The 56,710-nt window shown below is 72.8% G+C and carries 50 protein-coding genes and 1 pseudogene (1 of these 51 cut by a window edge); 26 read left to right on the top strand and 25 right to left on the bottom strand.

All coding sequences use genetic code 11. The annotated features are described in order from the left end of the window. Positions 1–74 precede the first annotated feature (74 nt). Positions 75–467 (top strand): DUF2267 domain-containing protein, encoded by a 393-nt coding sequence (locus P2424_RS00300; protein ID WP_276473782.1) that lies wholly within the window; start codon positions 75–77, stop codon positions 465–467. Between the two features lie 90 nt (positions 468–557). Here P2424_RS00300 and P2424_RS00305 read toward each other — a convergent pair whose 3' ends face one another. Further along, a complete protein-coding gene (locus P2424_RS00305; protein ID WP_276473783.1) occupies positions 558–1,217 on the bottom strand; it encodes a CGNR zinc finger domain-containing protein in 660 nt (219 codons plus the stop codon). A gap of 77 nt (positions 1,218–1,294) precedes the next feature. On the opposite strand from P2424_RS00305, the gene P2424_RS00310 reads away from it, so the two are divergent. Both P2424_RS00310 and P2424_RS00315 read left to right on the top strand, forming a co-directional pair. Continuing rightward, positions 1,295–1,882 (top strand): hypothetical protein, encoded by a 588-nt coding sequence (locus P2424_RS00310; protein WP_276473784.1) that lies wholly within the window; start codon positions 1,295–1,297, stop codon positions 1,880–1,882. A 111-nt stretch (positions 1,883–1,993) separates the two neighbouring features. Next, positions 1,994–2,704, top strand: coding sequence for a rhomboid family intramembrane serine protease (locus tag P2424_RS00315; protein ID WP_276473785.1), 711 nt, complete (start codon positions 1,994–1,996; stop codon positions 2,702–2,704). A 217-nt stretch (positions 2,705–2,921) separates the two neighbouring features. On the opposite strand, the gene P2424_RS00320 is transcribed toward P2424_RS00315, so the two are convergent. Both P2424_RS00320 and P2424_RS00325 read right to left on the bottom strand, forming a co-directional pair. Further along, positions 2,922–3,374 (bottom strand): YrdB family protein, encoded by a 453-nt coding sequence (locus P2424_RS00320; protein ID WP_276473786.1) that lies wholly within the window; start codon positions 3,372–3,374, stop codon positions 2,922–2,924. A 178-nt stretch (positions 3,375–3,552) separates the two neighbouring features. Then, positions 3,553–3,798 carry a hypothetical protein gene (locus tag P2424_RS00325; protein WP_276473787.1) on the bottom strand — a complete coding sequence of 82 codons (246 nt, stop codon included), beginning with the start codon at positions 3,796–3,798 and terminating at the stop codon, positions 3,553–3,555. A gap of 203 nt (positions 3,799–4,001) precedes the next feature. On the opposite strand from P2424_RS00325, the gene P2424_RS00330 reads away from it, so the two are divergent. Beyond that, positions 4,002–5,555: an NAD(P)/FAD-dependent oxidoreductase gene (locus P2424_RS00330; protein WP_276473788.1), complete on the top strand. Its 1,554-nt coding sequence runs from the start codon at positions 4,002–4,004 to the stop codon at positions 5,553–5,555. 114 nt (positions 5,556–5,669) lie between these two features. Here the strand turns inward: P2424_RS00330 and P2424_RS00335 are convergent, their stop codons facing one another. The 5 genes from P2424_RS00335 to P2424_RS00355 form a co-directional block, all read right to left on the bottom strand. Next, positions 5,670–6,227 (bottom strand): DinB family protein, encoded by a 558-nt coding sequence (locus P2424_RS00335; RefSeq protein WP_276473789.1) that lies wholly within the window; start codon positions 6,225–6,227, stop codon positions 5,670–5,672. 115 nt (positions 6,228–6,342) lie between these two features. After that, positions 6,343–6,846 carry a nucleoside deaminase gene (locus tag P2424_RS00340; protein WP_276473790.1) on the bottom strand — a complete coding sequence of 168 codons (504 nt, stop codon included), beginning with the start codon at positions 6,844–6,846 and terminating at the stop codon, positions 6,343–6,345. A 775-nt stretch (positions 6,847–7,621) separates the two neighbouring features. After that, complete coding sequence (gene xdhC, locus P2424_RS00345) at positions 7,622–8,431, bottom strand: xanthine dehydrogenase accessory protein XdhC (RefSeq protein ID WP_276478769.1); 810 nt, start codon at positions 8,429–8,431, stop codon at positions 7,622–7,624. Position 8,432: 1 nt separating this feature from the next. Further along, positions 8,433–10,844: a xanthine dehydrogenase molybdopterin binding subunit gene (gene xdhB / locus P2424_RS00350; protein WP_276473791.1), complete on the bottom strand. Its 2,412-nt coding sequence runs from the start codon at positions 10,842–10,844 to the stop codon at positions 8,433–8,435. Continuing rightward, positions 10,841–12,325, bottom strand: coding sequence for an FAD binding domain-containing protein (locus P2424_RS00355; protein WP_276473792.1), 1,485 nt, complete (start codon positions 12,323–12,325; stop codon positions 10,841–10,843). The genes xdhB and P2424_RS00355 overlap by 4 nt, the downstream gene beginning before the upstream one ends. Before the next feature lie 603 nt (positions 12,326–12,928). On the opposite strand from P2424_RS00355, the gene P2424_RS00360 reads away from it, so the two are divergent. The 3 genes from P2424_RS00360 (at position 12,929) to P2424_RS00370 (ending at position 17,189) form a co-directional block, all read left to right on the top strand. After that, entirely contained in the window at positions 12,929–14,818 is a 1,890-nt protein-coding gene (locus P2424_RS00360; RefSeq protein WP_276478770.1) for an NAD(P)-binding protein, read from the top strand. A gap of 95 nt (positions 14,819–14,913) precedes the next feature. Beyond that, positions 14,914–15,585: a 1,4-alpha-glucan branching protein gene (locus P2424_RS00365; RefSeq protein ID WP_276473793.1), complete on the top strand. Its 672-nt coding sequence runs from the start codon at positions 14,914–14,916 to the stop codon at positions 15,583–15,585. Between the two features lie 593 nt (positions 15,586–16,178). After that, positions 16,179–17,189 carry a serine hydrolase gene (locus P2424_RS00370; RefSeq protein ID WP_346660056.1) on the top strand — a complete coding sequence of 337 codons (1,011 nt, stop codon included), beginning with the start codon at positions 16,179–16,181 and terminating at the stop codon, positions 17,187–17,189. Between the two features lie 354 nt (positions 17,190–17,543). Here P2424_RS00370 and P2424_RS00375 read toward each other — a convergent pair whose 3' ends face one another. Further along, positions 17,544–19,820 carry an FtsX-like permease family protein gene (locus tag P2424_RS00375; protein ID WP_276473794.1) on the bottom strand — a complete coding sequence of 759 codons (2,277 nt, stop codon included), beginning with the start codon at positions 19,818–19,820 and terminating at the stop codon, positions 17,544–17,546. Positions 19,821–19,900: 80 nt separating this feature from the next. After that, positions 19,901–20,605, bottom strand: coding sequence for an ABC transporter ATP-binding protein (locus P2424_RS00380; RefSeq protein WP_276473795.1), 705 nt, complete (start codon positions 20,603–20,605; stop codon positions 19,901–19,903). Positions 20,606–20,816: 211 nt separating this feature from the next. On the opposite strand from P2424_RS00380, the gene P2424_RS00385 reads away from it, so the two are divergent. Together P2424_RS00385 and P2424_RS00390 are read left to right on the top strand one after the other, a co-directional pair. Beyond that, the gene (locus P2424_RS00385; RefSeq protein ID WP_276473796.1) at positions 20,817–22,121 is read left to right on the top strand and encodes a histidine kinase; all 1,305 of its coding nucleotides are present in this window, start codon (positions 20,817–20,819) and stop codon (positions 22,119–22,121) included. Next, positions 22,118–22,797: pseudogene (locus tag P2424_RS00390) on the top strand (response regulator transcription factor). Before P2424_RS00385 ends, P2424_RS00390 begins: the two are co-directional and overlap by 4 nt. Positions 22,798–23,005: 208 nt before the next feature. Here P2424_RS00390 and P2424_RS00395 read toward each other — a convergent pair. From P2424_RS00395 to P2424_RS00405, 3 genes are read right to left on the bottom strand one after another with little or no spacing between them, the layout of a single operon-like run. Then, entirely contained in the window at positions 23,006–25,432 is a 2,427-nt protein-coding gene (locus P2424_RS00395) for an FtsX-like permease family protein (protein WP_276473797.1), read from the bottom strand. A 13-nt stretch (positions 25,433–25,445) separates the two neighbouring features. Further along, a complete protein-coding gene (locus P2424_RS00400; protein WP_276473798.1) occupies positions 25,446–26,255 on the bottom strand; it encodes an ABC transporter ATP-binding protein in 810 nt (269 codons plus the stop codon). Continuing rightward, positions 26,252–26,776, bottom strand: a complete 525-nt coding sequence (locus tag P2424_RS00405) for a PadR family transcriptional regulator (protein ID WP_019359665.1) — start codon at positions 26,774–26,776, stop codon at positions 26,252–26,254. Before P2424_RS00405 ends, P2424_RS00400 begins: the two co-directional genes overlap by 4 nt. A gap of 173 nt (positions 26,777–26,949) precedes the next feature. On the opposite strand from P2424_RS00405, the gene P2424_RS00410 reads away from it, so the two are divergent. The 6 genes from P2424_RS00410 to P2424_RS00435 all read left to right on the top strand — a co-directional run bounded on the left by P2424_RS00410 (position 26,950) and on the right by P2424_RS00435 (position 34,482). Further along, positions 26,950–28,245 carry an ABC transporter substrate-binding protein gene (locus P2424_RS00410; RefSeq protein WP_276473799.1) on the top strand — a complete coding sequence of 432 codons (1,296 nt, stop codon included), beginning with the start codon at positions 26,950–26,952 and terminating at the stop codon, positions 28,243–28,245. Positions 28,246–28,441: 196 nt separating this feature from the next. After that, positions 28,442–30,112 carry a glycoside hydrolase family 13 protein gene (locus P2424_RS00415; RefSeq protein WP_276473800.1) on the top strand — a complete coding sequence of 557 codons (1,671 nt, stop codon included), beginning with the start codon at positions 28,442–28,444 and terminating at the stop codon, positions 30,110–30,112. Further along, positions 30,109–31,443 carry an ABC transporter substrate-binding protein gene (locus P2424_RS00420; protein ID WP_276473801.1) on the top strand — a complete coding sequence of 445 codons (1,335 nt, stop codon included), beginning with the start codon at positions 30,109–30,111 and terminating at the stop codon, positions 31,441–31,443. Before P2424_RS00415 ends, P2424_RS00420 begins: the two co-directional genes overlap by 4 nt. 8 nt (positions 31,444–31,451) lie before the next feature. After that, entirely contained in the window at positions 31,452–32,846 is a 1,395-nt protein-coding gene (locus P2424_RS00425; RefSeq protein WP_276473802.1) for an ABC transporter permease subunit, read from the top strand. After that, on the top strand, positions 32,843–33,733 hold the full coding sequence (locus tag P2424_RS00430) for a carbohydrate ABC transporter permease (RefSeq protein ID WP_276473803.1): 891 nt from the start codon (positions 32,843–32,845) through the stop codon (positions 33,731–33,733). Before P2424_RS00425 ends, P2424_RS00430 begins: the two co-directional genes overlap by 4 nt. Positions 33,734–33,936: 203 nt before the next feature. Continuing rightward, entirely contained in the window at positions 33,937–34,482 is a 546-nt protein-coding gene (locus P2424_RS00435) for a GNAT family protein (RefSeq protein ID WP_276473804.1), read from the top strand. 100 nt (positions 34,483–34,582) lie between these two features. Here the strand turns inward: P2424_RS00435 and P2424_RS00440 are convergent, their stop codons facing one another. Further along, complete coding sequence (locus tag P2424_RS00440; RefSeq protein ID WP_276473805.1) at positions 34,583–35,686, bottom strand: chitinase; 1,104 nt, start codon at positions 35,684–35,686, stop codon at positions 34,583–34,585. Positions 35,687–35,951: 265 nt separating this feature from the next. On the opposite strand from P2424_RS00440, the gene P2424_RS00445 reads away from it, so the two are divergent. Next, on the top strand, positions 35,952–37,004 hold the full coding sequence (locus P2424_RS00445; RefSeq protein WP_276473806.1) for a hypothetical protein: 1,053 nt from the start codon (positions 35,952–35,954) through the stop codon (positions 37,002–37,004). A gap of 107 nt (positions 37,005–37,111) precedes the next feature. Further along, on the top strand, positions 37,112–38,623 hold the full coding sequence (locus tag P2424_RS00450; protein WP_276473807.1) for an MFS transporter: 1,512 nt from the start codon (positions 37,112–37,114) through the stop codon (positions 38,621–38,623). 97 nt (positions 38,624–38,720) lie between these two features. Here the strand turns inward: P2424_RS00450 and P2424_RS00455 are convergent, their stop codons facing one another. Together P2424_RS00455 and P2424_RS00460 are read right to left on the bottom strand one after the other, a co-directional pair. Beyond that, positions 38,721–39,599 carry a class I SAM-dependent methyltransferase gene (locus P2424_RS00455; RefSeq protein WP_276473808.1) on the bottom strand — a complete coding sequence of 293 codons (879 nt, stop codon included), beginning with the start codon at positions 39,597–39,599 and terminating at the stop codon, positions 38,721–38,723. 109 nt (positions 39,600–39,708) lie between these two features. Next, positions 39,709–40,287: a helix-turn-helix transcriptional regulator gene (locus tag P2424_RS00460; RefSeq protein ID WP_276473809.1), complete on the bottom strand. Its 579-nt coding sequence runs from the start codon at positions 40,285–40,287 to the stop codon at positions 39,709–39,711. Positions 40,288–40,383: 96 nt separating this feature from the next. Here P2424_RS00460 and P2424_RS00465 point away from each other — a divergent pair, with 96 nt between their 5' ends. After that, positions 40,384–41,391, top strand: a complete 1,008-nt coding sequence (locus P2424_RS00465) for an NAD(P)/FAD-dependent oxidoreductase (protein ID WP_276473810.1) — start codon at positions 40,384–40,386, stop codon at positions 41,389–41,391. 116 nt (positions 41,392–41,507) lie between these two features. On the opposite strand, the gene P2424_RS00470 is transcribed toward P2424_RS00465, so the two are convergent. Then, complete coding sequence (locus P2424_RS00470; protein ID WP_276473811.1) at positions 41,508–44,306, bottom strand: SpoIIE family protein phosphatase; 2,799 nt, start codon at positions 44,304–44,306, stop codon at positions 41,508–41,510. Positions 44,307–44,467: 161 nt separating this feature from the next. Here P2424_RS00470 and P2424_RS00475 point away from each other — a divergent pair, with 161 nt between their 5' ends. Both P2424_RS00475 and P2424_RS00480 read left to right on the top strand, forming a co-directional pair. Next, a complete protein-coding gene (locus P2424_RS00475; protein WP_276473812.1) occupies positions 44,468–45,892 on the top strand; it encodes an MFS transporter in 1,425 nt (474 codons plus the stop codon). Further along, the gene (locus P2424_RS00480; protein WP_276473813.1) at positions 45,882–47,360 is read left to right on the top strand and encodes an aminotransferase class V-fold PLP-dependent enzyme; all 1,479 of its coding nucleotides are present in this window, start codon (positions 45,882–45,884) and stop codon (positions 47,358–47,360) included. Before P2424_RS00475 ends, P2424_RS00480 begins: the two co-directional genes overlap by 11 nt. Before the next feature lie 86 nt (positions 47,361–47,446). On the opposite strand, the gene P2424_RS00485 is transcribed toward P2424_RS00480, so the two are convergent. The 5 genes from P2424_RS00485 to rpmG all read right to left on the bottom strand — a co-directional run bounded on the left by P2424_RS00485 (position 47,447) and on the right by rpmG (position 49,873). After that, positions 47,447–47,803, bottom strand: a complete 357-nt coding sequence (locus P2424_RS00485) for a nuclear transport factor 2 family protein (protein WP_276473814.1) — start codon at positions 47,801–47,803, stop codon at positions 47,447–47,449. A gap of 155 nt (positions 47,804–47,958) precedes the next feature. Next, on the bottom strand, positions 47,959–48,195 hold the full coding sequence (rpsR, locus tag P2424_RS00490) for a 30S ribosomal protein S18 (protein WP_276473815.1): 237 nt from the start codon (positions 48,193–48,195) through the stop codon (positions 47,959–47,961). A 55-nt stretch (positions 48,196–48,250) separates the two neighbouring features. Beyond that, a complete protein-coding gene (locus P2424_RS00495) occupies positions 48,251–49,411 on the bottom strand; it encodes a GTP-binding protein (protein WP_276473816.1) in 1,161 nt (386 codons plus the stop codon). After that, on the bottom strand, positions 49,411–49,665 hold the full coding sequence (locus tag P2424_RS00500; protein ID WP_276473817.1) for a type B 50S ribosomal protein L31: 255 nt from the start codon (positions 49,663–49,665) through the stop codon (positions 49,411–49,413). The genes P2424_RS00495 and P2424_RS00500 overlap by 1 nt, the downstream gene beginning before the upstream one ends. 43 nt (positions 49,666–49,708) lie before the next feature. Next, on the bottom strand, positions 49,709–49,873 hold the full coding sequence (gene rpmG, locus P2424_RS00505) for a 50S ribosomal protein L33 (protein ID WP_276473818.1): 165 nt from the start codon (positions 49,871–49,873) through the stop codon (positions 49,709–49,711). A 62-nt stretch (positions 49,874–49,935) separates the two neighbouring features. Between rpmG and rpmB the strand changes: the two genes are divergently transcribed. After that, positions 49,936–50,172: a 50S ribosomal protein L28 gene (gene rpmB / locus P2424_RS00510; RefSeq protein ID WP_276473819.1), complete on the top strand. Its 237-nt coding sequence runs from the start codon at positions 49,936–49,938 to the stop codon at positions 50,170–50,172. Then, positions 50,172–50,477 carry a 30S ribosomal protein S14 gene (rpsN, locus tag P2424_RS00515; RefSeq protein ID WP_276473820.1) on the top strand — a complete coding sequence of 102 codons (306 nt, stop codon included), beginning with the start codon at positions 50,172–50,174 and terminating at the stop codon, positions 50,475–50,477. Before rpmB ends, rpsN begins: the two co-directional genes overlap by 1 nt. Positions 50,478–50,672: 195 nt before the next feature. Here rpsN and P2424_RS00520 read toward each other — a convergent pair whose 3' ends face one another. Beyond that, on the bottom strand, positions 50,673–51,071 hold the full coding sequence (locus P2424_RS00520; RefSeq protein WP_276473821.1) for a VOC family protein: 399 nt from the start codon (positions 51,069–51,071) through the stop codon (positions 50,673–50,675). A gap of 103 nt (positions 51,072–51,174) precedes the next feature. Here P2424_RS00520 and P2424_RS00525 point away from each other — a divergent pair, with 103 nt between their 5' ends. Together P2424_RS00525 and P2424_RS00530 are read left to right on the top strand one after the other, a co-directional pair. Then, positions 51,175–52,164 carry a WYL domain-containing protein gene (locus P2424_RS00525; RefSeq protein ID WP_276473822.1) on the top strand — a complete coding sequence of 330 codons (990 nt, stop codon included), beginning with the start codon at positions 51,175–51,177 and terminating at the stop codon, positions 52,162–52,164. Between the two features lie 285 nt (positions 52,165–52,449). After that, a complete protein-coding gene (locus P2424_RS00530) occupies positions 52,450–53,217 on the top strand; it encodes a DUF4232 domain-containing protein (protein ID WP_276478772.1) in 768 nt (255 codons plus the stop codon). 106 nt (positions 53,218–53,323) lie between these two features. On the opposite strand, the gene P2424_RS00535 is transcribed toward P2424_RS00530, so the two are convergent. Then, positions 53,324–54,217, bottom strand: a complete 894-nt coding sequence (locus tag P2424_RS00535) for an NADP-dependent oxidoreductase (protein WP_276473823.1) — start codon at positions 54,215–54,217, stop codon at positions 53,324–53,326. A 69-nt stretch (positions 54,218–54,286) separates the two neighbouring features. On the opposite strand from P2424_RS00535, the gene P2424_RS00540 reads away from it, so the two are divergent. Continuing rightward, entirely contained in the window at positions 54,287–54,856 is a 570-nt protein-coding gene (locus tag P2424_RS00540; protein WP_276473824.1) for a TetR/AcrR family transcriptional regulator, read from the top strand. A 101-nt stretch (positions 54,857–54,957) separates the two neighbouring features. Here P2424_RS00540 and P2424_RS00545 read toward each other — a convergent pair whose 3' ends face one another. Then, positions 54,958–55,845: an alpha/beta fold hydrolase gene (locus P2424_RS00545; protein WP_276473825.1), complete on the bottom strand. Its 888-nt coding sequence runs from the start codon at positions 55,843–55,845 to the stop codon at positions 54,958–54,960. A 111-nt stretch (positions 55,846–55,956) separates the two neighbouring features. Here P2424_RS00545 and P2424_RS00550 point away from each other — a divergent pair, with 111 nt between their 5' ends. Then, on the top strand, positions 55,957–56,710 hold the beginning of the coding sequence (locus P2424_RS00550; RefSeq protein ID WP_276473826.1) for an AfsR/SARP family transcriptional regulator. The gene runs 1,187 nt beyond the window's last position; the window shows 754 of its 1,941 coding nt (coding positions 1–754); it begins with the start codon at positions 55,957–55,959; the stop codon falls past the right edge of the window.

Genomic DNA, 56,710 nt, shown 5'->3' on the forward strand with positions numbered 1-56,710 from the left:
TGATGCATGGGCTCCGTCCCGCTGGGAAACCGGAGCGGTCGACAGCAGACGACGAGCGAGCAGAGGAGCCCCCCATGCGCGACGACGAGTTCCTGGCACAGGTGCGCGACCGCGGCGGCTACGCGGACCAGGACGAGGCCAGGGAGGCCACGGAGGCCGTACTGGCCGTACTGGCTCAGCGGATCGAGGCCGACGAGGCCCAGGACCTGGCCGACCAGATGCCCACCCCTCTGGACCTCCCCCTCCGCGGCAGCGGCGCCGACGCGGACACGAGCGGGGAGGCGTTCGGCCTCGACGAGTTCTACCGGCGCATCGCGGACCGGGCCCAGACGCACACGGACACGGCCAAGCAGCACGCCGCGGCCGTTCTCTCCACGTTGCCGGAGGCGGTTTCCGCCGGTCAGATCCGGCACATCCGCACGCAGGTGCCCGACGAGTTCGGGCCGCTCTTCGACCATCGGGCGTGACGGCCTCCGGCCGGTGCGCCGATCCGGGCTGTGTCGCCACGCCCCGGGCGCCCGGGTGATGCCCTTCCGGGTGCTGTCCGGGGTTCGGCTTCAGTCCCTGGTGCCGCCCTCCCGGCGGCGCCGGGCGTGGGCGTGCACCTTGGCCCGGTTGCCGCAGGAGGACATGCTGCACCAGCGGCGGCGTCCGCGGGGGTTGAGGAACAGCCAGCCGCAGTCGTGCCCTGGACAGGCGTCGATTCCGGGCCGGCCGGGACCGGTCAGCAAAGCCGCCGCGGAGCGGGCGGCGGCCAGCAGCGGCAGTGCGAGGCCCACCCGGTCGGAGAGCTCCCATCGGGCCAGGGAGGCGTCGCCGCGCGCCGCGGCACCGGTGGCTGTCGCCGGAACGAGGGAGCAGGCGGCCGCGGCCCGTTCGGCGTGGGCGGCGACGGTGGCGAAGGCGGCCCGGTCGGCGCGGTCGAGCAGGACCGCGTAGAGCGCTGTACGCAGCTCGTGGGCCTCTTCGAGGACCTCCGCGGCCTGCTCGGCGGCGGCCCCGCCGGATTCCGCACCGCACCGCAGCCCCGCGCACGTCTCCTGGGTGAGCAGTCCCGCATGCTGCGCCCAGACCGCGAGGTGCGGATAGTCCGGCAGCCACTCCCGGCGGGGGTGGGGCGGTGCGCCCCACCCCGCCCAGGTGTTGCAGAAGTCCAGGGCGGGGTGTCCCCCGACCCGTCTCGGCATGCGGTAGCCCGCGACCTCTTCCCAGTGCACGGCGCCACCGTACTTGACCCCCGACCGAACTAACCGCTTAATTGAAATCGACCGGTTAGTCTCTGGAGGGGGTCCTCGTGCGTCCACGTCTCGCTGTGCTTGCCGTGCCCGTCGTCGTCTGCGCGGCGCTCGGAGCGACCGCTCCCGCGTCCGCGCGCGCTCCCCTGCCCTCGGCCACGGCCGCCGATCTGCCCGGCCCCGTGGAGAAGTACTTCGATCTCTCCGGCTTCGACCCCGAGCCGTGGCGGCCCTTCCGCTCGGGGGACGCCACACTGCCCGGCGGCACCTACTGCTCCTTCGACCTGCACCTCCACCCCGTCGAGGACGAGGAGATGGTCCGCGTCGACTCGCGGTACCCCGACGGCTCCGTCCACATCAACGAGTACAAGGGCAGGCTCGTCGTGGACTTCACCAACACCGAGACGGGGGCCACCGTCCGGCGCGACCTGTCCGGGCAGGGGGCGGACGAGCTGCGGCCCGACGGCACCAGCAAGACCTTCGGCGGAGTCGGGCCGTTCGGGGTGGGCTTCAAGCCCACCGACGCCTACCCGGCCGGGTACTACGTCGTGGACGGCATCCACGTGACGACACGGGAGACCAGCGGCCGCCGGCACATGCCCGTGGCCATCGGTCCCGAGGAGAACATCTGCCGAACCCTGGGCTGACCCCGGCACCCTTCGGCCGCCCGCCTGGCGCCGGGCCGCACGGGATATGTCACCGCTGTTCCAGCACGGGGGTCCCTGTCGGCCGGCATCGCGAGGCGGCACACTCAAGGCATGAACGCGCACACGCTCGCCCTGTACGGCTGCGCGGCCGCTGTGGTCGTACCCGGCACGCGCTTGATCACGGCCCGGCCGGAGGGACGGCCGGCCGGGCCCGGCCGACTGCTCGCGGCCCTGTGGCGACGGCCGGTGCCGCGGGCCGCCGCCGTACTGATGGGCGTGATGGTGGCGATGGCCGTGGTGCAGAGCACCGCCCCGGATGTCATACCGCACCTGGAGCGTGCTCCCGACGGACCGTGGTGGCGGGCGGCGACAGCGCTGCTGGTGCAGACATCGGGTTGGTCGCAACTGACCTTCAACCTGGCAGCGCTCGCCGTCGTCGCACCGGCGGCCGAGCGCAGCCTGGGGACGGTGCGGACACCGGTGGTCTTCCTGCTGTCCGGCGTCGCGGCCCACGTGGTGAGCATGGCGGGCTGGAGCGTGCGCGGCGGGGGTGACTCGGTCGGCATCTGCGGCCTGGTCGGCGCGCTCGCGGTGGTCTACGCGCTCGACGGCCGGCAGCGGCCGCTGCGGTACCTGTCGGTGCTCGTGCCGACTGCCGGTGCGGTGCTGTGCCTGCTGGAGAACAACCACGGCATCGGCGTGCTGACCGGCGTACTGTCGGGGGCCGTGGCCGCACGCGGAGGCAGAGACGACGGCAGGGCGGACGACGGCAAAGACAGCAGCAGGGATGGCAGCGGGCCGACCGCGGTGGTGGGTTCGTGACGCCCACACCGCCGTGATCCGGGCCGCTGCCGCGCGCTCGCCTGCCGGACGCCGGCCTCCCGCCGACGGCAGCCGACGCAGTCACCGGCTCCGGGCCCGCCCGTCGCGAAGGTACGGCGCCTGCCCGAACCGGCGGGGGCCACGGGGGCTGTTCGGGCCGGGCTGCGCGGCACCGGATCCCCGCGAGTGCGAATGCCGGTCCGGCCCGGCCCACGCCTCAGCCATCTGCCGCCGGTGGGGCAACCGCGACCACTCTCCCGGTGGGCGCGGCCTCCGGCCTGCGCCGGAACACCTCCGCCACCGCGGTGTTCACCACGACGACGACCGCCATGGCCACCGCCGCGACCGGATGCCCCACTCCGTACAGGGCGGCAGCTCCGCCCCCGAGCACCAGCGCCTTCACCGCGAGCACGGCGGGCAGCCGCGGACGCAGTCGTGCCCTCGGCGCGGCGAACAAGGCCCACAGCACAACCGCCGTCAGGGGTGCGCCGATCCCCAGCAGAAATCGAAGGACCGCAGGGCCGCCGACGGTGAAACCCCACCAGCTCAGGCACGCCAGGGCGGCGAGTTCGAGGAGGAACGCCAGCACTTCGTTGGCGGTGTACCAGCCCCGACCGTCGAGCACGCCTCCGGACCCACGGGATATCGGGGAGTCGGTCGGTCCCGGCATGGAGTCCTCCCGGTGGGGCCGGACTACCGGCGCGCGGAGACGTGGCGTGGGACGCACGGAGGCACCGGCGTGCCGGGGGTCCGCGCGCGATCGCGGTCAGCGTACTGCACTGCGGCCTGCCCGGTGTGTCCCCCGCACGGTCGCACCGCCGGAGCCTGGTCGCCCCGCGGAGCGGCCGCTATCCGCGTTCGTCCGGGAGTTCGCTCCGGCGGAGCCGGGCGCGAGCGGTGACCGCGTTGCTAACCATCACGAGCGCGAGCAGGAGCTGGAAAACGACGTAGAGAACGGATTGGCCCGCCACCGCACCACCGATGCCCAGCAGGACTCCGACGACTGCCAGTACCGGGCAGGCCCGGACGAAGAACTTGTCGAGGGAACGGAGCCACGGCCGGCTCTCCAGAGGCATCACTGGTCTCTTCTCCATGGCAACCGAGTACCCCGGGCCGCCTTCTTCAACATCCCCCTTACAGGGGGGAGTACAGCACTTGGGAAGGCTGCGCGTCCGGCCTCGCGCCCGACCGCCCGGAACCGGCCGCGCAGGGTGACGGGGGCGACGGTGCGGCGCGTCGCCCCCGTGCGGCGCGCGGGATCTGCCCGGCCCCCGCTCCCCCGTGCTAGGAAGAACGCATGCCCGCACACGAGCGATACGACGCCGTCATCGTCGGCGGCGGCCACAATGGTCTGGTCGCCGCCGCCTACCTGGCCCGGGCGGGCCGCAGCGTGCTGGTGCTGGAGCGGCTGGACACCACCGGTGGGGCCGCCGTCTCCTCGCGCCCCTTCGCCGGGTTGGAGGCCCGCCTGTCCCGCTACTCGTACCTGGTGAGCCTGCTCCCCCGGAAGATCGTCCGGGACCTGGGGCTGGAGCTGACGCTCCGGAAGCGGGCGGTCTCCTCGTACACCCCGGTCCGGCGGAAGGGCCGTTTCACCGGCCTGCTCGTGGACGACCGCGCCGACGCGACGAGGCAGTCGTTCGAACGGCTCACCGGAGGCACCACCGAGTACCGCGCGTGGGAGGACTTCTACGGTATGACCCGGCGCGTTGCCGAGCGCGTCTTCCCCACTCTGACCGAGCCGCTGCCGGCCCGGGAGGAGCTGCGCCGTCGGGTGGACGACGACACCGCCTGGCGCGCGCTGTTCGAGGAGCCGCTCGGTGCCGCCGTCGAGGCGTACTTCGGCGACGACCTGGTGCGGGGCGTCGTCCTCACCGACGCGCTCATCGGCACCTTCGCGGAAGCCCACGACCCGTCCTTGAAACAGAACCGGTGCTTCCTCTACCACGTGATCGGGAACTGTACCGGCGACTGGGACGTCCCCGTCGGCGGCATGGGGCGGGTCACGGACGCGCTGGCCGCGGCAGCCCGGTCGGCGGGCGCGGAGCTGGCCACCGGCCACCAGGTGACCGGCATCGAGACCGACGGCGGCCGGCAGGCCGAGGTCGCGTACCGGACAGCCGAGGGGTACGGCACCGTCGCAGCCGGTCACGTCCTGGTGGGCGCCGCACCCCGCGAGCTGGCCGCGCTGCTGGGCGAGGAGCCGCCGGCAGCTGCCGAAGGCGCCCAGCTCAAGGTCAACATGCTGCTCAAGCGGCTTCCGAAGCTCCGCGACCCCACCGTCGACCCGCGGCAGGCTTTCGCCGGGACGTTCCACAGCGCCGAGGGCTACGAGCAGTTGGCCACCGCGTATGCCGAAGCCGCCGGGGGCCGGCTGCCCTCCGCGCCGCCGTCCGAGATCTACTGCCACTCCCTCACGGACCCCACCATCCTGGGGCCGGAGCTGGCCGAACGCGGCTACCACACCCTCACGCTCTTCGGGCTGCACACCCCGGCCCGCCTCTTCGCCTCCGACAACGACGCGGTACGCGAGCGGCTGCTGGCCTCGACTCTGGCCCAGCTCGACGGCCACCTGGCCGAGCCGCTCGCCGACTGCCTGGCCGAGGACGCCGACGGCCGGCCCTGCATCGAGGCGAAGACACCGCTCGACCTGGAACGCGACCTGGGGCTCCCCGGCGGCAACATCTTCCACCGGGACCTCGCCTTCCCGCACGCGCAGGAGGGCACCGGCCGCTGGGGAGTGGAGACCGGGCACGCAAATGTCCTGCTCTGCGGTGCGGGCGCCGTGCGCGGCGGCGGTGTCAGCGGCATTCCGGGCCATAACGCCGCCATGGCCGTACTGGGGTACTGACCGGCGGGATCCGCGCCCGGCGGACCGGCGTGTGCTTCGGCTCCGCGTCACGCCGGGCGGTGTACCGGCAGTGGCCCCGCGCCCTGAAGGCCGCGGGGCCCTGCCGGCTCACCGTCACTGGCCGACTCTGCCGTCGACGCGCTCACGCAGGAGGTCGGCGTGTCCGCAGTGCCGCGCGTACTCCTCGATCCGGTGCACGAGCAGCTCGCGGATCGCGACACCGTCCTCGCCCACCCGCTCACCCAGGTCCGGGTGGGCGGCCAGCGCCGCGTCCGTCCCGGCCTGCTCGCGCTCCAGGTCGCGGTACGCGGCGTCGACGACGGCCTGCTCGGGCACGGCACCGTCGAAGTCGGCGTCCCCTTTGCCGTACAGCTTCGGCAGCGGGTCGCCGTGGCCGAGCCAGTTGCGCCAGTCGCGTTCCACCTCGGCGAGGTGCCGCACCAGCCCGAGGAGCGACATCGTGGACGGCGGCACCGACCGGCGGGCCAGCTGCTCCGCGTCCAGTCCCTCGCACTTCATCAGCAGGGTCATGCGGTAACCCGTCAGACAGTCCCGCAGCGCCCCGAGTTCCCCGTCGGGAGCCGGTCCGTCATCGCGTGGATCGTCCTCGGGGTCGACCCACATGTCCGGATAGACAGTCGCCTTGCTCCAGCGTGCGCCTGTGTCACTCATGCGGGACATGGTCGTGTGTGCGGTCCGAACCCGCCACCGGGTTTCCGCCGCTGGAGGACGCCAGAACGGCAGTCGCTCCCACGACGCCCCCTCCCGGGCGCGCGCGGGCTCCGGATCAGTAGGCGATGCGGTCGGCCTTGCCGATCCAGGCGTCGAACGGCTGGGTGCGGTGGGGCAGATCGAGGTGCTCCACGGCCATCGGCCACGACTCCTGCGGCCGCTTCTCGAACAGGTCGTAGAACTTGCGGTCGTCGAAGCCCGCCACGGCGGCGTCGTGGCGGTCGGCGGAGAAGATGAGCCGGTCGACGCGCGCCCACAGTGCGGAGGAGAGGCACATCGGGCAGGGCTCGCAGGACGTGACCAGGGTGCAGCCGTCCAGGCTGAAGGTGTCGAGTTCCTTGCAGGCGGCACGGATGGCGCTGACCTCCGCGTGCGCGGTGGGGTCGAGGCTGGAGGTGACCTGGTTGTTGCCGAGGGCCACGATGTCACCGTCCTTGGCTATCAGGGCGCCGAAGGGGCCGCCGCCGTTGTGGACGCTGGTGGTGGCGAGCTGTACGGCCCGCTCCATCCAGGCGTGCTCGAGCTCGCGGTTGCCGGTCTCTGCGATGTGGGTGGTCATGGGTGTTCCTTCGGGTGTGGGTGGGCGGGTGGGGTGCCCCGGGGTCGGGGGCGGACGGCCGGGAAGTGCGGCGGCCCGGGCGGTGCGGAGGCGGGACGTGGGGGCGCCGGCGGGGCCGGGCCGGTTCAGGACGACGTGCGGACGGCGGGAATTCCGCTCTGCCGCGTCCGGCTCGAAACCACGCGGGATACACGTACCGGCGCTGTTCCCGCGCCGCCTTTTCCCTCTTTCGCATGCCGGGAACAACGGGAAGGGGAATCGGAGAATCACGGAACGGATCGGGGTGTCGGCTCGCTTTCCGAGCACGCCGTCCTCGGGCCGTACCAGCCGGTCCTCTTCTCCGGAACGGCGAAAAGCAGCGGAGTCACGGTGGTGACCGAAAGCAATACCCATGCCGGAGAGCACACTGGCTTCTGCACGCCATACAAGAAATCCCTCGCTCCGTCGCGTCTGCTGCAAGAATTAGACAGCCCGCCGGTCAAGATCGGCCAGGGAGCGAAGGACCAAACAATGGGCGGAGTCGGCCCGGTGATTCGTAGGGTCCTACAAGAGGCGGTCGCATGCTGTGACACCGCGGTTGCTTCCGGCAGCCGACGGTACGGGAGCCGCGCCCGCACCGTCACGCACGGCCGGGACGGCTGCGCCGCGGCAGTCCGCGGGGTCGGGACGGGCCTCCCACGGGCGCGCGGGGCGGGCCGCCGCGAGGGCCCCGGCTCCGGCGGTTCGTACGAGCACGCGCCTCGGGCCGGGGCCGCCCTGTCGGGTCCGGGGAGGGTCAGCTCTCCTGGGTCTCGAAGGTGCGCAGCACGTCGGCCGCGACGCTCACGGCGATGGTCGCGGGAGTCTTGCCGGTGAGGTCGGCCAGCCCGATCGGGGTCTTGATCCGGTCGATGGCCGCATCGTCGTGGCCGCCTTCGGTGGCCAGGCGCTTGCGGAAGCGCGTCCACTTGGCCGCCGACCCGATCAGCCCGACGGGGCCCAGATGACTCGTGCGCAGCGCCGCGTCGCACAGCGCGGCGTCCTCGGCGTGATCATGAGTCATGATCAGGACATGGGTGCCGGGCGGCAGTTCCGCCAGCACCTCCTCCGGCAGCAGCGGCGTGTGGTGCACCCGCACCTGCGCCACCGCGTCGGACAGCACGGCCAGCCGCTCCTCGGCGAGGATCTCGGCGCGGCTGTCGACCAGATGCAGGTCCAGGTCCTGACGCGCCAGGACACGGGCCAGTTCCAGCCCTACGTGCCCGACGCCGAAGATCGCCACGGCCCGAACCACAGGGAGTGGTTCGAGCAGCACCGAGACCGTGCCGCCGCAACACTGCACGCCGTGCTCGTTGGTCACCTTGTCGTTCAGTGCGAATTCCATCAGCTCCGGCTCCGACTCGGACGCGGCGATCAGCTCCCGGGCCCGGTCGATCGCGACGGCTTCCACGTTGCCGCCACCGATCGATCCCCACGTCCCGCTCCGCCCCACGACGAGCTTGGCGCCGGCGTCGCGCGGCGCATGGCCGCGCGCGGCCGCTACGGTCACCAGCACGCCGGCCTCCCGGCGTGCCCGCAACCGCGCGACCGCGGCGATCCACGTCATGTCAGGCACCGCTCAACGCTTCCGCGCCGGTCCGCGCCGGTTCGGCTGCTGCGGCGGGCAGCTCGCCGTGCAGGGTGGCAGTGCCCCGGCGGGCTTCCTCGATCGCCCAGTAGACCGCCTCCGGCGTCGCGGGGGAGGCCAGTTCGACGCTGACCCCGCTGGGCCCGAACGCGGCAGCGGCCTGCCGCAGGGCTTCCCGGACCGAGAACGCCAGCATCAGCGGAGGCTCCCCCACCGCCTTGGACCCGTAGACGGCGCCCTCCTCGGTGGCGTTCTCCAGCAGCCTGACGTTGAACTCCTCTGGCATCTCCGAGAAGCTCGGCAGCTTGTAGGTGCTCGCCGCCTGAGTCAGCAGCCGGCCGCGGTTCGGCCCGTCACTCGCGTCCCAGCGCAGGTCCTCGAGGGTCAGCCAGCCCGCGCCCTGCACGAATCCGCCCTCGACCTGGCCGATGTCGATCAGCGGCGAGAGGCTGTCGCCGACATCGTGCACGATGTCCACCCGTCGTACGCGGTACGCGCCGGTGAAGCCGTCGACCTCCACCTCGGTGGCGGCCGCGCCGATGGCGAAGTACTTGAACGGCGAGCCCCGGAACGACTTGGCGTCCCAGTGCAGCCCCTCGGTCCGGTAGAAACCGGACGCCGACAGCTGGACCCGCTGGAAGTAGGCGGTACGCACCAGATCGTCCCAGGCCAGCTCCGTGTCGCTGCCCAGGGCGCGTGCGACGCCCTCGACGATACGCACGTCCGAGGCGTTGGCGCCGAGCTGGGAGGCGGCCACCTGCAACAGCCGCTCGCGGAGTTGTTCACAGGCGTTCTTGACCGCGCCGCCGTTCAGATCGGCGCCGGAACTCGCGGCGGTGGCCGAGGTGTTGGGCACCTTGTCGGTCCGCGTGGGGGCCAGCCGCACCTTGTGCAGCGGGATGCCCAGCGTGGTGGCGGCCACCTGCAGCATCTTGGTGTGCAGGCCCTGGCCCATCTCGGTGCCGCCGTGGTTGATCAGGACGGAGCCGTCCTTGTAGACCAGCACCAGCGCGCCGCCCTGGTTGAAGGCGGTGAGGTTGAACGAGATGCCGAACTTGACGCCGGTGACCGCGAGGGCCCGCTTGGTGTGCGGGTGTGCGGCGTTGAAGGCCGCGATCTCGCGCCTGCGGTCGGCGATGCCGGCGTCGTCCTGCACCTGCCGCCAGACGGTGGAGATCCGTTCGGGTTGGGTGACCGGCTGTCCGTACGGCGTCGTCTGGCCCTGGCCCGGCTGGTAGAAGTTGCGCTCCCGCAGCTCCATGGGGTCCAGGCCGAGCAGCGGTGCGCACCGGCCGAGGATGTCCTCCATCACCAGCATGCCCTGCGGTCCGCCGAAGCCGCGGAATGCCGTGTTGGAGACGGTGTGGGTCTTGGCGATGCGGCCGGCGACCCGGGCGTTGGGGATCCAGCAGGTGTTGTCGATATGGCACAGCGCACGGGCCAGCACCGGCTCCGACAGGTCCAGGCTCCAGCCGCCGTCCGCGGTCAGAGTGGCGTCCAGAGCCTGGATGCGGCCCTCCGCGTCGAAGCCGATCTTCCATCGGGCGTGGAAACCGTGCCGCTTGCCGGACATGGTCAGGTCCTGAGTCCGGTTGAAGCGGAACCTCACCGGCCGGCCGGTCAGCTTGGCACCGAGCGCGGCGACGGCCGCGAACCCGTGCGGCTGCATCTCCTTGCCGCCGAAGCCGCCGCCCATCCGTAGGCACTGCACCGTCACCTCATGGCTGGCCACACCCAGCACGTGCGCGACGATCTCCTGGGTCTCCGAGGGGTGCTGGGTGCTGCTCTGGACGAACACCTGCCCGTTCTCGTCGATCTGGGCCAGGGCCGCGTGCGTCTCCAGGTAGAAGTGTTCCTGGCCGGCGAACTGGAACTCGCCGCTGAACACGTGCGCCGAGTCGGCGAAGCCCGCCTCGATGTCGCCCTGCACCATGACGGGCCGGGCGCCGTGGTAGCTGTCGGCCGCGATCGCGTCCTGCAGCGTGATCAGGGAGGGCTGTTCGTCGAGTTCGACCTCCACCGCGGCCGCGCCGAGCCGGGCCGCCTCCAGCGTCTCGCCCAGCACCCAGGCGACGGCGTGACCGTGGAACATGACCTCGTCGGGGAACAGCGGCTCGTCGTGCTTCATCCCGGCGTCGTTGACACCCGGCACATCGGCGCCGGTCAGCACCCGGACCACCCCCGGCACCTCGAGCGCGGGCCCGGTGCGCAGCGCCGTCACCCTGCCGTGAGCCTTCATGACCTGGACCGGGTAGGCGTGCAGTACGTCTTTGGTGCGGTGCACCAGGTCGTCGGTGTAGAGCGCGGCGCCGGTGACGTGCAGACCGGCGGCCTCGTGCGGCAGGGGGACGCCGACGACGGGCTTCTCGGGACGCTCGGACAGCTGGCTCATGACGGCACCGCCTCGGTGGTTTGCGCGTACAGCTTCAGCAGGCTCTGACCGAGCATCGCCGAGCGGTAGTCGGCGCTGGCCCGGTGGTCGTTCATCGGCGTGCCCTGGGCCCGCAGGACCCCGGCCGCGGCCTCGACGGTCCCGGCCGTCCACGGCTCGCCCTCCAGGGCCGCTTCGACAGCGAGGGCGCGGACCGGGGTGGCGGCCACGCCGCCCAGGCCGATGCGCGCCTTGCGGACGATTCCGTCCTCCACGTCGAGCGCGAAGGCGACCGCCACACTGGAGATGTCGTCGAAGCGCCGCTTGGCGATCTTGTGGAAGCCCACGAGCGGCGAGAGCGGGAGCGGGAGGCGCACGGCGCGGATCAGTTCGCCGGGACGGCGGACGCTCTGCCGGTAGCCGGTGAAGTAGTCCGCCAGCGGCACCACGCGCTCGCCGTCGGCATCCGCGAGCACCAGCGACGCCTCCAGCGCGAGCAGTACGGGCGGGCTGTCCCCGATGGGCGATCCCGTGCCCAGGTTGCCGCCGAGTGTGGCGCCGTTGCGGATGAGCCGGGAGGCGAACTGCGGGAACAGTTCCGCCAGCAGCGGCACCGCGCCGTCCAGCCGGCGTTCGATCTCGGTGAGCGTCAGGGCCGCCCCGATCTCGACGGTGTCGGATCCGACACGCAGCTCCCGCAGTTCCGGAAGCCGGTCGACGGCGACGACGCAGTCGGCGCGGCGGGAGCGGATGTTGACCTCGACGCCCCAGTCGGTGGAGCCGGCGACCACCACCGCGTCGGGCCGCTCGCGCAGCAGCCGCAGGGTTTCGGCCAGGGTGCTCTTGCGCAGCAGCACCGCGTCGCCCTGGGCGTACTCGGTGGCGACCGGCGCGGGCGCCGGCTGCTCGCGCCGCTGCGCCAGCGGGTCCTCGGCGGTGGGCGTTCCGACGGCGAACGCCGCATCGCGGATCGGGCGGTATCCGGTGCAGCGGCACAGGTTGCCGCTCAGCGCGTGCAGGTCGAAGCCGTTCGGACCGTGCTCGGCGTCGGCCGCGCCCTGCCCGGCGTCGCCGTGCTCGGCCGGTTCGGCGTGCGCGCAGCGGTCCGGCCGGTAGTACTCGGCGGCCATGCTGCAGACGAATCCCGGTGTGCAGTAGCCGCATTGGGAGCCGCCACGAACCGCCATCTCCTCCTGCACCGGGTGCAGGGCAGGCGGCGTGCCGGGCTCCCCGGCAGTGGCGAGGCCTTCCGAGGTGACGATCTCCTGACCGTCGAGCGAGGCTGCCGGAACCAGGCAGGCGTTGACCGCCACCCAGTCGGTGGGCTTGTCCACCCCGGTCCGGGCCACCAGGACGGAGCAGGCGCCGCATTCGCCCTCGGCGCAGCCCTCCTTGGTGCCGGTGAGGCCGCGCTCGCGGAGGAAATCCAGCACCGTGGCGTGGGGGGATGCCGGTGCGATGGGGGTTTCTTTCCCGTTGACCGTGATCCGTGCCGCTACCATGCCGTGCCTCCGTTCCGGGCCGGGGCAGGTCGGTTCATCTTGTTCGCCAATTTCAGGCAGCTTTCTGTGTTCGGATACGCAGCAAAGAGGAGCGAGCGCATGACGGCACGCGTCGGCGGCGCGCCGGAAAATGGTGGAGAAGAATGCGAAATCGTGCCACGAGGGGCACGTCGGAACGGCGTTTGTCAGCAGCCGTGCGCGACCCGGCCCGGCACCCAGACAGTGCGGCGGGCGAGGCGGCTCAGATCGGAGTAGATACGCATCTTCGGGCCGCCTCCTTTCGGTGTCATGAATCCACTTCGAGCGTAAATTAGTGGCTGCGCCCACCGGGGTCAAGAGGTGGCGGAGCCGCCGTCGTCCTCCGGTGCCCCGGCGCCGCGGTGGCTCCCGGACGGTCCGGCGCCGCAGCCGGAGCGGGACACGCATGGGTCGGTCTCCCGGTGCACGCTGCGGATGGCACCGGTTCGAACTCCCGGATATCGGTGTCCCGTCGCGGTGCCGGTACGTTTCACCGCGCGATGTGCGGCCGGCGCCGGGACAGGGCACGCTACGCAGGTGCCCACACTGCCCGATCAGTTCGACCCCGACCGTTTCGCCGGCCACATGATCGTCTGCGGCGACGACGCGCTGGCGCATCGCCTGGCTACCGAACTCCGCGACGTCTACCGAGCCCGCGTCACGCTCGTCCTCCCCGGCAGCGCGTCGCCTGCCGGGGGTCCACGCCGGTCCGCTCCCCGCCAGGGCCGGGCAGCCGCGCTGCTGGGACGCGTCTCCGCTGCCGTCACCGGCGGACCGCCCGCGCCCGGGGCGGATCCGCACCGGCTGGAGGCCGACGCGCTCACCGGAGAGGTACTGGAGTCGGCAGGTGTGGCCGGGGCCGCCGCGCTGGCCCTCGTCCACGACGACGACGAGACGAACATCCACGCCGCCCTGGCGGCCCGCAGGCTCAATCCGGGACTGCGGCTGGTGATCCGGCTCTACAACCGCAGGCTCGGCCAGCACCTGGAGCAGCTCCTCGACCAGGCCGCCCTGGTGGCCCTGCCGGACCTGGACCCCGCCACCGCCGACGCGTCCACCACCGTGCTCTCCGACGCCGACACCGCCGCTCCGGCGCTGGCGGCCACGGCGATCGCGGGCACCAGCAAGATCGTCCACGCCGACGGGCTGCTGCTGCGGGCGGCGGAGCGCACTCCTTCCGGCCGCGGGACCGCCGACCCGGGTCTGTGCACGCTCGCTCTGCTCTCGGCGACGGTCAGCGATCCGGGAGGCGAGGAGGGCTCGGACAGCAGCGGGACGGCCGGTCCCCAGCTGCTCCCCGACCCGCAGGCGGTCTCGGCCGCCACCGGTCGCGGCACCATCGTCCTCGAAGCCGTGGCCCGGAACCGGCCCGCACCACCGTCCGGACGGCCCGCCGGCCGGGGCCGGCCGCTCTCGGAGTTCTTCTCCCGCCGGCTGCGCTGGTCCGTCGCCGTCACCGGCCTGGCCGTGTGCGCCCTGGCTCTCGCCTCCTGGCTGATCAGCGGCGGCCACCTGCTCCACGCCGCCTACGTCACACTGCTCGATCTGTTCGCCATCAACGATCCCGCGCTCGACGAGAGCGCGGGGCGACAGGTGCTGCAGCTTCTGACCGGGCTCGTGGGCCTGGCGCTGCTGCCGCTCCTGGTGGCTGGCGCGCTGGAGGCGCTGGGGGCGTTCCGCAGTGCCTCCGCCCTGCGCCGCCCGCCGCGCGGACTCTCCGGTCATGTCGTGCTGCTCGGGCTCGGCAAGGTCGGTACCCGGGTGCTGGCCCAGTTGCGCGATCTCGACATCCCCGTCGTCTGTGTGGAGGAGAGCCTGGAGGCGCGCGGAGTGGCCCTGGCCCGGCGCCTGCGGGTACCGACCGTGATCGGCGATGTCACCCAGGAGGGCGTCCTGGAGGCCGCCAAGACCCATCGGGCCCGCTCACTGCTCGCTCTGACCAGCTCCGACACCACCAACCTGGAGGCCGCTCTGTACGCCCGTACGGTCAAGGCGGACCTGCGGGTCGCGCTGCGGCTGTACGACGACGACTTCGCGGCCGCCGTGTTCCGGACCCTGCGTACCACGCACCCCCACGCGCTGACCCGCAGCCGCAGCGTCTCGCATCTGGCCGCTCCCGCTTTCGCCGGTGCGATGATGGGGCGTCAGATCCTCGGTGCGATACCGGTGGAGCGCAGGGTGCTGGTCTTCGCGGCGCTGACGGTCGCCGGCCACCCGCAGCTGGAGGGCCGTACCGTCGAGGCGGCCTTCCGGCCCGGAGCCTGGCGGGTCCTCGCCCTGGACACCACGGAACCGGCCGAGCGGCGCCCCGACCTCGGCGTCCCACGTCCGGCCGACGGGGAACAGCGCCCGACCGGCCTGGTCTGGGACCTCCGGCCGGACTACGTCCTGCGGCCCGAGGACCGGGTCGTGCTGGCGGCGACCCGGCAGGGCCTGGCCGAACTCCAGCCGCAGCCGCCGACCGCCGTGCACTGAGCTGCCCGGAGCCCGGTGAGCCGTGCAGGCCACGTCCCGGCCCCCGTGGCGGGGCTGGCAGGATACGGGCCGGATCCGAACGGAAGGCACCTCTCATGGCGATCATCCATCACACCACGCTGAGCCCGACCAAGCTGGAGCTGCTCACCCGGTGGCTCCCCTCCCGGCCGTGGTATCGCGCGGGTGGGGAGCAGCCCGCTCTCACCAAGGCCGGGGGCTTCCGGCTGGAGGACCCCTCGGGCGCGGTGGGCATCGAGTTCATGGCGGTCACGGACAGCGCGGCGGGCGAACCGGTCACCTATCAGACGCCGATGACCTACCGAGCCGCGCCGCTCGCCGGTGCGCAGGCGCAGGACGCGCTCATCGGCACGCTGGAGCACGGCGTGCTGGGCAAACGCTGGGTCTACGACGCCACTTGTGATCCGGTGGCGGTGGCGCAGCTGTACGCGCTGCTCACCGGGCGGGCCGAGGCCCAGGCCCAGAGCGAGAGCGACACCCCGGACCGCACGGTGGGCGTGCGTGCGGCCACCGACGTGCCCCTCGAGGACGCCGGCACGGGAGCGGTGCACCACGGAACGCGCTCCACCGATGTCACTCTCGTCCTCCCCGTCGAGGGCCTGCTGTGGCTCCGGTTCCTGCGCGTTCCGCGGGCGCACGACGTGCCGGAGACGAACGATTCCGCCGCTCACGTCACCGTCGGGTGGACGGCGCCCGACGGCGAGCCGCGGCGCGGCCTGTGGTGCGCGTTGATGGACTCCCGCGAGTGACCCGCTGCCCCCGTCGATGACGCCGCCCCTCAGCAGCCGAGAGGGAATGAGCCCGAGGCCTCTGGGGGCCTGCCCCCTCGGCCCGGCTGCGGGACCGGCCCGGCGCCCTCGTACACACCGCCGCGTTCCGGGGCGCCCGGCGGGAGACCTTCCTCGCACCCGTCACCGGCCCGGTCCGCTGTCGGCGCCTCCGGAGCCGTCGACGTCCTCTCCCGGCTCCCGCACCGCTCCCCCGCGACCTTGCACACCCCGGATGGGGTCGTCACTCCCCGTGCGCATTGCCGCGCTCCGACGTGGCGCCGGCCGATGCTGCGGCCGTGAAGATTCTCTCTCCTGGCGCTCGGACCCGTCCCGGACCGCCGGACTCCACGTAGCCTCTCCGGTCGGGCCAGGATGCGGGGCCGTCTCCCCGCAGTCCGCCGGTGACAGTCCGTACCCGGGCATCGCACCTCGCCGCTGAGGACACGCACGGAAGCCCGTACCCGGCCCGGACGTCCCACGCCCCCGGACAGCAGGCCGTCGGCACGGACGCGCCCACCTCACCGAACACGCCAGATCTCGACCCGGACCACGCACCGAACGGGAAGAACCGCATGAGGAAGAGCGGAAAATCGACTGCGCTGCCCCCGGCACGCCCCACCCCGGCCTCCGCCGGCACCGCGGGAGGCCGGGCGCCGCGCGCCGTGTACGAGCCGGACCGCACCGGCGAGCGGCGCCGCGCGGGTCGGACCCTCAGCCTGGTGGCGGCTGTCCTGGTCTGCGGAACGGCCGCCGGAGCGCCTGCCGCGGCGGACAGCGCAGGCGCGTCCGTCGCAGCCGACAGCACCGCGAAGACCACGGCCCGCGCGCAGGTGGGCAGCTCCCACGTGGTGTGCAGATCGCACGACCGTGCTCTGGCGCACAAGCTCTCCGGAGCAGTCGCCGCCGCTCTGCGCCCGCGCCACAGCACGACGGCGGTCGCGCTGTACGACCGCTCGTCCGGCACCTCGTGTGCATTCCGCGCGAGCGCCACATACGACTCGGCGAGCGTCGTGAAGGCCACCTTGCTCGGTGCGCTGCTGCGACGTGCCGAGGAAGAGCACCGCACGCTCACCCGGCAGGAGAAGCAGCGCGCCACTGCCATGATCACCACTTCGGACAACGAGGCCACAAGCGCGCTGTGGAGCCAGGTCGGGCGCGGTGGCGTGCAGCACTTCCTGGACCTGGCCGGTATGCGGGAGACCGAGCCGGGCCCGCAGGGCAGCTGGGGACTCACCCAGGTCACGGCCCGGGACGAGGTGAGTCTGCTCGAGTTGCTCACCTCGGACAACCGTGTACTGGATGCCGGATCCCGTGCGTACGCGCTCGGCCTCATGAGCGAGGTCGTTCCCGGCCAGCGTTGGGGTGCCCCCGCCGGTGCGCCGAAGGACGCCAGAGTGCAGGTGAAGAACGGGTGGCTGCCGCGTGCCGCCCACGGTTGGCGCGTCAACAGTGTCGGCGCCTTCACCGACGGCGGCCACGACTACGGAATCGCCGTGCTGTCCCAGGACAACAGGACGATGGCCTACGGCGTCGACACCGTCGAGGCCGCGTCCCGCGCGATCCACCGGCGGCTGGCCCGCTGAGGTCCCCCTGCCGCAGGCCCGGCAGTCGAGCCCGCCAGGAGCTGTTCCGTGTCTGTTCGCCGGGAGATCTCCTGACGACGGCCTCCGAGGAGCTCCGCGGTCATCAATTCCGTACCGAGGGGCTGAACGCCCGTACAAGAGTCCCGATGACCGTCAGCACTGCACCACCCTGTCGGGCAGGACTCGGGCATCTCAGGGGCCGGCCACGGGCCTGCAGCCATCCGAGGTGCGCCCGGCCCGAACGCCCCGGTCTCCGGCAGACCGGGGCGTTTCGGGAGTTCCGGCGGGTGCGTGTCCGTACTCGACGGCGGAGGACTCGCTCATGACCGTGCCGGGCGGTTGTCCGCGGTGGGCCTACTCCGTGCGCAAGGCGGCAGCCGTCCGCATCCGGGCCGCCCACCGGGCCGGCAACAGCGCCCCGAGGATGGCGATGGCCAGCCCACCCAGACACAAGAGCACCAGCTCCGGCGCCTGATACACGGCGAGCACCGTATCCGGCAGACGCAGCCCCGCGCTGTCGCCCATCGCGGGCAGCACCCAGCCGTGCAGGGCCACCCCCAGGGGCACCCCGAGGGCGCCGCCGGCCAGGCCGGTCACGACGACCGAGGTGAGGACCATGCCGGTGGTCTGGCGCGGAGTCATGCCGAGCGCATTGTGGATGCCCAGCTCGCGGACCCGCTCACGGGTGTCGAGGAGCACACCGCTCAGTACACCGAGCGCGGCGACCGCCACGAGCATCAGGGTCAGCAGCGCGGACAGGGAGTTGAGGGTGACGACCATCTCGCTTCCGCCCTCGGAGCCGCCCACGTCGGCGGTCAGACCCAACGGGCGCAGATCCTTGTTCAGAGCGTCCGTGTAACTGCTCGCGTCCGTACCGGACGTGACCGCGATGTGGTGGGCCGTGGGCGCGAGGCCCGGTTCGGCGGTCTTGAGCGTCGCGGCGTCCGTGAGCACCTGCATGCCGTCGTGGCGAGGGTCGAGGATCTCGCCCACGATCCGCACCGTGACGGGCGCCCGGCGGCCGTCGAGGGTGATGACGTCGCCCACCTGCCGTCCGGTCGCGGTGAGGAATCCGGTCGGTACGACGGCCTCCCCGGGCTTGTGGAGCCAGCGTCCGCCGACCATCGCGTACCCGGCCCACGAGGCATCACCGGTGAACGCGGTGACACGGGTCGAGCCGGACACACCGGCCACTGTCGCCGACGTGGTGGCCGTGCCGAAGTATGCCCGGGTGCCGGGCTGTTCCTCGATCACCTTGCTCGGATCGGCCTGCCGCGTCTCCGTACCCGGGAGAGGGGGGTGGCGGACGCCGATGGTGACATCCGCGGCGTCGTGGTCCCGGGCCGCCATCACCTCTCCGAGAGAGGAGCCCAGGCCCACCGTGAAGGTGACGGCGATGGCGCCGAACACGATCGCCGTGCCCATGGCCAGAGTGCGGGCGGGCCGGGCGAAGGGCCGCGTCAGGCCGAGCGCGACCGGACGGGGCACGGGCAGCCGTGCCGCCAGGCGTGCCGCCCGCCGGCCGCGGCCTGTTTGCTGGGCGCGGCCCGTGGCGAGCGCGTCGACGGTACGCAGTCGGCCCGCCCGCCAGGCGCCGGCGCACGCGGTCGCGGTCACCAGACCGAGCACCCCGGCGATCACGGCCGCGTCCACCCACGGCTCCACCCCCAGTCCGCTGGTGCCGTAGGCGTCTTCGGCGTCGGACAGGATCGGGACGGCAAGCAGATGGCCCGTCACCACGCCGAGCGCCGTGCCCATGAGCGTCGGCAGCAGGGCCTGGCCCAGGTAGGCGCGTACGACCTGGGCGGGAGTGAAACCGATCGCCTTGAGGATGCCGATCCGGCGGATGCCGGAGCCGACCGTGGTCGCGACGACATTGCCGACGATGAGCACCGACATGACCAGACCGAGCACCCCGAACGCCACCAGGAAGGGGACGTAGAGCGCGGTGTCCCGTTCGGCGTGCTTCTTCACGGTGAGCCACGACTGGGACCCGGCGACCGCCTTGGCGGGCAGTTGTGCGGTCACCGACTTGCGGCCGGCCGCGACCTGGTCGGCGGTGTCCGCCGCGGTGAAGCGGTACAGCATCTGGCGGCCGTTCGGCTGTCCGTGCGGGGTGAGGGCGGTGAGCTGGGCCGGGGTGACCCAGGCTTCGGCGGTGCCGGTCGCGGAGCGGGCCGTGCCGACCACCTCGAGGGCCGGACTGCCCGGCAGGTCGGGGAAGGTGACCTGCCGGCCGACGACCGAGGGGCTCCAGCCGCCGGTCGGCAGCACGATCTCGCCCCGGCCGGTGGCCCATCGGCCCGCGGTCAGGGCGAGGCGGTCGACGGTTCCGCCCGGCTCGGCTCGTCCGACCACTGTCATCGGCACCTCGGGGAAGCCGTCGGAGAAGCGCGGGGTGAGCGTAGCCGTAGGGAAAGGACCCGCCACGGCGCTCACCCCGGCGGCGTCGCCAGTGGCGCGCAGGTCGGCGTCGCCGGTGCCCGGCGCGTACTGCACGGACAGATGCGCACCGTCCTGCCGCGCGAAGGCTGCGTCGAACGGCCCGCTGGAGGCGGCAAGCAGCGATCCGGCGAGCACGGAAGAGGCCACGGCCATCAGCGCGGCGAGCGCGATCACCACGGTCTGCACGCGGCGCCGCCCCACCCCGGAGCGGACGACACGGCTCAGGGCGCCCGCGCGACCACGCGGCGACCCTCGGCGTCCGGCGCTCAACGGACCGCCTCCACACAGGAGTCGGCGGCTATCCTGCCGTCGGCGAGGTGGATCGTGCGGGTCGGGCACGCCTGGGCCAGGGCCACATCGTGGGTGACCAGGACCACGGTCTGGCCGTCGGCATGCAGAGCGCGCAGCAGCTCGCTGACGTCCTCGCCGGACGCCGAGTCCAGGGCCCCGGTCGGCTCGTCGGCCAGCAGGAGCGGCGGCCGGTTCATCAACGCCCGTGCCACCGCGACGCGCTGCTGCTCACCACCCGAGAGCCTGCCGGGATGGGCGCGGGCATGCCGGTCGATGCCCAGGCTCTCCAGGAGCTCCGCCGCCCGCCGGTACGCCGGGCCGCGCGCCATGCCGGCCAACTGGGCGGGCAGCACCACATTGTCGGTGACGGTCAGATCGTCGAGCAGATGGAAGAACTGGAACACCATCCCGATCTTTGCCCGCCGGAAGCGGGCCGCCGCCGCTTCACCGAGCCCGTCGACCCGTACGCCGTCCACGGTGACCGTCCCCGCGTCCGGCCGGTCCAGGCCCGCGATCAGATTGAGCAGTGTGGACTTGCCGCTGCCCGACGGCCCGAGAATCGCGACGGCCTCACCGGCCTGCACGGTCAGGGAGGCGCCCCGCAGGGCGGGCAGTCCCTCGGAAGCCGCGTCGTAGCGGCGGCTCACGTCGCGCAGTTCGACCACTGGCGTGGTGGGCATGGGGTTCTCCTCGAGTCGGTACGTTCCGCCCGGCTGGGCCCGACCGACGCTAGGAGCGAGGAGAGCCGCGCCGCGTCGGCAGCCGGACCCATGTCGGCGGAACGCGAGGACGACATCCCGGCGGGGTCCTCCTTGGGGAGTAGTCGTGCGGCGTACGCGAGTGATCTGCGGGAACGATGCGAGCGCAGGGCTGCTCGGCGAAAATGGCCCGATGAACACAGCGCCCGTGGCAGCCAGGCTGAGCGAAGGCATCGCCCTGCTACGGCGACCGACAGGTCCGCCGCCCTGCCCCGCCCGGCGCAACCTGGTCTTCGACGCGCTGCTCGCCCTGGCCGTCGGCGTCGTCGTACTCCACTGGGCCGTGCACAACGGCGCGGAACAGCTGCGCAACTCGCCCGACGGCATCGCCACACTCGTGCTCGGCTCGGAGATCGGCATCGAGATCACCGTGGTGGCGCTGACAGTTCTCGCCTGGGCGCCCTTGGTCCTCCGCCGTCGATACCCCCTGGCAGTGCTGTGGATCGTGACGGCCGCGGCAGTGATGACGCCGGCCGGCGCGCAGCGGATCACCTTCTACGCGATCGTCATCGCCGCCTACACGGCCGCCGTCTACAGCCCCTACCGGGCAGCTGCCCTGCTCAGCCTGCCGGTGACCGTGTTCACCATCGGCACGGACGAGCACACCCGCATCATGGGCGCGATGACCTCGCCGCCCATCGTCCCCACCCAGTACGTCCCGCTGCTCATCCTCATCCCGCTGATCTTCGCCGCCAACGGCATGCGCACCTGGAAGCTGCGTACCGCCGAAAGTCAGGACCGGGTGTCGGTTCTGGAACGCGAACGCGCCGAGGAGCTGCGCCGCGCCACCGAGCAGGAGCGAGCCCGCATCGCTCGCGAGCTGCACGACGTCGTCACGCACAACGTGAGCATGATGACCATCCAGGCGGGCGCCGCCCGCAAGGTCATGGACCTCGCCCCCGACGAGGCCCGCGAGGCCCTCCGCGCCGTCGAGGCGGCCGGCCGCTCGGCACTGACCGAATTGCGCCACACCATGGGCCTGCTCACCATGAACGACCCACCGGATCCCGACCAGCCGACCGCCCCCGACCTCACCCCACAGCCGGGCCTGGACCAGCTGGATTCCCTCGTCGACCGCATGCGCCACACCGGAGTGCCCGTCATCCTCACCACGTCCGGCACCCCGCGCGACATACCCTCCGGCATCGGACTGACCGCCTACCGCGTCGTCCAGGAAGCCCTGACCAACACCCTCAAGCACGCCCATGGAGCGCAGGCGAAGGTGAGCGTCGACTACGCCGACGACCACCTGAAGGTCGAGATCGCCGACACCGGCGGCGCCCCCTCCGCCACTGCGGCCACGGGCAACGGCCGCGGCCTGCTCGGCCTGCGCGAGCGCCTGTCCGTCTACGACGGCGCCCTGCACACCGGGCGCCGTCTGACCGGCGGCTACCGCGTCAGGGCCCACATCCCCCTGCCTCCCGTGGAGACCGTGTGAGTGCGCCTCTGCGTGTGGTGGTCGCCGACGACCAGGCGCTCGTACGCACCGGTTTCCGGTTGATCCTCATGGCCGACGGCATCGACGTGGTCGCCGAGGCCGCAGACGGCGAGGAAGCGGTCGAGACGGTGGCCCGCACCCGGCCCGACGTCGTCCTGATGGACATCCGCATGCCCGAGCTGGACGGCCTGGAGGCCACCCGCCACATCCTCACCGGCGCCCCCGACGAGCCCCGCGTGATCATGCTGACCACCTTCGACCTCGACGACCTGGTCTACGCCGCGCTCGCCGCCGGAGCCAGCGGCTTCCTGCTCAAGGACGTCACCCCTGAGCACCTGGTCGCCGCCGTCCGCTTGGTCCGCACCGGCGACGCCCTGCTCGCACCGGCCATCACCCGCCGTCTCGTCGAGCGCTACGCCCACACCGCCGCCGCACCCGCCCCCGACAGCCCCCGCACCGGGACCTGGAAGCGCTCACCCCACGCGAACTGGAAGTCCTGCGCCTGCTGGCCCAGGGCCTGAGCAACGCCGAACTCGCCGAGCGTCTCTTCCTGTCCGAGACGACCGTGAAGACCCATGTCGGCCGCATCCTCGCCAAGCTTCAGCTCCGTGACCGCGTCCAGGCCGTGGTCACGGCCTACGAAACCGGACTGGTCAGCCCCAAGACGGCCGGGTAGGGGCCTTGCCGAGGATCCGGCCTGCCCCGATGCGGGGCACGCGGGTCTTCTCGGACACCGTTTCGCACTGCGGCCAGTCGCCAACGCTGCCCCGCCGTCACCACGATCGACTCGGGCTTGCGGCCCTGTCCTCGTCCGCGAATCCTGGACCGGCCAACGCTGGGACACCCGGTCGGCTCGCCGACCAGCCGAAGCACGCCGCGAGCGGTCAGAGGGAGTCGCCGAGGGTGTCCGCGAGCCGCTGCCGTACCGCGCGGGAGGCCGGGAGCAGGGAGACGGCGACCGCGCCCGTCACCACCGCCGCCACCAGGAGGAGCAGCACCGCGGGCGGGGGGTGTTGGGCGATTCCGGCGCCGATGCCGCTGGAGCGGCCCTGCAGGTCGATCAGCCATCCCGACACGAGGACGCCGGCCGCTGTCCCGACCAGGGCGGCGGCCAGGGCGGTGAAGCTGGTTCCGGCCACGATCACGGCGATGATCTGCCGTGGTGTCAGTCCGATGGCTCTGAGGGCGAGCAGGTCCCGGCGCCGGTCGCGCACTCCCGCGGTGATCGTCGTCGACAGTTCGGCCAGGCCGATCAGTGCCAGCACGGTCACCAGTCCGCCCAGCACTCCGTGCACGGGCAGCAGTTCGCGCACCGGATTGGGGATCTCCCGCACGTCCACCCGGCCCTCGGCCTCCGACGCGAGTGCTGCGGCGACGGCGGCGGGGTCGGCGTCCTGGTCCAGGACGAGGTGGTAGAAGCCGGGGTGCGGAGCGGCGCCGCCCGCGCGCAGGGTGTCGAGGGTGGTGGAGATGACCCGGCCGTCCTCCTCGGGTTCGATACTGCGCCCGACGAGGTGCAGCACCTGCGGACGGCCGCCGACCGTCACCCGTACCCAGTCGCCGACGCGCACGTCCAGCAGGTCGAGCAGGCCCTGTCCGGCGACCGCCTCGTGGGACCTGTGCGGGGCGCGCCCGTCGGCGATGGTGAGCGGGTAGGGGTCCCGGTCCATGCCGAGGCCCCGTAGCGTGATCGTGCTGGTCTGGCCGGGTACCAGGGCCTTGGCCTCGGCTCCCGGGTAGGCGGCGGTCACCTCCGGCCGCTCGGCGCGCATCCGGGCCACGGCGGCATCGTCGAGGTTGTCGCCGCGCACGGTGAGCGCGGCGGGGATGCCCACTTTCTCCGGATGGTGCTCCAGCCGGTCGAGGGTGGTCCAGGCGCCCAGCACGATGGTGATCAGCAGCAGCGGCACCGCCAGCCGCGCGACGGCGGCGCAGGACCGCGCACGGGATTGGAAGGCGCCCCGCCAGCCGAGGACGAGCGCGGGTGGCAGCCGCAGTCCGAGGGCACGCCGTACGGTGCCTGGCATCCGGCGGACGGAGGGGTTGGCGGGCCGGGCGACCGGCACCGGCGGGACCCGGCCGACCCGCCAGGCGGCCAGTGCGGTCGTTCCGGTGATCAGGAGCAGCGCGCCGAGCGGGATCGCGAGCGGCACCCAGGCGTGTGCGGGAAGCGCCTGCCACAGCCGCATGGCTTCGCCGAGCCGTCCGGGCATCCGCGGCCCGAGGGCTTCGGTGAGCAGGGCGCCGCAGGCGACACCGAGCAGGCCGAGGGCTGCGTGTTCGACGAAGAAGGTGCGGATGAGCTGGCCGGGGGTGAAGCCGATGGCCTTGAGGATGGCGATGTCCCGCAGGTGTCCCCGGATGCTGGTGCTGATGGCTCCGGCGACGGCGAGCGAGGCGGCGAGCAGTGCGCTGAGGCCGAAGAGGCCGAGGAGCAGCCCCAGGAGCCGGCCGCCGCCCTCGGCTTCCTCCCGCGCCTGCTGCCAGGTGGAGACGGTGACGATGCGGTCGTCGCCGAGCTGGGTGACCGCGCGCTGGACGACGAAGTCGGTGTCCTCCGGGTCGTCGAGCCGCAGCCCGATGGTCTGCCCGAGCTCGTCGTCCTCGTCCTCGATGTGCGGCAGGGTGTTCGGCAGCACCCAGCCGATGCCGGGGGCGCGGCCCGGGCTGTAGCGCTCCTCGGCGGATTCCGCGACGCCGGTGACGCGCAGGGCGTGGGCGGTGCCGCGGGAGTCGTAGACGCGCAGCACGTCACCGGGTTCGGCCCACAGGGCCCGGGCGAGCGAGTTCTCCAGCACGATGCCCTCGGCCGGGTGCGCGGGGGTGCGCTCGGCGGGAGCCGCGCGTATCGCGTGCGCGCTGCGGGGCGCCGCCTGCGGGGGCCGGGCCCCGGCGTCCGGTGCGGCGCTCCGGGTCTGCGGTCCGGTGCCGGCCGCGTCGCTCTCCTTGAGCCAGCGGCCCTCGGTGATCAGGGGGCGGGCCACCTTCGGCGGTTCGGGGCCGGCGCCGCGGAGCTGGACCCTGGCCCTGGTGCCGCCGAGCTCTGCGACGGCGGACGCGGTCCGGAAGGCGCGGGAGGCGGACTCCACGCCTTCGAGTCCGGCCAGTGCGCCCGCGTCGGCCTCGGTCGTGGTCTGGATCCAGATGTGTGCGCCGTTGGATTCGGTGAACACCCGCTGCCAGGGGCTGGCGCCGTAAGCGAGGAAGGCGCCCGACAGCAGCAGCGACATGGTGACCCCGGCCGTGGCGAGGACGAGGAACAGTGCCTCGCCGCGGCGCGCCCGCAGATCGGCGCGCACCCAGCGCGCCATGGCCCGCACCGGGTCAGCCCTTCAACTTGAGCGTGCCGGACACGCCGCCCGCCGGCCGGTTGGTGGAAGATCCTCCGCCCAGCGCCGCGTCGTCGACGATCCGGCCGTCGAAGAGGCTGATCACCCGGTCCGCGGCGCTGGCCACGCGGGCGTCGTGGGTGACCAGCACGATGGTCTGGCCGCGCTCGTGGTAGCGGGACAGCAGCCGCAGCACCTCGCGAGTGCCTTTGCTGTCCAGGCTGCCGGCGGGTTCGTCGGCCAGCAGCAGGCTGGAGCGGTTGACCAGCGCGCGGGCGAGGGCGACACGCTGCTGCTCCCCGCCGGAGAGTTCGCCGGGGGTGCTGTTCTCCCTGCCTTCCAGGCCGAGGTCGTCGAGCAGTTCGGCGCGCTTGTCACGGGCCTGGCGCGGAGTGCTCCCGGCGAGCAGCGCGGGCAGCTCGACGTTGTCGGCCACGGTCAGGTGGGAGATGAGATTGAAGAACTGGAAGACGATGCCGATGCGGCGTCTGCGCAGCACGGCCCAGCGCGCCTCGCTGTAGGTGTCGACCCGCTCGCCCTCCAGCCAGATGCGTCCGCGGTCGGGCTTGTGCAGTCCGCCCAGCAGGTGGAGCAGGGTGGATTTGCCGGCCCCGGACGGGCCGGTGATCGCGACGAACTCGCCGCGCTCGATCCGCAGGTCCACGCCTCGTACGGCTTCGACGGGGGCGCCGGCCTCGGTGCGGTGCATCTTGACCAGGTCTTCGGCCAGCACCACCGGAGTGGCGGCGCCCGCCGGTATGCCTTCGCCGTCGGCGGCCCGCGCCCCCCGAACCTCGCGGCTCATTCCTGTTCCTCCAGCTGTTCCAGCTCCTCCTGGCAGCGCTCGAGCCAGTCGAGATCCGCCTGAAGGTGCAGCATCGCCCCTTCGATGAGCAGCTGCGCGACCCGGTTGTCCCGGTCCTCGGCCGCGGCGAGTCTGGACAGATCACGCATGGCGTTGAGGTAGTGGCGGCGCTGCTTGTTGATGAGGGTGACCTGGTCGGCCATCCCCGTGCCGGGGGCGGCGGCGAGCTTCATGAAGAACTCGTCCCGTACCCGGGGTTCCTCGGTCGGCTCGTCGAGCCACGCGGCCACCGCTTCCCGTCCCGCGTCCGTGAGCTGGTAGGTGCGCTTGTTCGGCCGGCTCGACTGTGCGATGTCCTCGCCTTCGATGAGTCCGGCCTTCTCAAGTCTGCCGAGGGTGACGTAGACCTGCCCGATGTTGGGCTGAGGGTACGCGGCGCCAAGGAGCTTCTCAAGAGCCTGCTTGAGTTCGTAGCCGTGGGCCGGGCCCCTGGCGAGCAGCGCCAGCAGGGTCAGACGCACGCTCGCCCTCCTCCCTGCTCGCCGTTACCTTCTCGTCAGCCGTCCGCTCCCTGATTGTGAGCCGGATCGCCCCCGTATCCGTCTGCGACGTCTAGTATCGCGCATGCCTAACAGGTATACAGTGGCGGACGCCGACGAGGGCAGGTCGGCGGCGGTGCGCCAGGGAGGAACCTATGCGGTGGAGGCGAGCCGCGGGTAGGGGGCTCCTGGCCGCGGTGCTGGTCCTCGCCGGGTACGCGGGGGCGGGTACCCGGGCCGGTGATCCGGCGGTCGGTGCCTCCGGGGCGGGCTCCGCGGCGGGTCGCGGGCCGCTGACGCTGGTGACGGGCGGGGATCTGACCGGCTATCTGCGCGGGGTCCTGGACGACTGGAACCGCGAGCACCCGGCCGAGAAGGTCACCCTGGTCGAGCTGCCGGAGGGCGCGGACGAGGTCCGCGCCCAGATGGCGACGAGCCTGCGGTCCGGCAGCGACCGGTACGACGTGCTCAACATCGACGTCGCCTGGACTTCCGAGTTCGCCGCCGCGGGCTGGATCGCCCCGCTCGACTCCGGCCGCTTCCCGCTCGAGCGCTTTCTGCCGCCCGTGGTGGACACCGCCACCTTCGGCGGGCGGCTGCACGCGCTGCCGTATGTGACGAACGCGGGCCTGCTCTACTACCGCAAGGACATCCTGGACCGGGAGGGCGAGGCGCCGCCGCGCACCTGGGCGGAGCTGGAGCGGCTCGCGAAGACGGTCGCGCCGAAGTACGGACTGGGCGGCTACGCGGGGCAGTTCCTCCCCTACGAGGGGCTGACGGTCAACGCGGTCGAGGCCGTCCGGTCGGCGGGCGGCTCCTTCCTCGCGGACGAGGGTGAGCGGGTCACGGTGGACTCTTCCGCCGCCCGGGTCGGTATCGGTTTCCTGGCCCGGGGCGTGCGGGAGGGGTGGATCCCGAAGGAGGCGCTCGCCTACAAGGAGGAGGAGTCCCGCCGTGCCTTCCAGGACGGAAAGCTGCTCTTCCTGCGCAACTGGCCGTATGTGCACAAGACGGCCGGCGCCGCCGACTCGAAGGTCGCGGGGAAGTTCGGGGTGGTGCCGCTGCCCGGGCCCGACGGGCCGGCGGCCGGGGTGCTGGGCGGCTCCAGCCTCGCCGTGAACGCGCACTCCCGGCACAAGGAGTCGGCCGCGGCGCTGCTGAGCTATCTGACCAGCGAAAAGATTCAGCGGCGGGTGCTGACGGAGGGGGCGCTGCCGCCGGTGTGGGCCGACCTCTACACCGATCCGGCGCTGGTGCGCCGGTATCCGTATCTGCCGACGCTCCGCAAGAGCGTGCTCGCGGCCCAGCCACGGCCCAAGAGCCCCCGGTACGAGCAGGTGAATCTGGCGGTGCAGGCCGTCGTGCACGACGCGATGGCGCAGCGGGTGACGCCGAAGCAGGCGGTGGCCCGGCTGGAGCGGGAACTCGAGGCGATCGTCCGCCGCGGCTGAACATCCGCACCGCAGCTCACTCTCTCCTCTCCTGGCTACTTACGCGTTCAGTAGCACCAGACCCAGGAATCGTGGGGCATACCTGGGCAATTTCCGCATGTTACCGCGGAGTTTTCCGTCAACTCATTGACACCTGTTCGACATGCCTACATAACATGCATGCATAACGTGCGATCAACGAGAACAGGCGCCACGCATGCACATAGCCACGGCCACCACGTCCCAGCACTGGTGGCGCGATGCGGTGATCTACCAGGTCTACGTCCGCAGCTTCCTCGACAGCACCGGGGACGGCATCGGAGACCTGGCCGGGGTCCGGGCCGGACTCCCGTACCTCAAGAAGCTGGGCGTGGACGGCGTCTGGCTCAGCCCTTTCTACCCCTCGCCGCACCACGACCACGGCTACGACGTCGCCGACTACCGCGACGTGGACCCGCTCTTCGGCGACCTGCGGGAGTTCGACCTCCTGGTGGCGGACGCCCACCGGCTCGGCGTGCGCATCGTGCTCGACATCGTCCCCAACCACTGCTCCAGCCGGCACCCGTGGTTCCGCGCGGCGCTCGCGGACCGCCCCGGCGGACCGGACCGCGCCCGCTTCCACTTCGCCGACGGACGCGGTCCGGAGGGGGCGCTGCCGCCCAACAACTGGCGCGCCATGTTCGGCGGCCCGGCCTGGTCCCGGGTGACCGAAGCGGACGGCCGACCCGGCCAGTGGTACCTGCACCTGTTCACCCCCGACCAGCCCGACCTCAACTGGCGCGACCCGCGGGTCGGCAGCGAGTTCACCGACGTGCTGCGCTTCTGGCTCGACCGCGGTGTCGACGGCTTCCGCATCGACGTCGCCGCGGGCCTCTTCAAGCACCCGGCACTCCCCGACTCCCCCGACCCCGAGGCCGACGAGCGCGCCCGCGACTCGGTCAACCCGCTGGCCTGGAACCAGCCCGAGGTGCACCAGGTGTGGCGCGACTGGCGGGCGGTGTGCGACGAGTACGCCGCCCGGGACGGGGCCGACCGGCTGCTGGTCGGCGAGGTGTCGGTGCCGACCGCCCGCGAGCACGCCGAGTACGTCCGCGCGGATGAACTGCACCAGGCGTTCTTCTTCGACCTGCTCAGCGCCGAGTGGGACGTGGACGCCTTCCGGAAGGCCATCTCCGAGGCGCTCACCGACATCGCGGGCACCGGCTCCACCGTCACCTGGGTGCTCAACAACCACGACCAGATCCGGACGGTCACCCGGTACGCCGGGGAGAGCACCACCGTCGGTCCCGCCCGCGCCCGGGCCGCCGCACTGCTGATGCTGGCGCTGCCCGGCGCCGCGTACATCTACCAGGGCGAGGAGCTGGGCCTGCCCGAGGTGGTCGACCTGCCCGACGAGGTGCTCACCGACCCCATCTACCTCAGGACCGGCAGCCGTCGGCACATCCGGGACGGCTGCCGGGTGCCGCTGCCGTGGTCCGGACACGCCTCGCCGTTCGGCTTCACCACCACCGACAGCACGGCCCGGCCCTGGCTGCCGCAGCCCGAGTGGTTCGCCGAGCACGCCACCGAGCGGGCGCTCGCCGACACCCGCTCCTTCTGGCACCTCTACCGCGACGGGCTGCAGCTGCGCCGCAGTCTGCCGCAGCTCGGCGAGGGAAACCTGCGCTGGCTGGAGACCGAACCCCAGGTCCTGGCCTTCGTACGCGGCGACGGCCTGGTCTGCGCGGTCAACTTCGGTCTCGACCCGGTGCCCGCGCCCGCCGCCGGAACTCCGCTGCTCGCCAGCGGGGACTGCCCACCGGGAATTCTTCCCGGCTCCACCACCGCCTGGTGGATCAGCGATCTGCCCGACCACTCCGCCCACTCCCCGAAGGGAAACACACCATGAGCAGCACCCGCACCAGACGACGGACAGCGACGGCCACCGCCGCGGCACTCGGCCTCGCCCTCACCGCGACCGCATGCGGTGGCAGCGACGGCAGCTCCGGCTCGGGCTCGCAGGAGCTGAAGGGCCAGACGGTCACGGTCGCCGGGGTGTGGACCGGCACCGAGCAGAAGAACTTCAAGAAGGTGCTGGACGCCTTCTCCGAGAAGACCGGCGCCACCACCAAGTTCATCTCCACCGGCGACAACGTCTCCACCGTCGTCGGCAGCAAGATCGAGGGCGGTAACGCGCCTGACGTGGTGATGGTGCCGCAGCCCGGCGTGCTCAAGCAGTTCGCCGGCAAGGGCTGGCTGCAGCCGCTGTCCGCCAAGGTCCGGGACACGGCCGAGAGCAACTTCGCACCGGTGTGGCAGGACTACGGCACCATCGGCGACAAGTACTACGGCCTCTACTTCAAGGCTTCCAACAAGTCGACGGTCTGGTACAGCCCCGACGCCCTCTCGCAGGCCGGAGTCCAGCCTCCGAAGAGCTGGGACGAGATGCTCAAGGCCGGGCGGACGGTCTCCGACTCCGGACTGCCCGCCTTCTCCGTCGCCGGCGAGGACGGCTGGACCCTCACCGACTGGTTCGAGAACATCTACCTCTCCCAGGCCGGACCCGAGAAGTACGACAAGCTCGCGGCGCACAAGATCGCCTGGACCGATCCGAGCGTGGTCAAGGCCCTGACCACCCTCTCCGAGCTGTTCAAGGACAAGAAGCTGGTCGCCGGCGGCGGCAAGGGCGCGCTGCGCACCACCTTCCCCGAGTCCGTCGAGCAGGTCTTCGGCGACGACCCCAAGGCCGGAATGGTCTACGAGGGCGACTTCGTGGGCGCCACCATCTCCGGGGACCTGAAGAAGAAGGTCGGCGAGGACGCGAAGTTCTTCCCCTTCCCCGCGGTGGCGGACGGGAAGCCGCCGGTGGTCGGCGGCGGTGACGCGGCCACGGTCCTCAAGTCCGGCAAGCACCGCAAGGCCGGGATGAAGCTCGTCGAGTTCCTCGCGACGCCCGAGGCCGCCGAGATCTGGGCCGGGGCCGGGGGCTTCCTCTCCCCCAACAAGAGCGTGAAGCCCGAGGCCTACCAGGACGACGTGACCCGCAAGACCGCCGACTCGCTGATCAAGGCAGGGAACTCGGTCCGCTTCGACATGTCCGACCAGGCACCGGCCGCCTTCGGCGGCACCGCCGGCACCGGCGAGTGGAAGCTGCTGCAGGACTTCCTGCGCGACCCGTCCGACCCCAAGGGGACGGCCCGCAAGCTCGAGGCCGCCGCGGCCAAGGCGTACAAGGACTGAGGCCCGGAATGCCAGCCACTCCTGTGCAGGCCCCCGACCGCCCGGCAGCGCAGCCGGGCGGGCCGGGGCCGGCCGCCGGCGAACCGAAGGACAGCCCGCGCCGCCGGGCCGCGCGCCGCCGACGCCTGGTCGCCCTGCTCTTCCTGCTCCCCGCGCTACTGCTGCTCGGGGCCCTCGTCGCATACCCGATCCTCTTCACGGCCGGACGCAGCCTCTTCGACGCCTCGGGCACGCGCTTCGTCGGCGTGGAGAACTACACGGAGATGTTCCGTGACCCGGCCACGCTCAAGGCGATACGCAACACCACCATCTGGGTCGTCATCGCGCCGCTTGTACTGACCGGGCTCGGCCTGATCCTCGCCGTGCTCACCGAGAAGATCCGCTGGGCCACCGCGTTCAAGCTGGTGCTGTTCATGCCGATGGCGATCTCCTTCCTCGCCGCGGGCATCATCTTCCGCGTCGTCTACGAGCAGGACCCCGACCGGGGTGTGCTCAACGCGGTCGCCGTCGGTGTGCACGACGCCTTCGAGGAGAGCGCCGGCTATCCGACCGCCCGCCCCAAGGACGCCACCGTGCTGGCCAAGGACAAGGGCGGCGCGTACACGACGAAGGACAAGGCGTCGCCGGGCAACACGGTCAACCTCGGCCTGGTCGGCGTCCCGCCCAAGGACCTGCCCAAGGACGCCGAGCCCGCACGCGCGGCGTCGAAGGCCACCGCCGGCGGCTCCGAGCTGCGCGGTGTGGTCTGGGTGGACTTCACCCTCGGCGGCGGCGGAAAGCCGGGACAGGTGGACCCGAAGGAGAAGGGCCTGCCGCAACTGGCGTTGGAGGCGGTCGACGCGGACGGAAAGGTCGTGGCCGAGACGACCACCGCGGCCGACGGCTCCTACCGCTTCCAGGGCCTCTCGGGCGGCGACTACGCCGTCCGGCTGCCCGCGAAGAACTTCGCCGAGCCCTACGGGGGCGTGGAGTGGCTCGGTCCCACTCTCATCACCCCGGCGATCATCGGCGCCTACCTGTGGATCTGGACAGGCTTCGCGCTGGTGCTGATCGGGGCGGGGCTCTCCGCCATGCCGCGGGACGTGATCGAGGCCGCCAAGATCGACGGCGCGAACGAGTGGCAGATCTTCCGCAGGATCACCGTGCCGCTGCTGGCCCCCGTGCTCGGGGTGGTCTTCGTGACGCAGGTGATCAATGTGATGAAGGTCTTCGACCTCGTCTACATCATCGCCCCCGGTCCTGTGCAGCAGGACGCCAACGTCCTGGCGCTGCAGATGTGGCTGGTCTCCTTCGGCGGCGGCAACAATCAGGGCCTGGGAAGCGCGCTCGGCGTCCTGCTGCTGCTTCTGGTGGTGCCCGCCATGATCCTCAACATCCGACGCTTCCGCAGGAGCAATTCATGACCGCCCTCCCCACCTCGGCTCCCACCAGGCCCGGGCGGGCGCGGCCGGTGACCTGGCTGCTGCGGCAACTGAGCCGCGGCCTGGTGCAGTTCCTCCTCGTGGTCATCGGACTGCTGTGGCTCACGCCGGCCTTCGGGCTCTTCATCGGCTCCCTGCGGCCGGACGAGGACAATGCGGCCAGCGGCTGGTGGAACGCTCTGACCGACCCCGGCAGCCTGTCCTTCGAGGGCTACAGCGCGCTGCTGGAGAACTCCGGCATCGTCGACTCCTTCTGGAACACCGTCATGATCTCGGTGCCCGCCACGGTCACCGTCGTGGTGGTCGCGGCCCTGGCCGGATACGCCTTCGCCTGGCTGGAGTTCCCCGGCCGGGACGCGATCTTCCTGGTCGTGGTGGGCATGCTCGTGGTGCCCGTCCAGGTCGGTCTGCTGCCGGTGGCCAAGATGTTCGGCGCGGTGGGGCTCTTCGGCACGATCCCGGGCGTGGTCCTCTTCCACGTCGCCTACGGGCTGCCGTTCGCCGTCTTCCTGCTGCGGAACTACTTCGCCGAGATCCCCCGCGAGATGCTGGAGGCCGCCCGGATGGACGGCGGCAGCGAGTGGCGGATCTTCATCCGGCTGGTGCTTCCACTGGGGCGCCCGGCGATCGCGTCCCTGGCGATCTTCCAGTTCCTGTGGGTGTGGAACGACATGCTGGTGTCGCTGATCTTCGCCGACAGCTCGTCCCAGCCGCTGACGGTGGCCCTGCAGTCGGAGATGCGGCAGTTCGGCAGCAACATCGGCGTGCTGGCGCCCGGCGCCTTCCTGTCCCTCGTCGTGCCGGTGGCGGTCTTCTTCGCCTTCCAACGGCACTTCGTCCAGGGGGTCATGGCGGGCTCGGTGAAGTGACCGGCAGCTGAGCTGAACCGGATCGGCCGGCCGGAGCGTGCCCGGGCCGACCGACCGGTTGCCGTCTCCTCGCAGCCCGGCCAGTGCCCGCCACTGGTCGGGCCGGACTTCTTTGCGGGGCCGCGGAGCGCCCCCGCATGGCGCACGCAGGACCCGGAACTATTCGTTTGCCCCCGCACTGTCCGCTCGGATAGGAAGCTCGTGTGCTGAGAGGACGAACGATCGGGCTCAGGGCCCGGCACGAGGAAGACATCCCGGTGCTGCGGACCGAGCTCTACGACGACGTGGTCAACGCCGCGCGGGCGGAGGGCGGGCCCTGGCGGCCGCTCACGCCCGGCACCAAGGACCCGCGGCTCGTGGTGGACGACACCGCGCAGGGATGGGTCCAGTTCTCCGTGGTGGAACTGGAGGGCGGCACGCTCATCGGCACCGCGACGCTGTGGGGCATCGACAGCCACCACCGGTCCGCGCATATCGGCCTGGGGCTGCTGCCGACCGCGCGCGGCAAGGGCTACGGCACCGACGTGGTCGCGACGCTGTGCCACTACGGCTTCGTCGTGCGCGGCCTGCGGCGGCTGCAGGTCGAGACGCTGTCGGACAACACCGCGATGCTGCGCTCCGCCGAGCGCAACGGCTTCGTCCGCGAGGGCGTGCTGCGCTCCTCGGCCTGGGTGCTGGGCGAGTTCCTGGACGAGGTGGTGCTCGGGCTCCTTGTCGAGGACTGGAAAGCGGAACCGGAGAGCCGGTAGGCCGACCGGGGTCCTCACCGACTGGTGGGGGCGCAGGATCGGGACTGCTCCGCGGTGCGGCGGCCCGGTCCGCCCGGGCCGCCGGAACCGCGATCGTCTGTCAACGGCCCTGGAGCGCACTGACGTTGTCGCCGAAGGTCCAGTTCTTCGAACCGTCCCAGTTCAGGGACCAGGTCATCAGGCCCTTGAGCCGGCCGTCGTAGTGGTTCCACGCCTGGGCGACCTTGGAGGGCGCCAGGTGGCCGCCGCCCGCGCCGGGCTGGGCGGGGAGGCCGGGGACCTGCTTGTCGTAGGGCACGCGGATCGTGGTGCCCTGGATCACCAGGCCCTTGTCGAGGCAGTCGGTCTGCGCCGTGAAGCCCTGGACGGTGCCCGCGGAGTAGGAGTCACCGCTGCAGCCGTACATGCTGCCGTTGTAGTACTGCATGTTCAGCCACCACAGCCGGCCGTTGTCGGCGTACTTCTTGACGATCGGGAGGTAGGCGCCCCAGATCGAGCCGTACACGACGCTGCCGCCGGTGACATACGCCGTCTCGGGCGCCATCGTCAGGCCGAACTGCGGCGGCATCCGGTCCAGGACGCCGTCGATGATGTGGACGAGATTGGCCTGCGAGGTCGAGAGCCGGCTGATGTCGCCGCTGCCGGTGAGACCGGTTTCGATGTCGATGTCGATGCCGTCGAAGTTGTACTCCTTCAGGATCGGCACGATGGTCTCCACGAACCGGTCGGCGACGGCGCGCGAGCTGAGGTCGATGCCCGCCGTGGCGCCGCCGATGGACATCAGCAGCGTCTGGCCCTGCTCCTTGGCCCGGCACATCTCGGCCGGGGTGGCGACCTTGACGGTGGAGTCCATGCCGTCCTCCCACAGCACGGTGCCGTCCGAACGGATGACGGGGAAGGCCGCGTTGAGGACGTTGTAGCCGTGGGAGCGGATCCGGGAGTCGGTGATGGGCGTCCAGCCGAAGGGCGGATGGACGCCGTTGGCGGCGCCGTCCCAGTTCTCCCAGTAGCCCTGGAGGACCTTCCCGGACGGCTTGCCCTGCACCGGGCAGGTCTCGGCGGCCCGGCCGTCCGGTGCTGCGGGGTGCGGGCGTTCGGCCGCGTGCGGGGCCGCGGCGGTGAGGAGCTGGACGACACAGGCGACCACCACGCCGATACCGAGCAGGTACCGGGGGCGTCGTCTGCGCGCGGGCGCTGGATGCATGGCGTGTTCCCTCCGCCTGGTGTGGGGTTGCCCAAAGAGTTCTGCGGTCCAGACCATTCGTCAATAGGTCTGGACCACAAGTGCGAACCGATTTCCGCTCCCGCCGGAGAACCGTTCGCCGCTCATCTGCATCGAACACACCAGGCGCTGACCCGGCCCGCGGGCAGCGGATGCGGACAGAGCAGGCGAAATGGCGGTGGACGTGCGGAACGGGACGGCGGACGACGGGCGAACGGCGAGCCGTGGCCAGGAGCCAGGAGACGGCGTGGGACACGCGCCGCGACGCGGCGTGCCGCGGACGGCGTGCGCCGTCCTGTACGGCGACGGACGCCGGCTGTTCGGCCTGGCGGCGCGGGCGGCCGGACTGGCAGCGCTGGGCGGCCTGCTGGTCACGGCCCTCGGCTTCCTGGTCGCCTGGCCCGCGTTCACCGAGATGCGCCGGGGAGCGATCGCGGCCCGGCGCATGGAGGACTCCTACGGTCCGTCCGGGCTCCTGGTCCAGGACCTGTGGCTGATCGCCCTGGCCGGACTGCCGTTCCTGGTGCTGCTGCTGCACCTGGGCTGCGCGTCCGTGCAGACCGCCGCCACCCGGGCGGTGGCCGACCGGGAGGACCACCTCCCCGCTGAAGGCGCCTCCGGACCCGCCGGCTCCCCCGCCACCACCTCCGCGCCCCCGGCCGGCGGCCGGGGGCGCGGACGCTTCGGCGCGGCACTGGGGGCGTATCTGCTGCGCGCAGCGGTCGTGTGGGCACCGCTGGTGGCCGGAATCCTGGTGTCCGAGTACTTCACCACCACCCTGTTCAGGGAGTACACCGCGATCGTCCCCAAGTGGGAATACCCCACCCGGTTCGCACTGCTGCATGACGGCGCACCCCTGCTGGGCCTGGCGATCACGCTGGTACTCCGGCTCGGCTGGGCCCTGGCCCCGGCGGCCGCGGCGGCGGAGCACCTGGGCCCACTGGGCGCACTGCGCCGGTCCTGGACGCTGGTGTGGGGCGGGGCCACCGCCTGGCTGCGCACCCTGGCGGCCGCGCTGCCGCTGGGAGCGCTCACCGTCGGCGCGTACTTCCTGCTGCACGCCGCCGCCCGGCCACTGCGCTCGGGGGCTTCCTCTCTCTTCCTGGCGTGGGGCACGGACAACACCTACACCGCCTACTGCGTCGGGATCCTCGCTCCGATCGCTGCCGCACTGCTGCTGTCCGGCGCGCTGACCCTGCCCCCGGCCCATGTCGTCCTGGCCGTGCTCCGCCACCGGCTCGCCGGGGCGCGGGAGCGGCGGGCGCCGGGTGACGCGGTCACCGCCGCCGGCCGTGCGTGACGCCGAGGCCCGCTGGGCCGGCACCGGACATGCCGGAGGCCGCGCGCCGTCCGCCCGACCCCCTCCTGCGGATGCGGAATGCGCACCTGAATGGTTGTCTGAGGCTTATGTCCGATGCGCGGGTGCAGCCGAGTGGAGACCAGGCACCCGACGCGGTGGACCCGCACCGGTGGTGGGCCCTGATCGTCATCGGGATCGCCCAGCTCATGGTCGTGCTCGACGCGACGATCGTGAACGTCGCACTGCCTTCCGCACAGCGCGAGCTGCACATGTCGGACAACAACCGCCAGTGGGTCATCACGGCCTACACGCTCGCCTTCGGCGGGCTCCTCCTGCTCGGCGGACGGGTGGCCGATCTGGTGGGCCGCAAGCGCACCTTCGTCATCGGGCTGATCGGTTTCGCCGTCGCGTCGGGACTCGGCGGCGCAGCGGGCAGCTCCGGAATGCTCTTCGGCGCCCGCGCGCTGCAGGGCGTCTTCGCCGCGCTGCTGGCCCCCTCCGCGCTCTCGCTGCTGTCGACGACGTTCACCGACCCGCGGGAGAGGAGCAGGGCGTTCGGAGTGTACGGCGCCATCGCCGGCGCCGGGGCCGCCATCGGGCTGCTGATGGGGGGAGTCCTGACCGAGTACCTGGACTGGCGCTGGTGTCTGTACGTCAACATCCTGTTCGCCGGGGTCGCGGTGCTGGGCGCCCTGACGCTGCTGCACGACCGTCCCGGGCACGCGGAGGCACGGCTCGACCTCCCCGGTGCGGTGCTGGGCTGCGGGGGTCTGCTCGCGCTCGTCTACGGAGTCAGCGAGGCCGAACCCCGCGGCTGGGGCAGCGCGATGGTGCTGGGGTTGCTGGGCGGCAGCGCGCTGCTGCTGGCCGCCTTCGTGCTGTGGCAGAGCCGGGCGCGCACCCCGCTGCTGCCGCTGCACATCGTCAAGGAACGCAACCGTGCGGGCAGCTTTCTCACCATGGGCATGGCCACCTTGGGGATGTTCGGGGTGTTCCTGTTCCTGACCTACTACATGCAGGGCATCCTCGGCTACTCGCCGCTGCGCACCGGGCTGGCCTACCTGCCGATCAGCGGGGCGATCATCCTCGGCTCCACCCAGATCTCGGCCCGACTGCTGCCGCTGGTCCCGCCTCGGCTGCTCATGGCTCCGGGCATGCTGCTGGCGGCGGCGGGCATGGCCGTACTGACCCAGCTGGACACCGACTCCTCGTATGTCAGCCATCTGCTCCCCGCCGAACTGCTCCTGGGCCTGGGACTGGGCTGCACGTTCATGCCGGTCATCTCCACGGCGACGCAGGGCGTGGCCGCCTACGACTCCGGGGTCACCTCGGCCACCGTGAACACCGCGCAGCAGGTGGGCGGGTCCATCGGCACCGCGCTGCTCAACACCGTGGCGACCAGCGTCACCGACCACTACGTCCGCGACCACCTGCACGATCCGCGGATGCGCCGGACGGTGGTCCGGGAGGGAGTGGTGCACGGTTTCACCACCGCGACCTGGGTGGCGGTGGGCGTGATGCTGCTCGGCGCGGTGCTCGCCGCGGTACTCGTGAACATGAGGCCCATCAGGTCCGAGCCCGCCGCGCCGGCAGCGCCCGGCCCGGCCGCGGGGAGCTGAGCGCTCGCACGGCCGGGACGGGCGCCTGCGCCCCGGGAGCAGGCGGAGATGCGGTGGGGGACGACCAGGGTCGAACGGCGTGGCCGGGCCTGCCGGTTCAGTCGCCGCGCCGCGCTGCCCAGACGGTGCGTACGGTGCGCACCGCGAGGTCGTGACGGCGCGCGATGCTGTCCGGGCCGCCGGTGTCCAGCAGCCGGTCGAGCGCGGCGAGGTCCTCGGCCGGGAGCGCGTCGGCGAGGCTGCCGCGCATGCGGCGCAGGCTGCTCAGCGCGTAGGCGGCGACGGCCTCGTCGCGGGAGCCGGCGATGTTCACCTCAAGGGTGCGCTGCCCGTCCAGGGAGAACCCGGCGGCGGTCAGCCGCGGCCCCCAGTCGGCGCCGCGGTGGGGCAGGTGCGCGGCGTGGTACCGGTCGTTCGCCGCGTGGCAGCGCTCTTCCAGGCCGGGCCGGTCCTCGGGCGCGTCGGGCGGCAGGAAGCGGGGAAAGCCCGCCGGTTCGACCACGGCGAACAGCCCGCCGGGCGGCAGGGCGTCGTGGATCCGGCGCAGTGCGCGCTCGGGGTGGGCCATGTGGTGCATCGAGGCGGAGGCCCACACCAGGTCCGGAGTCCCCAGATCGGGCCAGTCGGCGTCGTCCAGGTCGGCGCGCACCGGGTGCACACGCTCCGTCACACCCTGGGCGCGGGCCTTCTCCCGGAGGCGTCGCAGGTGCTCGGAGGAGGAGTCGACGGCCGTGACGTGGGCGTCGGGGAAGCGGTCGAGGAGGGCGAAGGTGCCGGCTCCGGTGCCGCAGCCGAGGTCCGCGATCCGGCGCGGGGGCGCGGCCGGCGCTTGGACGGGCAGCCAGGCGGTGATGGTCGCGAGGTGTTCGGCGAGGACCTCCGCGTCCAGGTCGAGAAGCTCGGCCTGGTCGTGGTCCTGGGGCTGATGGGCGTCGGAGGCGCCCTGACGGGGCGCGGACGCGTGGGTGTGCGGCATACGGCCACGCTAGGACGGCCATGCAGATACGACGCGAAGTCTTTCCGAATGTGCAAGGCGATGACCTCGAGAGCTGCCGGACGCGCAAGGCCGCCGCGCCCGGCCGGCGTTATGCGTCGCGCTCACCCCTCTCCCGCTGGTGGCCCCGGCGGGCGTCCCGGTCGAAGATTCCCAGGACCTCGCAGGGGCCGCCGTCCGCTCCGATGGCGTGCGGCAGCATGGTGGGGAACTCCGCGGCCTGGTTGGTCTCGACCCGCAGGCGGCGGTCTCCCAGCAGCAGGACCGCGGTACCGGAGAGCACGACCAGCCATTCACGTCCGGGGTGCGCGCGCATCCGTGCGGGGTTGCCGGGAGGCGGCTCGGTCATCCGCTGGCGCACGACGGTCACGCCCGGGTCGCTCTTGAGCGGCCACTGCAGCATCCCGTGCGCGCCGTCGACGATCGGGCTGGTGACGACGTCGTCGGAGGCGGTCTCCACCAACTGGTCCAGGGTGGTGTCCAGGGCTCGGGCGAGGGTGACGAGGGTGTCCAGGGCCAGCCGTCGACGGCCGTTCTCGATGCGGCTGAGCGTGGACTGACTCAGCCGGGCGCGGGTGGCCAGTTCCTCCAGGGACCAGCCCTGCGCCACCCGCATCGCCCGGATGCGTTTGCGTACCAAGCTGTCCAGCGCGCCATTGTCTTGCGTCATGGGCAAAATGCTATGCCATGCATGCAACGCCTGGTTAGCGTCGTGCACAGCGGGCCCGGAGCGGTCGGGCCCCGACCCTGAAGGAGGGCACGCGCCATGCCTGGAACGACTGCCGGGGGCGGCCCGCTCCCGGGAGAGACCGTCGACACAGTGGTGATCGGCGGCGGCGCCGCGGGACTGAACGGTGCCCTGATGCTCGCCCGCTCCCGCCGCTCGGTCGTCGTGATCGACAGCGGCACCCCCCGCAACGCCCCTGCCGAGGGAGTGCACGGCCTGCTCGGCCTGGACGGCGTGCCGCCCGCCGAGCTCTCGGCACGGGGCCGGGAGGAGGTGCGCCGCTACGGCGGCGTGCTGGCGCCCGGCGAGGTGTCCCGCGCCGAACCGGCCGAGCCGTCCGCCGCGGGCGACCCGCGCTTCACCGTCACCCTGGCCGACGGCCGCACGCTGACGGCACGCCGGCTGCTGGTGGCCACCGGGCTGCGGGACGTGCTGCCCGACGTCCCCGGCCTCGCGGAGCACTGGGGACGGAGCGTGGTGCACTGCCCGTACTGCCACGGCTGGGAGGTGCGCGACGAACCGGTCGGCGTCCTCGCCACCGGTCCGGCCTCCCTCCACCACGCGCTGCTCTTCCGCCAGCTGACCGCAGACCTGGCCTACTTCACCCGTGGCACCGGGCTGGACCCGGACACCCGCGCGCGGTTCGACGCCCGCGGCATCCGGGTCGTCGACAGCCCGGTCGAGCAGGTCGTGCCGGACGGCGACGGCGGCATCGCCGGGGTGCGGCTGGCGGACGGCCAGGTGGTGGCCCGCCGGGTGCTCGCGGTCGCGACCTCGATGCGCGCCCGCACCGAGGGCCTGACCGGTCTGGGCCTGCCGATGGAGGACCTGCCCGAGGGGATGGGCCGCCGGTTCACCGCGGACGCGGCCGGAAGCACCGCAGTGCCCGGAGTGTGGGTGGCGGGCAACGCCGCCGATCCGACCGCCCAGGTGGGTGCCTCCGCCGCGGCGGGCGCGCTGGCGGGCGCCCGCATCAACGCCGACCTGGCGACCGCCGACACGGAGGCCGCCCTCGCAGCGGCCGGGACGGGCACCGCCGCGGCCTGACGGCGCGCGCGGCGGCGCCGACGGCCGGTCACGGCCCCGCTCCCCCACGGGCCGGGCGGGCGCGCCGCGCCGGCGGCCGAACCGTCGTTCTACAGCGGGAAGCCGAAGCCGGCGCGTCACCAGCCCCCGTCGTCGAACTGGTCCAGCAGCGCATCGGCCGGCAGTTGCTCGGCGAGGCGCGCGGAGCCGCCGTCGCGCAACTGCTGCTCGGTCCAGATGACCTTGCCGCCGGGAATGTAGCGAGTGCCCCAGCGCTGGGCGAACTGGGCGACGAGGAAGAGACCGCGGCCGCCCTCATCGGTGGTCGAGGCGCGGCGCAGGTGCGGGGAGGTTCCGCTGCCGTCGGAGACCTCGCAGATGAGGCTGTCCTCGTCGTGCAGGAGGCGGACCTGGATCGGCTCCTTCCCGTAGCGGATGGCGTTGGTGATCAGTTCGCTGAGGATCAGCTCGGTCGTGTGCCCGATCTCCTCCAGGCCCCACTCGCGCAGCCGCGCCGCGCACTCGGCGCGTACCGGCGCGACGGCGGCCGGGTCGGGATCCACCTGCCACTTGGCGACCTGGTCCGGGGCGAGCCTGCGGATGCGGGCCACCAGCAGGGCGACGTCGTCGGACGGGTGGGCCGGCATGACCGAACCGGCGACCGCGCGGGCCGCCTCGTCCGGGCCGGCGCCCGCGGTCTCCTCCAGGACGGAGCGGAGGATCTCCAGACCGGTGTCGATGTCCCGGTCCCGGCTCTCGACCAGGCCGTCGGTGTACAGGACGAGCTGGGCGCCCTCGGGCAGGTGCAGCTCCGTGGTCTCGAAGGGGTGGCCTCCCAGACCGAGCGGCGGGGAGGCGGGCACGTCCGCGTAGCTGACCGTGCCGTCCGGGTACACCACCGCGGGACAGTGGTGTCCGGCGCGGGCGAGGGTGCAGGAGCCCGTCACCGGGTCGTATACGGCGTACAGGCAGGTCGCTCCGGCCACCCCCTCGTACTGCCGCCCGCTCGGGTCGGCGTCGCTCTCCTCGTCGTCGATGCGGGCCACCAGCTCGTCCAGGTGGGCGAGCAGTTCGTCCGGGGGCAGGTCCAGGGTGGAGAAGTTGTGCACGGCGGTGCGCAGCCGCCCCATCGTCGCGGCCGCGTGCAGCCCGTGCCCCACCACGTCGCCGACGACCAGCGCGACCCGGGTGCCGGACAGCGGGATGACGTCGAACCAGTCACCGCCCACACCCGCCTCCGCGGGCACATAGCGCCAGGCCGCTTCCAGGGCCGCCTGCTTGGGCAGCCCGCGCGGCAGCAGGCTGCGCTGCAAGGTCACGGCCATGGCGTGCTCGCGGGTGTAGCGACGCGCGTTGTCGATGGCCACGGCGGCCCGGGTCGCCAACTCCTCGGAGAAGGAGACATCGTCCTCGTCGAAGGCCGGCGAGTCGCCGCTGCGCCAGAAGTGCGCGATGCCCAGAACCACTCCCCTGGCCCGCAGCGGGACGGTGATCAGTGAATGCACGCCGAACTCCAGCGTCCGCCGCGCGCGCTCCGGGTCGTGCCGCAGCCACTCCTCGGCGTGGTGCAGATCCGCCTCCAGTACCGCCCGCTCCGCGTCGAGCGCGCGGGCCTGCGGCGAACCGGGCCGGAAGACGATCGCCTCCCCGACCTCGTACAGCGGGAGCCCCTCGGGCCGTTCGCCGACCGCCACCCGGCGCACCCGGCGCTGTGCCTGCGGCGCGGGTTCCTGGCCGCGCACCACCTCGTCCAGCAGGTCGACGGCTGCCAGGTCGGCGAACCCGGGCACCGCCACCTGGGCCAGCTCCCGCGCCGTGCGGGCCACATCCAGCGTGGTGCCGATCCGCACCCCCGACTCGTACAGCAGCTTCAGCCTCTCCCGCGCCACCTGGGCACGGCCCGACACGGCGGACAGCTCCGTGGTGTCACGCAGCGTCACCACGCTGCCGAGCGCTCCCCCGTGCCGGGAGGTGGGACGTATGTTCACCGCCAGCAGCCGGTCCCCGGACAGCAGCACCTCGTCGGTGACCGGCTCACCCGACACCAGCAGCCGTGCGATGCCCTCGGCCAGGTCCAGTTCGCCCACGTGCCGCCGCTCGGTGCCGGGAGGCAGATCCAGCAGCCGGCGGGCCTCGTCGTTGGCCAGCACGAGACGCCCGTCGGCGTCGAGGATGAGCACGCCCTCCCGCACCGCGTGCAGCACGGCGTCGTGGTGCTCGTACATCCGCGTCATCTCCGCGGGCCCGAGGCCGTGCGTCTGGCGCAGCAGCCTCCTGGAGACCAGGGCCGTCCCGCCGATGACGGCCACGAGGGCGACGCCGCCCGCACCGAGGATGATCGGCAGCTGCTGGTCGGTCATACCCGCGACGTTGCGTACCGCCAGGCCCGCCGACGACAGGCCGACGATGGTGCCGTCGGAGTCCCGGACGGGCACGACGGCTTGGACGACGTTGGTGTCCCCGCCGGTACGGGGACCGGTGACCCGCTCCACCGTGGTGCGGCCGCGGAGCGAGGGTTCGATCGTGCCGACGAACTTCTTCCCGATCAGCGACGGATTGGGCTGGGTGTAGCGGATCCCCTTCCGGCTCATGAGCACGATGAAGTCGACACCGGCGTCCTTGCGGGCCGCCTCGGTCCGCGGCTGCAGCTCCCTGGCCGGATGCGGTCCCCGCATCGCCTCCGCCACCCCCGGGGCGTGCGCGAACGCCTGGGCCACCGCGACCGACTTCTCGCGGGCCCGGCTCGTGGCGTCCCGCTGGGCCTGTACGACCTGGGCCGCCACCGCCGCCGCGACCAGCAGCAGCACCAGGACGACCTGCAGCACGAACACCTGACCGGCCGCGCTGCGCAGGCGGAGCAGCGAACGGCCCTTGTCCGCGGAGCGGGTGGCGGGCCGCGCCGGCCGGTTCCCGGGGCGGCGGAGAGGCAGCTTCATGACTCATTCCTAACACCGCACCCCGTCCCCCAGGGCCCCTGTGTCCCACTGGTGTCCCGCCGGCCGCGTCCGCGGACCACTGCCGGCGCCTTCCGCGGCGGCCGTGCAGCGCGCTGCACGCCTCTTGCCGGGGCCTCGGCCGCTCCCCGATGATCGGCGCCATGGCAGTCACGGGGGCGGGCGGCGCGACGGCGGTGCCCCTGCCGCGCCGGGTGCGCGTCGGGTACGGCCTGGGGTCGCTGTGCACGGGCACCTTCGCCACCGTGCCGGGACTGATCCTGCTGTACTACCTCACCAATGTGCTGGCCGTTCCGGCCGCCGTGGCGGGTGCCACGGTCTTCCTGCCCAAGGCATGGGACGTTCTGGTCAATCCGGTGGTGGGCGCCGCCTCGGATCGCAGCGAGCTGCGCGGCGGGCCGCGCCGTCCCTTCCTACTCATCGGCGCCTGTACGCTGCCGCCCGCCTTCGCGCTGCTCTTCGCCGCGCCGCCGCTGCGCGGGGCGGCGGCCGCGGGCTACGTGGCGCTGCTGTTCCTGCTGGCCGCCACCGCCTACGCGGTCTTCCAGGTGCCGTATGTGACGATGCCGGCCGAGATGACGGAGGACCCGGCAGAGCGGGGGCGGCTGCTGGGCTGGCGGGTGGGCTTCCTCGGCGCGGCGATCCTGCTGTCCGGGGCGCTGGCTCCGGCGCTCGCGCACCGCGACGGAGGCGGACCGGGCAGCTACCGGACGATGGGCGCCGTCGTGGCGGCGCTGCTGGCGCTCGGTATGTTCGGCGCCTGGTTCTGCACGGCGCGGACTCCGGCGGTGGCCCGCAGCCGGGCCGAGCCCTCGCTGCGCGCCCAGTTGGCCGCGGCGCGCTCACACCGGCCCTTCGGCTTCCTGGCGGGGATGTGGACGCTGCAGGCGCTGGCCGTCGGGGTGATGCTCGCCGGAGTCCAGTACTTCGCCACCTACACGATCGGCTCGGCCGCTGCGGTCACCTCGCTGTTCGGCTGTCTGATCGGTCCGCTGGTCCTGGTGATGCCGCTGTGGACCCGGCTGTCGAACCGGTGGGGGGTGAAGCGGGCCCAGTGGTGCGCCTCGCTGCTCTTCCTCACCGGGGCACTGCTGCTGGGCCTCACCCCGGTGGCCGGCAGGGCATTCGGCCACGGGGCCGCGGCGGTGGTGGGCCTCGCCTACGCGGGTCTGCAACTGCTGCCGCTGACGATGCTCGCGCAGACGCTCGCCGCCGATGCCGTGCGCACCGGCAGACGGCGGGCCGCGACCTTCACCGGGCTCTGGACGGCGGCCGAGACCCTGGCGTTCGCCCTGGGCGCTGGGGTGTTCGCACTGCTGCTGGCGGTCACCGGATTCCGCTCCTCGGACGCCGACCGGTTCGTCGCCCAGCCCGCCGCCGCGCTGACGGCCATCACGCTGGGCATGAGTGTGCTGCCCGCCGTGTGTGCCGCGGCGAGTCTGCCACTGCTGCACCGTTACCGGGAGGACGACGCGGCGGGAGCACTGCCGGTTCCCGCGGCGCCCGCCCCCGCCTCGTCCGCATCCGCATCCGCATCCGCCCAGAAGGAGCCCGGCCGTGCCGACTGACCCCACCCGCCTGCCGTCCGAGGGCCGGTCCGCGCAGCAGGTGCTCGCCGAGCTGCGGACGCTGCGCGAGGCGGACGCGCCCACGCGTGGCGGGCGCACCTTCGCCTACGTCTACGACGCGGGGCGCGCTGAGGTGGACGATCTCGCGGCCACCGCCTACACGGAGTTCGCGACCGTCAACGGCCTCGACCCGACCGTCTTCCCCAGCGTGGCACGGCTGGAGAACGACGTGGTCCGCGCCGCCGCGGCGCTGCTGGGCGCACCGGGCACCCAGGGGACGTTCACCAGCGGCGGTACCGAGAGCATCCTGCTCGCCGTGAAGGCCGCCCGGGACCACGCCCGCGCGGTGCGCGGGATCACCGCGCCCCAGCTGGTCCTGCCCGCCACCGCGCACGCCGCGTTCCACAAGGCCGCGCACTATCTGGGGCTGGAGGCGGTCCCGGTTCCGGTCGACCCGGCCACCTTCCGCGCCGATGCCGGCGCGATGGCCGCCGCGCTCACCGACCGCACGGTGCTGGTGGTGGCCTCCGCCCCGTCGTACGCGCACGGGGTACTGGATCCGGTGGCCGAGATCGCCGCGTCGGCGGCCGCGCGGGGCGTGCTGTGCCATGTCGACGCCTGTCTCGGCGGGTGGCTGCTGCCCTGGCTGCGTGGCACCGGGCACCAGGTACCCGCGTTCGACCTCACGGTTCCCGGCGTCACCTCGCTCTCCGTCGACCTGCACAAGTACGGGTACACCGACAAGGGGGCCTCCGTCGTCCTCTACGCCGATGCGGAGCTGCGCCGCCACCAGTACTTCGCGCACGCGGCCTGGCCGGGGTACCCGGTGGTGAACCCGACGGCGCAGGGCACGAAGTCCGCCGGTCTGCTGGCCCAGGCGTGGGCGGTGCTCCAGCACGTGGGCGAGGCGGGGTACACCGCGCTGGCGGGCCGGGTCGCGGACGCCTCCGAGCGGCTGCTGGCGGGGCTGCGCGACATCGACGGGGTGCGGGTGCTGGGCGAACCGGTCGCGGGGGTGGTGGCGTTCACCGTGCTCGGCGGGGCGAGCGACGCGGAGCCGGATCCGGGGCTCGTGCTGCATGCCGCCGATGAGATGCGGGCTGCCGGCTGGTACCTGCAACCGCAGCTCTCCTACGCGGGCATGCCGCCCAATCTGCACCTCACCCTCACCCCGGCCACCGTCGACCGGGTGGACGGCCTGCTCGGGGATCTCGCGGCCGCGCTCCGCACGGCCCGTCAGCTGCCGCGCGCGGCGGTCGACCCGGGGCTCGCCGAGTTCACCGCCGGTCTGGATCCGGACCTGCTCGGGCCACGGGAGGCCGCGTCCGTGCTCGCCCACGCCGGACTGGACGGCGAGGGGCGACTTCCGGCCAGGACGGCGCCCGTCCTGATGCTCCTGGACGCGCTGCCCGCGCCGCTCAAGGAACGGCTGCTGAAGGAGTTCCTCGGCACCGTCTTCAGGGTGTGAGGGCCGCTCGCGTGCGGTGGTGCGGGGGCGGTACTCGGCGAGCCCGGCTGTCCTCCCCCGCGGACCGGGCACCAGGGGCTCGGCGCTCAGGCGCCGACCACATGCCAGTGCTCGGTGATCCGGCCGTCCGCGACCCGGTAGGTGTCGGCGAACGGGACCGGGCACTCGCCGCCTTCGAGCGTGGACCGCACGGCGACATAGCCGCCCGCCGCGATCGCCTGGTGCGGGCGGAAGACCGCGGCGGGCCGGGCGTTCCACAGCGCGGTCAGCTTCGCGGCGACTCCCGTCCTGCCGGGGTCGCCCTCGGGGTCGTGGTCGACGAAGTCCGGTGCCAGGAAACGCCGGACGGCGGAGATGTCGCGGTCGCCCGAGAGCACGGTCGAGAAGAAGTCGAGGACCAGCTCCGCGTCGCGCCGGGCACTCTCGGTATCAGCAATGATCACATCGCAAACGTAGCAGGGTATGACCTGTCGGATATGGTCGCGAGCGCCGCTGCGCCACACGCCTCGGCAGCGCCCGAACGGCGCTCCCGGCCCGGGAGCGGGGCCGCCGGCCGGGGCGCCGCCACCCGGGCCCGGGAGCGGGGCCGGCGGGCCCGTCAGCGTGTCGGGTACGGGAGGAGCGCCATCTCGCGGGCGGTCTTGACAGCGCGCGCCACCTGCCGCTGCTGCTGGGCGGTGAGGCGGGTGACGCGGCGGGAGCGGATCTTGCCGCGGTCGGAGAGGAACGTGCGCAGCAGGTCGGTGTCCTTGTGGTCGACGCGGGTGATGCCCGCCGCGTCCAGCGGGTTCGATCGGGGGGTACGGGCCTTGCGGGCGCCGGGGCGCTGAGCCATGGGGCGTTCCTTTGCTTGCGGGGATATTCCGGGGCTTGCGGGGCGCTTGCGGACGTCAGGAAACGGGGTCGAGGAGAGCGTCGAAGGCGGGTGGGAGGTCCTTCCACGCCTCGCGCCCCGCGGCGAACTCCGTGTCGGTCAGCAGGCAGGACTCCAGGACCTCGGCCAACCCCTCCCGGTCCAGGCCGGGAGCGGTGAAGACGAGGTGCTGGCAGCGGTCGCCGTGTTCGGGGTGCCAGTCCAGGGCGGCGGCGGCGCGGCGTACCGGGGGCACCATCTCCCACGCGGCGTCGGGCAGGGCGGCCAGCCAGGGGCCGACCTCCTCGACGCACAGCGCCCCGCCCGCCGCGTCCCAGGACAGGAGGGTGTCGGGCCGGTCGGCGAGCCAGAAGCGGCCGCGGCTGCGCGCGGCGGCGCAGGTGAGTTCCTCCAGTGCCTGATAGAGCCGTTCGGGGTGGAAGGGGCGGTCCCGGCGCCATACGCAGGTGGCGACGCCCGCCTCGTCAGCCGCCTGGGGCAGCAGCGCGCACGCGGGGTGCTGCGCGGCCGCGGCGGCCTCGGCGTCGAAGCCCGCCAGGGCTGCCGCCGCCAGTTCGCCCGAGGCGGCGTCCACCTGGCGTGCCGTGGGATGCAGTTGGGCCAGCAGCGCCCGGTCCTCCTCGTCGGCGGGCCACTCCTCGTCCTCCACGAGTGCCAGCACTGCGGCGTATTCGAGCTGCCTGGCCCAGGTGTCGGCGACGGTGCGCCGGTCGGACGGTGCCGCGGCGAGACCGGCCTCGGCGAGATCGTCGCCGTTGGCGAGGAAGGGCAGCACGAGGGCCGGGTCGATCGCCGTGATGACGCCGGTGAGTTCCAGCACGCCGTGGCTGTGCGCGGCGACGACCTCGGCCATGGCCTTGGGCTCCACCGAGTCCCACAGTTCGACGACGGCGCAGCGGGTGGTGCCGTCGCCGGCCAGCCGGGTCAGCTCCGGGATCAGGTCCTCGCGGAGTGCGCAGCACGCACAGTCGTTCACCAGCGGGGCCTCGGAGGCGCTGCGCAGACCGTCGCGGTCGCGCACCGTCCGCAGCACCGTGCCCTGCGGCCCGGCGGCGAGGTCGTGGTGCAGGGCGACGCTGCCGGGCATCGAGCCGAGCAGCCGCCGGACGACCTCGGCGCGCGCTTCGGCGTGCAGTCCGGCGACCAGGACCACGGGAAGGGTGCGGTCGGCGGCCATCAGCGGGTCTCCCGGTGGCCGTATCGGCGTTCGAACCGCTCCACTCGTCCCGCGGTGTCCAGGACGCGGGTGGTACCGGTGTGGAAGGGGTGGCTCGCGGAGGAGATCTCGACGTCGACGACGGGGTAGGTGTTGCCGTCCTCCCATACGACGGTCGCGTCGCCGGTCATGGTGGAGCGGGTGAGGAAGGCGAAGCCGGCGCTCTTGTCGCGGAAGACGACGGGCCGGTACGGGGGGTGGATTCCGGGCTGCACAGCGATGTCCTTCTTCTGGGCTCGGTGCCGGGTGTGCCGGCGGTCAGCGGGTTTCGCGGAAGTCGACATGCCTGCGGACGACGGGGTCGTACTTGCGCAGGGTCAGGCGGTCGGGGGTGTTGCGGCGGTTCTTGCGGGTCACGTAGGTGTGACCGGTTCCGGCGGTGGAGGTGAGCTTGATGATCGGGCGGAGTTCGTCGCGTGCCATGCGGTCAGTATATGGAAATGGTTACCATTACCAAGTCCGCTTCACCGAGAGAAGGGTCTTCCGTGTCCGCCCACTGCCAGTTGACCGGCGCACAGCCGGTGTTCGGCAAGTCCGTCTCCCATTCGCATCGGCGCACCAACCGGCGCTTCGACCCCAACATCCAGCGCAAGCGCTACTGGCTCGCGAGTGAGAACCGTCACGTACGCCTCACGCTGAGCACGAAGGGCATCCGGACGGTCGACGTGATCGGCGTCGCGGCCGCCGTCGCGCGGATCCGCGCACGGGGAGGGAAGGTCTGATGGCCAAGCAGAGCAAGATCGCCAAGAACGAGAAGCGCAAGGTGGTCGTCGCGCGGTACGCACGGCGGCGGGCCGAGCTGAAGGAGATCCTCCGCGACCCGGCCGCCACGCCCGCCGACTACGCGGCCGCCCTCCGGGAACTGCGGCGGCAGCCGCGGGACGCCAGTGCGACGCGAGTGCGCAACCGGGACGGCGTCGACGGCCGTCCCCGCGGCCACCTGCGAGCCTTCGGGCTCTCCCGCGTCCGTATGCGCGCGATGGCGCACGCGGGCGAACTCCCGGGAGTCACCAAGTCCTCCTGGTGACCTCCGCCTGAGGGGTGCCCCGCTGCGCCTCCCCCGCATCCCGGGCGCCCCTCACCCCGCGCAGCGGGGCGAGAGAGAGAACGCACGGCCCCGCACTGTCGGTATCGGCAGTGCCCGATGGACACCCCCGGCCGGATCGCCCGCACCGCCGGCCCGCGGCGTACGCGGGCCGGCGGTGCGGGGCCGAGCTCCGGATCAGCGGGCGAACTTCGCCACGGCCGCCGGGGTGACCGGCGTGAAGAAGTTGACGAGGTTGCCGTCGGGGTCACGGAAGAGCAGCGCCCGGTTGCCCCAGGGCATGGTGGTGGGGCCGGCGACGAACTCCTCCACCAGGCCACTCAGGTTGCCGCGCACCCGGTCCACGTCCTCGACGAAGAACTCGATGATCACGCTGCGGTTCGCCGCGGGATGGGCGGAGTCCGGTGCGAACATCGGGACGGTGCGGGTACTGCCGATCGCCAAAGTGGCCCTGGGGGTGACGAGTTCGGCGAAGTCCTCGGTCGCCCAGGCCGCCGACACCCCGGTGGCCCTCTCGTAGAAGGCGACGAGGCGCGCGATGTCGCCGGTGATGATGCGGATCGAGACGAAGTCCACAGTGTTCTCCCAAGTCGATGCAGTGCCGGTGGAGTGGATGCGCTGCGCACGCTAGGACAGATGCCGGACGGAATCGGTCCGGTATACGCGCTAGGCTGCCGACATGTCCCGACCCACCGGGCGCGTGCTGACCCTCCTGGAACTTCTGCAATCGGGCGGCGTCCGGCCGGTGGCCGAACTCGCCGACCGGCTCGGGGTCGACGGCCGCACCGTGCGGCGGTATGTGGGTCATCTGATCGACCTGGACGTGCCGGTGGAGGCGGTGGGGGGCCGCTACGGCGGATACCGGCTCGCGCCGGGGCACCGGTTGCCGCCGCTCATGCTCGGTGACGACGAGGCCCTCGCCGTGCTGCTCGGCCTGGTCGCCGGACGCCGGGCAGGGTTGACGACAGCGGCGGGCACCGCGGGCGAGACCGCGGCGGCCAAGGTGCGCAGGGTGCTGCCCCGGCATGTGGCCCGCAGACTCGACACGGTCCTGGAGTCCCTCGCCTTCACCTCCGCACCCGGCGAGTTCGCCACGCCGGACGCCGAGGTCCTGCTGCCCGTCGCCGACGCGGTACGCCACCGCCGGCCGCTCTCGATCGCCTACCGCGACCGCCACGGCCGCCGCAGCGAGCGCACCCTGCACGCCTACGGCATCGTCGCCCACGCGGGCCGGTGGTACGTCACGGGCAGGGACCCCGGAACCGAGCAGGACCGGACCCTCCGCCTCGACCGCATCGAGGGCGCCCGGCCCCTGCCCGGCTCTTTCGGGGTCCCGGCCGGAACCGATCCGGCGCAGCGCGTACTGGACGGCTTCGCGACAGCCGAATACCAGTACGCGGTGACCCTGCGGATCCACGGAACCGTGGAGCAGATCCGCGCGGGTCTGCCCGCCTCGGTCGCGCGTCTGCCGGAGCCCCCGCCCGCGAAGGGTGCCGACCCGTCGGCCGAGCGGTGGCTGCGGGTGGAGCTGCGGGTGGCGGAACTCGCCTGGTTGCCTCCGGTCCTCGCCTCACTGGACCGGCCGTTCGTCATCGAGCGCCCCGCAGAGCTGCGCGAGCTCGTCACGGCGCTGGCCGACCGCCTCGCGGCCTGCGCGCGGAACACCTGACCCCCAGGACGCCCGGCCGCGGCCGGGCGGTGTCCGGGCCCCGACGGCGGGATGGCGACCGTCGCCCGCGAACGCTGCCGACGGGAACGGACCGCGCGCCGCAGGGAGTTGCCGGGCCGGGGCGGGCCGTTGCCGGATCCGCGTGGGAACGGACCGTCGCACGGGCCCCGTTGTGAACTTTTCCCCGGCATCCGTCATCGAACTCGTACGGCGCGGGGCGGTCCTGGCAGTGACTCCCCCGCAACCGGCAGGGACACACGATGGGATGATCAGGGCGTGGCGGCGATGAGAGAACGAGAGCAGCATGCGGTGCGGGCGACGCGAGAGGCCGCGGGGGGCGGATCCCGCAGGGCGCGCGGCACCGGGGGCGCGCGACTCGCGGCCGGGCTCGCGGTGGGGCTCGCGGCGGCCCTGCTGAGCGGATGCGGTGAACAGGCGGCTGACGCGCCCAAGAAGGTGGCCGGCGAAGCGGCCCCCGTGCCCGGCGACTCGTCCGAGGACAGCTCGCGGAAGGAGAGCGGCGCCTCCCCCTCCTCCTCGCCCCGCACCCGGGACGGCGGCGGCGGGAACTCCGGCAAGGAGACGTCCGGTTCCTCGGGGAAGAGCGAGGGGGCGGGCTCCTCCGGAGGGCAGGGCGGCTCGGATGACGGGGCGCCCGGGATCGGCCCCTGCAAGACCTCCGGACTCGACTTCAGCACCTCGCCCGGCATGGCCCGGGGCAGCCTGCTGGTGAACCTCGAGAACATCACCGCCACGGCGTGCACGATGCACGGATATCCCGGGGTCGACCTGCAGAGCGCGGCCGGCACCATGAACGCCGCCCGGAACGGCGTCGCCGCCCCGACGGTCCGCGTCAGCCCCGGTGAGTCGACGCGCTTCACACTGCACTACCCGCCGAACGACTCCGGTGGCAGCGGCGTGGACGTCACCGGCCTCGTGGTCACCCCGCCGAACGAGACCAGTTCGCGGACCCTGCCGATCAGCTTCAATCTGCCGGTCTCCGACAGCGCCGAGTCCGGGGTCACGGTCGGCCCCGTCGGCGCCGGGAAGTGACGGCACCGGGCGCCGCCGGACGGGAGCGCTGCGGGGCAGCGTGCGAGCCCGCCCGGCGGCGCCGCCCGGATCCGGCGAACCGGGCGGTGACCGGGCCGCAGACGGCTCAGACGGTCAGGACCCGGCGCCCGCGTGTATGACCGGCCTGGCTGTCGATGTGCGCCGTCGCGGCCTCGGCCAACGGGTAGGACTTCTCGACCGGGATGTGGAGCTTCCCCCGCGCGATGAGGCGGCCGGCCTCGGCCAGCGCCGCCGGGACGCTCCCGGCCGTCCCGGAGAACCGGACGCCGAACTCCGGTGCGGAGAGGTCGGCGATGGAGACGACCTTCCGCGGATCCCCGGTCAGCTCGACGAGTTCGGCCAGGACGCCCGCACCGGCGAGGTCGAGTGCCGCGTCGACCCGGCCGAGTCGCCGGACCCGCTCAGCCCAGCCCGCGCCATACGTCACGGCGGCGGCACCCAGGCCACGCAGATAGTCCTGGTTCGCCGCCCCGGCCGTGCCGATCACCGCGATGCCGCGGTCGCGGGCGATCTGCAGCACGGCCGAGCCGACTCCTCCGGACGCGCCGCTGACCAGCAGGGTCTGCCCGGGCCGCACCCCGACCTCACGGATGACGCGCAGCGCGGTCTCCACCACCGACGGGTATCCGGCCGCCTCCTCGAAGGTCAGGCCCTCGGGTATCCGGGCCCAGGCCGAGAGCACGGCGAACTCGGCGTAGGTGCTGGCCCCTTCACCGAACACCGGGTCTCCGGCCTCGACGTCTTCGACACCCTCACCGACCTCGTCCACCACGCCGGCGGCGTCCAGCCCGACTCCGGCGGGCAGTTCGATCGGATGGGCCTGGAGGATCTGCCCTTCCCGGATCCTCCAGTCGACGGGGTTCACACCGGCAGCCCGCACGGCGACGCGCACCTGGCCGGGGCCCGCATGGGGCTCCTCGGCGTCCACGAGACGCAGCACTTCCGGACCACCGAACTCGGCGAAGCTCACTTTTCTCATGGACCAAACATAGCACTAACGGTTAGTTTTATAGAACGGTTAGTGTTTCACATCTGGTAGCTTCAGCGCATGACCACGCCGCCCGGACGTCGCGAACGCAAGAAGGCGGCGACCCGCCGAAAGATCGCGGACACCGCCCTCCGGCTCTTTCTGGAACGCGGCTACGACGCGGTGGGGATCCGCGAGATCGCCGCCGAGGCCGACGTGGCCGTCACCACGCTCTTCTCCCACTTCGCCGCGAAAGAGGCGCTGGTGTTCGAGCAGGACGCGGACTTCGAACAGCGCCTCGTCCGGGCGGTCACCGACCGGACACCCGAGGAGCCACTCGTCCCCGCCCTGCGTCGGGAGATCCACGCCCTGGTGCGGCACTGCACGGCCGACAGCGCCTCCCCGGTCCGGCACATGATCGACTCCTCGCCCGCGCTGCGCGCGTACGAGGACTCGATGAGGCTGCGCCACGCCGAATCGCTGGCGGCGGCCATGGCCGCGGACCCCGGCCTGGCCCGGACCACGACGGCCTGCCGCACGCTCGCAAGATTCACGATCGACGCCTACTCCCTGGCCCGCGAGTCGGCCGACCCGCGGGCCGCCGTGGACGAGATCTTCCTGATGATCGAGGCGGCCTGGGCGGTCACCTGACCTTCCGTCGGACGCCCCGAACCGGCCACCCGTGGAGCAACTCAGCCGCGCGGGGCCCGGGCGCGGGCCCGGACGGACGAGCGGCGGTCCGCGGTCCGCCGTCAGCGTGCCAGCAGCTCCCGGATCGCCTCCGCGATCTCCTCGGGAGCCTCCTCGGCCATGAAGTGCCCCGCGCCGGTGAGGCGGTGGTCGAGGTCGGGGGCCCAGGCCTGCCACACCTGCGCTGCGTCGTAGCCGAGCCGCGCTCCCCAGTCCTGCTGGACGACGGTGACGGGCATCGCGAGCTGGGAACCGGCGTCCAGGTCCGCCTGGTCGTGGTCGACGTCGACACCGGCGGAGGCCCGGTAGTCGGCCACGATCGAGGGCACCGCAGCGGCACTCGCCCGCAGGTACGCGCTCCGCACCGGATCCGGGATCGCCGCCCGGTCCCTCGCCCAGGCGTCGAGGAAGGACCCGAAGAACGCGCCGGCGCTGCTGGCGATCATCGTCTCGGGCAGTCCCGGCGGCTGGGCCATCAGGAAGAGGTGGTAGCCGACCGCGGCCGAGACCCCCTGCAGCACGTTCCACATGTCCAGCGTCGGCACCACGTCGAGGACGCCGAGGTGCGTGACGGTCTCGGGGTGGTCCAGCCCGGCCCGGAAAGCGACGAGCGCGCCGCGGTCGTGACCGACGAGCGCGAACCGGTCATGCCCCAGCGCCGCCGCGGCGGAGACGATGTCGGCGGCCATGGTGCGCTTGGCGTACACGTCCGGATCCGCGGCCGCCGGCTTGTCGCTGGCGCCGTAGCCCCGCAGGTCGGGGCAGATCACCGTGTGCCCGGCGGCCAGCAGCGGGGCGACGTGCCGCCACATCAGGTGGGTCTGCGGGAAGCCGTGCAGCAGCACCACGGGGGTGCCGCTGCCGCCGGTGGCGACGGAGAGCTCGACGCCCTCCGCGCCTGGCACGCGGAGGTGGTCGAAGCCGGGCAGGGCAGGCGGGGCGGGGGTCATACGGGTCCTTTCCCCGGGTCGGATGTCTGACCGGACCACGGTGCGCCAGCCCGATGAGCAGCCGATCAGTACGGCGCGGCGGAGCCGAGCCGGTGGGCGCAGGATGGAGGCATGCGGATCGATGTACTGGGCCCGGTACGGGCGCTGCGCGGCGACGGCACCCCGATCGCGCTGGGCGGGCCCCGGCACCGGGAGGTGCTCGCCCGGCTCGTCGCCGCCGAGGGGCGGATGGTGGCCACCGACACCCTGGTGGCGGACCTGTGGCCCGAGCCCCCGGCCCGCGGCCCGGGCGCGCTGCGCACCTTCGTCGCCGCCCTGCGCCGTGCCGTCGAGCCCGGCCGGCCACCGCGCACCCCGCCGCGGATCCTGGTCACGGAGGGCCCAGGCTACGCACTGCGGCTGCCGCGCGAGGCCGTGGACGTGCACCGGTTCCAGGACGTCCTGGAACGCGCCCGCCGCTCCCCCGGCGAGGTCGCCGCACTCGGCGAGGTCCTCTCCTCCTGGCGCGGACCGGCCTACGCCGACCTGCCCGACGCCGCCTGGGCGCAGCGGGAGCGCGCCCGGCTGGAGGAGTTGCGGCTGCAAGGAATCGAACTCCGGGCCGGTCTCCTCCTCGACGCGGGCGCAAGCGGCGGACTCGTCGCCGAACTCGGCGCGCACACCGACGAGCACCCCTGGCGCGAGGCGGCCTGGGCGCTGCTGGCGCGCGCCCTGTACCGGGACGGGCGCCAGGCCGACGCACTGGCCACGCTCCGCCGCGCCCGCACGATGCTCGTCGAACAGCTGGGACTCGACCCCGGAACCGAACTGCGGCGGCTGGAGGCGGACATCCTCGAGGGATCCGCTTCCCTGGAGCCGGCCCTCG

Source organism: Streptomyces sp. WMMB303, from assembly GCF_029351045.1.
GTDB lineage: Bacteria > Actinomycetota > Actinomycetes > Streptomycetales > Streptomycetaceae > Streptomyces.

Coding starts and splice junctions, on each gene's coding strand:
- P2424_RS00315 (WP_276473785.1), top strand. CDS start 1,994: ATGAACGCGCACACGCTCGCCCTGTACGGCTGCGCGGCCGCTGTGGTC.
- P2424_RS00370 (WP_346660056.1), top strand. CDS start 16,179: ATGAGGAAGAGCGGAAAATCGACTGCGCTGCCCCCGGCACGCCCCACC.
- P2424_RS00535 (WP_276473823.1), bottom strand. CDS start 54,217: ATGAGAAAAGTGAGCTTCGCCGAGTTCGGTGGTCCGGAAGTGCTGCGT.
- P2424_RS00430 (WP_276473803.1), top strand. CDS start 32,843: ATGACCGCCCTCCCCACCTCGGCTCCCACCAGGCCCGGGCGGGCGCGG.
- P2424_RS00420 (WP_276473801.1), top strand. CDS start 30,109: ATGAGCAGCACCCGCACCAGACGACGGACAGCGACGGCCACCGCCGCG.
- P2424_RS00410 (WP_276473799.1), top strand. CDS start 26,950: ATGCGGTGGAGGCGAGCCGCGGGTAGGGGGCTCCTGGCCGCGGTGCTG.
- P2424_RS00450 (WP_276473807.1), top strand. CDS start 37,112: ATGTCCGATGCGCGGGTGCAGCCGAGTGGAGACCAGGCACCCGACGCG.
- P2424_RS00340 (WP_276473790.1), bottom strand. CDS start 6,846: ATGACCACCCACATCGCAGAGACCGGCAACCGCGAGCTCGAGCACGCC.
- P2424_RS00440 (WP_276473805.1), bottom strand. CDS start 35,686: ATGCATCCAGCGCCCGCGCGCAGACGACGCCCCCGGTACCTGCTCGGT.
- P2424_RS00335 (WP_276473789.1), bottom strand. CDS start 6,227: ATGAGTGACACAGGCGCACGCTGGAGCAAGGCGACTGTCTATCCGGAC.
- P2424_RS00330 (WP_276473788.1), top strand. CDS start 4,002: ATGCCCGCACACGAGCGATACGACGCCGTCATCGTCGGCGGCGGCCAC.
- xdhB (WP_276473791.1), bottom strand. CDS start 10,844: ATGAGCCAGCTGTCCGAGCGTCCCGAGAAGCCCGTCGTCGGCGTCCCC.
- P2424_RS00365 (WP_276473793.1), top strand. CDS start 14,914: ATGGCGATCATCCATCACACCACGCTGAGCCCGACCAAGCTGGAGCTG.
- P2424_RS00495 (WP_276473816.1), bottom strand. CDS start 49,411: ATGGCCGCCGACCGCACCCTTCCCGTGGTCCTGGTCGCCGGACTGCAC.
- P2424_RS00470 (WP_276473811.1), bottom strand. CDS start 44,306: ATGAAGCTGCCTCTCCGCCGCCCCGGGAACCGGCCGGCGCGGCCCGCC.
- P2424_RS00455 (WP_276473808.1), bottom strand. CDS start 39,599: ATGCCGCACACCCACGCGTCCGCGCCCCGTCAGGGCGCCTCCGACGCC.
- P2424_RS00460 (WP_276473809.1), bottom strand. CDS start 40,287: ATGACGCAAGACAATGGCGCGCTGGACAGCTTGGTACGCAAACGCATC.
- rpsN (WP_276473820.1), top strand. CDS start 50,172: ATGGCCAAGCAGAGCAAGATCGCCAAGAACGAGAAGCGCAAGGTGGTC.
- P2424_RS00525 (WP_276473822.1), top strand. CDS start 51,175: ATGTCCCGACCCACCGGGCGCGTGCTGACCCTCCTGGAACTTCTGCAA.
- P2424_RS00545 (WP_276473825.1), bottom strand. CDS start 55,845: ATGACCCCCGCCCCGCCTGCCCTGCCCGGCTTCGACCACCTCCGCGTG.
- P2424_RS00540 (WP_276473824.1), top strand. CDS start 54,287: ATGACCACGCCGCCCGGACGTCGCGAACGCAAGAAGGCGGCGACCCGC.
- P2424_RS00530 (WP_276478772.1), top strand. CDS start 52,450: ATGAGAGAACGAGAGCAGCATGCGGTGCGGGCGACGCGAGAGGCCGCG.
- P2424_RS00380 (WP_276473795.1), bottom strand. CDS start 20,605: ATGCCCACCACGCCAGTGGTCGAACTGCGCGACGTGAGCCGCCGCTAC.
- P2424_RS00355 (WP_276473792.1), bottom strand. CDS start 12,325: ATGGTAGCGGCACGGATCACGGTCAACGGGAAAGAAACCCCCATCGCA.
- P2424_RS00395 (WP_276473797.1), bottom strand. CDS start 25,432: ATGGCGCGCTGGGTGCGCGCCGATCTGCGGGCGCGCCGCGGCGAGGCA.
- P2424_RS00300 (WP_276473782.1), top strand. CDS start 75: ATGCGCGACGACGAGTTCCTGGCACAGGTGCGCGACCGCGGCGGCTAC.
- xdhC (WP_276478769.1), bottom strand. CDS start 8,431: ATGACGTGGATCGCCGCGGTCGCGCGGTTGCGGGCACGCCGGGAGGCC.
- rpmG (WP_276473818.1), bottom strand. CDS start 49,873: ATGGCACGCGACGAACTCCGCCCGATCATCAAGCTCACCTCCACCGCC.
- P2424_RS00415 (WP_276473800.1), top strand. CDS start 28,442: ATGCACATAGCCACGGCCACCACGTCCCAGCACTGGTGGCGCGATGCG.
- P2424_RS00385 (WP_276473796.1), top strand. CDS start 20,817: ATGAACACAGCGCCCGTGGCAGCCAGGCTGAGCGAAGGCATCGCCCTG.
- P2424_RS00465 (WP_276473810.1), top strand. CDS start 40,384: ATGCCTGGAACGACTGCCGGGGGCGGCCCGCTCCCGGGAGAGACCGTC.
- P2424_RS00320 (WP_276473786.1), bottom strand. CDS start 3,374: ATGCCGGGACCGACCGACTCCCCGATATCCCGTGGGTCCGGAGGCGTG.
- P2424_RS00400 (WP_276473798.1), bottom strand. CDS start 26,255: ATGAGCCGCGAGGTTCGGGGGGCGCGGGCCGCCGACGGCGAAGGCATA.
- P2424_RS00325 (WP_276473787.1), bottom strand. CDS start 3,798: ATGGAGAAGAGACCAGTGATGCCTCTGGAGAGCCGGCCGTGGCTCCGT.
- P2424_RS00425 (WP_276473802.1), top strand. CDS start 31,452: ATGCCAGCCACTCCTGTGCAGGCCCCCGACCGCCCGGCAGCGCAGCCG.
- P2424_RS00360 (WP_276478770.1), top strand. CDS start 12,929: ATGATCGTCTGCGGCGACGACGCGCTGGCGCATCGCCTGGCTACCGAA.
- P2424_RS00475 (WP_276473812.1), top strand. CDS start 44,468: ATGGCAGTCACGGGGGCGGGCGGCGCGACGGCGGTGCCCCTGCCGCGC.
- rpsR (WP_276473815.1), bottom strand. CDS start 48,195: ATGGCTCAGCGCCCCGGCGCCCGCAAGGCCCGTACCCCCCGATCGAAC.